This window comes from Corynebacterium sp. 51B (genome assembly GCF_008930785.1).
Taxonomy (GTDB): Bacteria; Actinomycetota; Actinomycetes; order Mycobacteriales; family Mycobacteriaceae; genus Corynebacterium; species Corynebacterium megadyptis.
Genome location: NZ_PQMK01000003.1, coordinates 228,420 through 280,374, shown reverse-complemented (window position 1 = coordinate 280,374; position 51,955 = coordinate 228,420). Strand labels below are relative to the sequence as shown.

The window sequence follows — 51,955 nt, the reverse complement described above, 5'->3', positions numbered from 1 at the left end:
CCCCCCCAGTGGCCGGGTAACCGCAGACGGCCCGCGCATACCACCCCCCATCCCGCGCGGGCCGTCTCTTAATTTTTTTGGGGCCGTCCTTCTTTCCTGATTTTGCCCGCGCGGGGCCAACCCGCTGACGCTAGTGGAACAACCCGCCCACCGCACCGGCGGCCACACGCCGCTGTGCATAACTCGCCGCGGCAGAAGGTTATGCACAGCCCCTAGGTGCGAGGGGGCGACGTGGTGCGCGTGCTGCGCCACACTCTGGGGCCATGAGCGCCACCCGTGATCAGTCCCAAGCCCCCGTTGTTATCGCCGTCTGTGATCCTCTCGTCCACCCCGAGGCCATTCATATCGCCGCCGCGACCGTCCGCCAGGTGGTGGAGGTGTCCACTGCCGAGGAATTGGCGCGTCACCACCATGCTGCTTTTGCCATCTTGGTGGATGAACAGGGTGCCCAGTTCCTGCTGGAGCGCCCCCAGCCGCGCCGCGACAAGGTCTTTCTTGTTGCCGCAGACCAGACGCCGGTGAACTTCGAGCTGGCGATGAAGATTCACGCTGAGCAGGCCTATGCCCTGCCTGCCGAGGCGGCATCCCTGCTCACCGACCTCGGGCGGGATACGCGCAGCGAGGAGGGGCTGGTGGTGGGGGTGACAGGCTGCGTCGGTGGCTGCGGCGTGAGTACCTTTGCCGGCGCGCTGGGCGTGCAGCTCGCGCAGCGCGCCCCCACCACGGTGGTGGATACAGACCCTAGTGGCGGGATGGATCTCACCCTCGGAGTGGAGGAGGAACCGGGCCCGCGCTGGGATGAGCTGGACTTCAACCAGGGCGATCTCGCCGCCGCCGATGTACGCGCCGTGCTGCCCACCGCCGCCGCCAGCTGTGTCAGCCACCGCCGCGATCGCGGTGCTGGCCCGCCGCCATCGACCGACACCATCCTTGGTGCCCTGCGCACCTTGCGCGAAGAGGGCTATACGGTGGTGGATCTGCCCCGAGTGGACGCCCTGGACCCCGACATTGTGGCCGCTCTCGATCATCTCGTGGTGATTATTCCCCGCGAGGTGCGTGGTGTCTGTGCCGTGGCCGCGCAATTGCCGCAGCTCCGCCGCGCCCATGTGCCCTTAAGTTTTGTCACCATCAGCCGCACCTGGGCCTCCTTAAGCACAGCTGAGGTGGAGTCCGTGGCGGGTATTAACGTCAGCGCGGATGTGCGCTGCAGCACCGGGGTGGCCAAACAACTCGAACAAGGCGGGCTGCGTGGCCGCTGCCCGCGGATCCTCGCCCGGGCGGTGGAGGATATCTGCACGGATATAGAGCACACCCAGCAGCGCGGACAGCAGTGGTGAGGCGGCCATGAATAGCGAACGCATCCTGGATGCCGTGCACGCCCGGCTCGCTGCCTCCGAACAGCCCCAGCCCGAGGCCGCGGTGATCGCGGAGCTCATCCGCCAAGAAGCGGGAGTGATCTCTGATCGAGAAGTATTCACCCTGCTGCAGAAGCTGCGCCATGACTCCACCGGCGTCGGCATCCTCGAAGGGCTGTGCAGTCTCGAGGGAGTTACCGATGTGGTGGTCAACGGGGTAGATCGCATCTATTTCGATCGCGGGCACGGCATGGAACACGCCGCGCTGAGCTTCGACTCGCCCGAACAGATTCGCGCCCTAGCGACACGCCTGGCTGTCGCCTGCGGCCGCCGCCTCGATGATGCCCAGCCTTATGCCGATGGGAAGCTACGGCGTGCCGATGGCAGCTCCATCAGAGTGCACGCCCTGCTGGATCCACCGAGCGATACCGGCCCGCTTCTCAGCCTGCGCCTGCTGCGCTCGGCGGCCGCCACCCTCACGGAGCTAGAAGAACGCGGCACCATGCCGGCGGAGGTCACTGAGTTTTTACAGGCCATGATGGCGGCGCGGAAATCCTTTGTGGTGGTAGGCGGCACCGGCTCCGGGAAAACCACCATGCTCTCAGTTCTACTCGCCGAGGTGGATGCGCGTGAGCGCATCATCTGTATCGAAGACACCGCCGAGCTGTCGCCAGCGCATCCGCATGTGGTGAATCTCGTGAGCATGGGGGCCAATGCGGAAGGCCGTGGGGAGATCACGCTCTCGCATCTGCTGCGCCAGGCGCTGCGGATGCGGCCCGATCGCATTGTGGTGGGAGAGATCCGCGGCGCGGAGATCGTCGACCTGCTGGCCGCGCTCAATACCGGCCACGAGGGCGGCGCCGGCACCCTCCACGCCAACTCGCTCAGCGAGGTGCCCGCCCGCATGGAGGCGCTGGCTGCCCTCGGTGGAATGTCGCGGGAGGCGCTGCACGCCCAACTCACCGCCGCCGTGGAGATAGTGATCGCGATGCGGCGCACCGCCACGGGCCGGATCATCAGCCAAATCGGTGTGGTGCGTTCCGAGCCCGTGCGCATCGAGGTGATCTGGGATGCGCGCCATCCGGCAGCTGATGGTCTGGCGATTGCGGAGAGCTGGCAGCCATGATCTCTATAGCGCCACTAACTCCGCTCGCCCTCGCTGCGGCCCTGCTCTGCACCACCGGTGCGGGCCCGCGGCAGCGCATCCAGCACCGCTCCCCACGGCGGCGCGGCGGCGCCGGCTGGGTTCTTGCCGCGATCGTCATGGTGGCCATCATCTGTGCGCTCGGGGCGGTGGCTCTCACCTGCGCCGCGCTCGTGGTGGTGGCGACCATCGCCTACGTCGCTCGCGATATGCACCGCCGGCGCCGGCAGCAGCGCGCCGCCGCGGCCGCCGGCCAGTGCGCTGGGGTGCTGGCGGCAAGTATCCGCGCCGGGGCAAGCCTGCACCACGCCCTAGCGACCGCCGCTGAGACCGCCGCTGCCACCCCCATCGCGCAGCCCCTAGCCGCCGCCGTGAACCGCGCCCGCGGCGGCCGTAGCCCCGCCCCCGCGCTCAGCGGCGCCACCGAGATTCCCGAGCTCGCGCGCATTGGGGCGCTCTGGCAGCTCAGTGAGCAGCACGGCATCGGATTGGTGGCACTGCTGGAGCGCACCCAGCAGCAACTCGATCAGGCACAGCGCCATGACAGCACCGTGCAGGCCGCACTCCAAGGGCCGATGGCCACCGCCGTGCTCCTGAGCGTGCTTCCTGCACTCGGAGTGGGGCTAGGCACCCTGATGGGCGCAGCACCGCTGGCCTTTCTCAGTGGCACCACCCTCGGCGGGGTGCTCCTCATGCTCGGCACCGCACTGATGTGCAGCGGTGTCCTCTGGACATACTCGATCATCAACACCGCACGGGGGTCCTAAACCACCATGACATTCCTCTTTCTCGCCCTCGCCCTGCTGGCCTATCCCCAGCCCACAGCACGCACCCGACTGGCCACCGACCCCAGCTCGAGAAATCGCCGCCCCCGTGATGACCCAGTGGTCAGGCCACAGGATCGCGCCGCAGACATTGAGCTTCTTGCGGCCTGCATCAGCGGCGGTATGTCCCATGCCGCTGCCGTGAGCGCCGTGGCCACCGTGGCCGCGCCCGCAGACCGGCAGCTATGGGACACCGTGGCAGCCCTGCTCCGACTGGGTTGCAGCGCCGAGAAATCCTGGCAGCCCTTCCTGCACCACTCCGTGTTCGCTCCCGTCGCCGAGCTGGCGGTGCTGAGCAGCCGCGGGGGAACCTCTATTGCCAGCGGGCTCGACAGGATCGCCGCCTCGGTGCGGCACACAGCAGAAAACAACCAGCGCGCTGCCGCTGAGCGCGCCGGGGTGGTGATCGCCATCCCTCTCGCTGTGTGTTTCCTTCCGGCCTTTCTCATTCTGGGACTCATTCCCATCATCGTTGATATCGCCAGCACCTTGTTTTAACCCACACCACCACTTAAAGGAGTCATCATCATGAACACCATCTATCACCTCATCCAGGCCCGTCTTGCCCAGCTCCACCGCGAAGAGGAGGGGATGAGCACCATCGAATACGCCATGGGCAGCCTCGCGGCTGCCGCGCTTGCCGGGGTGTTATTCCTCGTCATCAATTCTGGAGCGGTCTCGGACGCGATTGAATCCATCATCACCGATGCGCTGTCGAATTCCCCGAGCTAGCCGCCGGCTCCTCGCAGCGGAGGACGGCTCCGTCACCATCGAGGCCGCCCTCGGGCTGGCCTCGCTGGTGGTGGTGTTTGCCCTCACGATCAGCGGCGTCATGGCGTTGGCGGCGTATCTTGCGGCCATCGATACCGCAGGGGCCGCGGCCCGTGCCGCCGCTATCGGCGAGAGTTTCATGCCGCCCCGAGGAAGCGTGCAGATCACCTCCAGCAACGGCATCGTGGAGGCCACTGCGGCCATGCCCTCTCCTTTCGGCACCCTGCATGCCACCGCCCGCTTTCCGGTGGAATACACCGCCGGCGGCGCGCCAGGGGATAGCTGATGTGGCGCGATGAACGCGGCTACGCCACTGTCCTGCTGGTGGCCATGATCGCCGTGCTGTGCAGCATCGTGGCGGGCACGGCCACCGTGGGCAGCCTGCTCATCGCCCGGCATCAGGCCCAGCTCGCTGCCGATATGGCGGCCGTGGCGGGCGCCTATGCGCATAGCGACGGCCACGATGGGTGCAGTGTGGCGAGGGAGGTGGCGCGCAACAATAACGCGGATCTCGGCTCCTGCGCAGTGGAAGGCGCCGATATCGTGGTGCGCACTGTCGTGCGCGGCCGAGAGGCTGTGGCCCGCGCCGGGCCTCTTTAGTCACCTGCCGCGCCGGTCATGCTCACCAACGCCCCCAACACAGCGATGGCTGCATCCTTATCTAGCGGTTGGTTGCCATTGCCGCACTTGGGCGACTGCACACACGAGGGGCAGCCCTCGGCGCAGGGACAGGAGCGGACCGCTTCAAAGGTGGCGCTGATCCATTCCGGGAAACGGCGAAAGCCGGTATCGGCGAAGCCCGCCCCGCCCTCGTGGCCGTCATAGACAAATACCGTGGGAAGCCCAGTATCGGGGTGCTCCATCGTGGATACCCCGCCGATATCCCAGCGATCGCAGGTGGCCAGCAGCGGCAGGATGCCGATGGCCGCATGCTCGGCCGCGTGCAATGCCCCAGGCGCCTCCGCCGCGGAAACGTTGAGCTGCTGCAGAATCGCTGGATCCAGGGTGTAGGACACGGCGCGGGTGCGCAGCACCTGGGGAGACATCTCCAAAGGAATCTCCTCCAGCGGTTGGCCGTTGGTATAGCGCTTTACATAGCCCACCACCTGCTTCGTCACCTCCACCTCGAGGTTGGCCACCCAGAGCCCGGGCGCATAATTCACCAGCGCCTCCTCCTCTGGTGCAGCAAGGATCCGCAGGGTGGTGGAGTTGCGGGAAAAGGTGGAGTACGGGGGCTGTTCGGGGTGGACGAGGGCGAGATTCTCGGCCACATCGAGCTCATCCACCACGAAGCTTTCTCCCTGGTGCAGATACACCGCTCCAGGAAAGACCTGGGCTTGGGCGCGCGCGGGGTCCACGGTGCCGAGCATGCGGCCGTCGGTGGAATCGACGATGAGCACCTCACCGCCGTTGTTGCCGCGCAGTGCCACCTGGCTGTGAATGGTGTCTACCTGCCGTGGATCGGCGGGGTAGTAGCGGCCATGGCGGTGGCGCAGCAGCTGGTCCTCTACCAGCTGAGGAAGGACCTGCCCCGCACCCAAGGCGTCGATATCCGCCAAGTTCAGCGGCTTTTCCGCGGCCGCGCAGAGCACATGTTCGCTCACCACATAGGGATTGGTGGGATCAAAGACGTGTTCTTCCAAGGGGCGCTCGAGCAGGGCCTCGGGGTGGCGGATGAGATAGGTGTCCATGGGATCGCTGCGGGCGACCAGCACATAGAGCGAGCCTTGGCCGCGGCGCCCCGCCCGGCCGGCCTGCTGCCACATCGAGGCCACGGTGCTGGGAAAGCCGGCAGAGACCACCGCATCAATACCTCCGATATCGATGCCCAGCTCGAGGGCATTGGTGGTGGCCACGCCCAGCAGCTCCCCCTCGTCCAAGGCCCGTTCGAGGGCGTGGCGATCCTCACGGGTATAGCCGGCACGATAGCTGGCAATCCGGCGGGCATAGTCGCGGTGACCGGCGTGAATAAGCTCTTCGGCGCAGCGTAGCGCCACGGTTTCCGCGGTGTGACGGGAGCGCACAAAGGTCAGGGTGCGAGCACCTTCGGCGAGCAGCAGCGCCATCACATCGGCGGCCTCGGTACTGGCGGATCGGCGCTGGGGCGGTTGCCGCTCATCCTCACTCGGGAGAAGGGAGGGCTCGAGGAACATGATGGTCTGCTCGCCCGCAGGCGCGCTATCGTGCTCCACACTGGTGATATCGAAGTCGGGGACATCGATGAGCCTGCTGGCGTGTGCCGCTGGGTCGCGGGAGGTGGCCGAGGCCAGCACGAAGGTGGGGTGCCCGCCGTAGTGGGCGCAGAGCCGGCGTAGCCGTCGCAGGACTAGCGCCACGTGGGCGCCGAACATGCCGCGATAGACGTGGGCCTCGTCGATCACCACATAGCGCAGGTTGCGCAGCAGCCGGGTCCAGGAGCCGTGGGCGGCCAGAATGGAGGCGTGCAGCATGTCTGGGGTGCTAAACACGAAGCGAGAGGCGTCGCGGATGGGGCGGCGCGCGTCGATGGGGGTGTCGCCGTCATAGGGGTGCGGGGCGACGTCGTAAAGCGCAGAAATGGTGGAACACAGCCGCGCTACGGTGTGGAGTTGGTCATTGCCCAGGGCCTTGGTGGGGGTGATGTAGAGCGCGCAGGCGCGATCATCGGCGGCGAGGGCGCTGAGGATGGGTAGCAGATAGCCGAGGGATTTACCCGAGGAGGTGCCGGTGGAGATGATGGTATCGCGGCCGGCATGGACCGCTTCGGCGCATTCCACCTGGTGGGCATAGGGGCGGGTGATGCCCTCGTGTTCGAGGTGGGTGCGTAGCTCTGGCAGCACCCAGTCGGGCCAGTCTTGGTAGGCGGCGAGCCGGCTCGGGCGGGTGCCGATGAACGTGGGCGTGGCGGTGGGGAGCGCAGTGCTGATGATGGTGGTGAGTTCGGCACCAAAAGAGGACATAACTGCGCCACTTTCTGTTGGTTTTGTGTGCTTATAAAAAATAGTATTAGCGCGTTGAGCTGCGGAAAGGCGGTAATTTTCAAATATAGACTATCCCTTTGCTGAAAAACATGACACACTGGGACTCGGTCGGACGTTTTCTGATAGCTGAAAAGCATCAGATGTGACCAGCCCACTTGGTGGGCACACAGAGGAATCGAAGAGTTTGTAAGCGCCACATAGAGCGCCACACCACGTTGTGAACAATCCGGTGAATAAGACGCCCTCCCGGCATGGCTCGTGCAATAGGAGCTAGGTCGTATCGCACTTCAAGAAAAAGATTTGAGTTAGTTTTTATGACACAGGGAACTGTGAAATGGTTCAACGCGGAAAAGGGCTTTGGTTTCATCGCCCCTGAGGACGGCTCTGAAGACGTCTTCGTCCACTACTCCGAGATTCAGGGTGGCGGTTTCCGTACTCTCGAGGAGAACCAAAAGGTTGAGTTCGAAATTGGCGAGGGTGCTAAGGGGCCGCAGGCCCAGGCAGTGACTGCCCTCTAAACCTCCTGGCGTATCGGCCCTCGGGTCGATTCTGCTTGAAGCCCAGCGTGTAATGCGCTGGGCTTTTGTGGTGCGTGCAGGGCATGTGCAGGAGCGGGCGCTGCTGCCGGAGTGCTCGCACGATCGCCGACTGTACTGCGCTTGTTCCAGCGCATGGCGTCCCCCGTTGCTGGTACCCCAGATAGCACCGTGGAAGACCCATATATTACTGTGTACGCTAAATGACCACAGATAAAGAAGATGGGTACTGGTGCAGATGTGTCTGCGCGGTGACGCGTGGAATGTGACTAGTGTTCATCGTGGTCGGATCGTGTGGTAGCGCGAGCGTCTTGGACGCGCCCGCGGCATGGAGTGACCGCTACATGCGCACCACCGCCCACCTCACTAACCATCTTGAGATAGCTCCAATACACGTGAGCAGCAGCCGCGAGTACCGCTAGACGGCACCGTGGCTGCACCACGCGAGGAAAGGTAACCGTGGCTGAAGGAACGAAGCGCCTAGTGATTGTCGAGTCGGCGACTAAGGCGAGGAAGATCCAGCCGTATTTGGGCGATGATTACATCGTCGAAGCATCGGTGGGGCACATTCGTGACCTCCCGCGCGGTGCTGCGGACATCCCCGCGAAATACAAGAAGGAGTCGTGGGCTCGGCTGGGCGTGGACGTGAATAACGAGTTCGCCCCGCTCTATTTGGTGAGCCCCGATAAGAAGAAAAAGGTCGCCGACCTTAAAAAGAAGCTGAAGCAGGTAGACGAGCTCTACCTGGCCACAGACCCCGACCGCGAGGGCGAGGCCATCGCGTGGCATCTACTCGAGGTGCTGAAGCCGAAGATCCCCGTGCGCCGCATGGTGTTCAACGAGATCACCAAGCCCGCCATTCTGGCGGCTGCGGAAAATACCCGCGAGCTGGACATGAATCTGGTGGACGCCCAAGAGACCCGCCGTATCCTCGACCGCCTCTATGGCTACGAGATTTCGCCGGTGCTGTGGAAGAAGGTGATGCCGCGGCTGTCCGCAGGCCGCGTGCAGTCGGTGGCCACCCGCGTCATCGTTGAGCGCGAGCGCGAGCGCATGGCCTTTGTTTCGGCCGAGTACTGGGATCTGGTGGCGGAGGTGGCCGCGCAGCAGGCGAAGGCCGATGAGCCGCGTGATTTCCAGGCGAAGCTCACCGGGGTGGATGGCAAGCGCATCGCCCAGGGCCGCGACTTCAACGATGCTGGCGCGCTGCGTAAGCCGGATGATGTTGTGGTGGTGGATAAGTCCACCGCCGAGGCTCTCGAGGAGGGTCTGAAGGGCCAGCCCTTGCGAGTCAGCGCGGTGGAGGAAAAGCCCTATACCCGCAAGCCCTATCCGCCGTTTATGACCTCCACGCTGCAACAGGAGGCCGGGCGCAAGCTGCATTACACCTCGGAGCGGACGATGCGCATCGCGCAGCGTCTCTACGAAAACGGTCATATCACCTATATGCGTACCGACTCCACCACGCTGTCGCGTGCCGGACAGGAAGCGGCTCGGGTGCAGGCCCGGGAACTCTATGGCGAGAGCTATGTGCCCTCCAGCCCGCGCCAGTACTCCCGCAAGGTGAAGAACTCCCAGGAGGCGCACGAGGCGATTCGCCCCGCCGGCGAGTCTTTTGCCACCCCGGCTTCCCTGTCGGGCCAGTTGGATGCCGAGGAGTTCAAGCTTTATGAGCTGATTTGGCAGCGCACCGTGGCCTCCCAGATGGCGGATGCCAAGGGCACTTCCATGAAGGTGAGCATCGCGGGCACCGCCCAGTTGTCCTCCGGGGACCAAGAGGTGGAGTTCTCCGCCACCGGCCGCTCGATCACTTTCCCCGGCTTTTTGAAGGCCTATGTGGAGACCTCGCGTCTCGCCGATGGTCGCAATGTTGCCGATAATGCCGAGAAGCGGCTGCCGCGTCTCAGCTCCGGTGATGAGCTGCGCACCAAGGACGTGCACGCGGAAAGCCATGCCACCAATCCTCCGGCTCGCTACACCGAGGCGAGCTTGGTGAAGAAGATGGAAGACCTTGGTATTGGTCGCCCGTCCACCTATGCCTCGATTATCAAGACCATTCAGGATCGCGGCTATGTCTTCCCCCGCGGCAATGCGCTCGTGCCCTCGTGGGTGGCCTTTGCCGTCGTGGGGCTGATGGAGTCCAACTTCTCGGCATTGGTGGATTATGACTTCACCTCCTCCATGGAGGATGAGCTCGACGATATCGCCGTGGGTAATGAGGATGGGCACCACTGGCTGAGTGATTTCTACTTTGGCAACAAGGCCGCATCCGAGAACACGGCGGAGTCGATCGCGCGTTCCGGTGGGCTGAAGTCGCTTATCGACGACAACCTGGAGAGCATCGACGCTCGCTCCGTTAATTCCCTGACCCTCTTTGATGACGAGCAGGGGCGCCCCATCGTGGTGCGCGTGGGCCGCTACGGCCCCTATCTGGAGCGCGTTGTTGGCACCCAATCCGATGGCAGCCCCGAATATCAGCGGGCGAACCTGCCGGATTCCACCACCCCCGATGAGATCACTCTCGAGGCAGCGGAAAAGCTCTTCGCCACCCCGCAGGGCGGCCGTGAGCTGGGCCGTAACCCAGAGAATGGTCGCATGGTGGTGGCCAAGGAGGGCCGCTATGGGCCCTATGTGACGGAGCTGGTGACCAACGATGAGGAAAGCCACATCCTCGAGGTAGCGGAGCAGATCATCGCCGAGGAGCGCGCGGCCGAGGACACCGAGCGCGCCAAGGAGGGCAAGCGCGCCAAGAATTGGGAGACCAAGACTGCGGCGAAGCAGAAGGAAAAGCGGATCCGCGAGATCATCGACGAGCGCCTCAAGCCCGGCACGGCCTCGCTGTTTAGCTCGATGGAGCCGGCCACGGTGACCCTCGACGAAGCCCTGAAGCTGCTGTCCTTGCCGCGGAAAGTGGGCGTGGACCCAGCCGATAATGAGCTCATCACCGCCCAAAATGGCCGCTATGGCCCCTACCTGAAGAAGGGGAATGACTCCCGTTCGCTGGGCGATGAAGAGCAAATCTTCAGCATCACCCTCGACGAGGCGCGCCGCATCTACGCCGAGCCGAAGCGCCGCGGCCGGGCCGCCGCCAAGCCGCCGCTGAAGCAGCTGGGCGATAACGATGTCTCGGGCAAGCCCATGTCCGTCAAGGACGGCCGTTTCGGCCCCTATGTCACCGATGGCACCACCAATGCCTCGCTGCGCAAGGGCGATACCCCAGAAACCATGACGGATGCTCGCGCCTGCGAGCTGCTCTCTGAGCGGCGCGCGAAGGAGGCGGAGAACCCCAAGGCCTCGAAGTCCGCCAAGAAGTCGCGGAAGAAGGCGAGTAAGAAAGCCAGCAAGAAGGCCACGAAGAAAAGCAGCAAGAAGTCGGTGAAGCGCACCACCAAGAACGTGGTGAAGGCTGGATCGCGGCGGCGTTCGGCGAAGTAATGGCTGCTGGCGTGGTGCGGGTGACAGCCGTGGTGGTGCGGGATGAACACGGCCACGTGCTCGCCGTGCGTAAGCGCGGCACCACCCGGTTCATGCAGCCCGGCGGGAAACCGGAGCCGGGCGAAAGCCCCAAAGACACCGGCATTCGGGAACTGAGCGAAGAGATCGGGCTCGTGCTCACGCCGGAGGAGCTGGACTCGCTCGGGCATTTCGAGGCCCCAGCCGCCAATGAGGCGGGCTGGGTGGTCTCGGCGGATGTCTTTGTGTGCACCCGTCTGTTCAGCGCGGCCGAGGCCGCGGCCATCGCGCCTGCCGCTGAGATCGAGGAGCTGCTGTGGATGGATCCGCACCGGCTATCCGACTATGGCGTGGAGTGCGCTCCACTGATGGTGCGGGAGATTCTGCCGCGCCTCGGCACTTAGGAACGCTCCGCCAAGGTGGGGCGGATGGGGCGCGCCAATTGCGTCATCTCTTGGCGCCCGCGCAGCTCCACAGACTTCAACACGGTCCAGCGGGCCTGCTCGGCCTCGTTGGCGTCGCGCAGCGTGGAGGCAGAGGTCAGGGTCTTGCCGGGAGTGTCCTTGGCGAGTTCGGTGAGGCGGGCGGCCTGGTTTACCGCATCACCAATCACGGTGTACTCGAAGCGGTCATGGCCGCCGATATGCCCGGCCACCACGTGACCGGTTGCGACACCGATACCGCATTCCAGCTGGCTGTTCTTGAGGCGGCGCTGCAGATCGCGGGCCGTGGCCAGGGCGGCACCGGTGGAATCAGACAGCGAAACCGGCGCCCCGAACACGGCCAAGGCGGCGTCTCCCTGGAACTTATTGATGATGCCGCGGTGCTCATGCACCGATTCCACCACGTGCTCGAAAAACTCGTTGAGCACGGTGACCACTTCCTCGGGGGTGTGGTGCACGGCGAAGGTGGTGGAGCCGATGACGTCCACGAAGAGCACCGCCACCTTGCGGTCCTCTCCGCCCAAGGTGGGCCGTTCCTCGAGAGCACGGCTGGCGACCTCGGCGCCGACATAGCGGCCGAAGATATCGCGCACCCGCTGGCGCTCGCGCAGCCCGCGCATCATTTCATTGAAACCGGCTTGGAGCACACCCACCTCGGAGCCGTCGTAGATGTCCACGGCCACGTCCTTTTCGCCGCGGCGTACCCGGTTGATGGCGTCCTGTAGCTCCATGATGGGATCCACCACGCTCATGATCAGCAGGGTGGTCACGAGCAGCCCGGTGATGAGCGCCAGGACGCAGAGCGCCAGAATGGCGGGCAGAATATCGGCGGGATCGGTGGTGAAATATCCCACCGATTGTCCCGTGAGCAGCAAGACGATGCCGACGATGGGCATGGCGGTGGTGGCCAGCCAGGTCAGCCGCATGCGATGCGACACGGGCGGCTCGAGGGTGGAATCTTCGAAGCGCCGGGCCAGCGCCTGGGTGGCCACGGGACGCACAAGGCGCTGCGCCTCGAAATAGGTAAGCAGCACAACCGCGGAGCCGCCAAGGAAGGTGGCGAAGAAGATCACCGCGGCGAAACGCCCCGAGACACTGCTGGCGACGATGGTGAGAATCGCGATACCGATCAGCCACACCACGCCCGCAATAATCGCCTGGTAGACGGGGATGCGCATCACCAGATTGCGCACCATATTGCGGTCATGTTCATCGGGGTGGCGCTGCCACATCAGCACCGGTTTGAAGAGGTAGTAGGTGGCGATGGCCCCCACGATCATGGCGAAGAACACGTAGAAGATGCCGATGGAGGCGACGTCGAAGCGCGACTGGCCAAAGTTCGTGCCCTCGGGCAGCGGGATGAGGTAGTGGATGAACGCCATGATGGCCACGGCACCCAAGAGGTTCGACCCGAGAACAGTGGCGCCATAGAGCGGCCACGCAGTTCCCCAGAGCCATGTCAGTGCCCGTGCCAATCGATTCATAGTGATTACTTTAATCAGTTGATCTCCGTTTCGGTGAGCTACGCTAGTTTGTCGTGAGCTCCGAAGTATTCAACCGCCTCGCTGGGGCGACGAGCGTGACACGGGCGCTTGTCGACGCCGCCTCGCACCCCGAGCACATGACCCATGCGTGGCTTCTCACTGGCCCGCCCGGATCTGGACGATCAGTGGCCGCGCGAGCTTTTGCCGCCGCGCTCGTCTGTGACACCCCAGGCGGCTATGGCTGTGGGCAGTGCGAGGGCTGCCGGATGGTGTTCGCCGATACCCACCCCGATGTGTTCCACCTCGTGCCCGAGGGCGTGGTGATCCCCGTAGCCCAGGTTCGCGACCGCATCATCCCGCTGGCCAATACCTCGCCCACCCACGGGCGGTGGCGCGTGATCATCATCGAAGACGCCGACCGTCTCGGATCGGAGTCCTCCAATGCCCTGCTGAAGACTGTGGAGGAGCCGCCGGAGCGCACCGTCATGATCTTCTGCGCGCCCTCCACCGACCCCGAGGACTTCTCGGTGACGCTGCGCTCGCGCTGCCGCCACCTCTATATCCCCATGCCCAGCCCCAAGGACGTGGCCGAGCTACTGATGAGGGAAGGGGTGGCCAACGAGCAGGCCGCGCACTTGGCGGCGGCAGCCTCCAGCGGGCACATCGGCCGCGCCCGGCACCTCGCCACCGACACCCAGGCGCAGAAACGACGGGCACGAGTGCTGCAGCTCGCGGAACTTGTCAACCACGGCTCCAGTGCCTTCCAGGACGTGGCGGCGCTGGTGAAAGTGATCGAGGACGAAACCGAGAGCACCCTCGCCGCCCACAATGAAAAGGAAACAGACGAGCTGAAGCAGTCCCTCGGCATGGGCTCGCGGGGCAAGGGCACTGCCGCGGCGCTGCGGGGCAGCAGGGGCGAGCTGAAAGAGCTCGAAAAACAGCAGAAGCGGCGCCGGACCCGCTCCACCCAGGACGCGCTCGATCTGGCTCTCACCGACCTCGCTGGACTGTATAGGGATGCGATCATTGTGGCGAGCGCGGCGTCGACAAGCCTGACGCACCCAGATTTTGCGGGGCTCTCGCGCGATCTCGCCGAACAGGTGGGGGTGGCAGGGCTGCTGCGCTGCATCGATGCGATTGCGGAATGTCGGGAGATGCTGACATTTAATGTGCGCCCCACGGTGGCGTTGGATGCGATGATTGGGAAATTCCGGCTGGCGTATGGGGTGGAGCAGTAGCCGACGGGCGGATTTAGGAATGTGCGCTGTGGTGCGCTACACTTCCAGTCGGTAATGGCGACGCCTCTGGCGTCGTGATACCGGCCGCCTTAGCTCAGTCGGTAGAGCATCTCACTCGTAATGAGAAGGTCGCGAGTTCGATTCTCGCAGGCGGCTCCACTGAAAAAGCAGGTTAGCCCCACTTTCCGAGAAAGGAAGGTGGGGCTTTTCCTTATGGCTGGTGGCTTTGACCTGCGGTGGTGGTCGTTTCTTGCCCCTCCTCCCAATCGCCCAGGGGCTGTCCTGTCTTTGTCTTCCAGGCGATCCGCCCATTCGTGGATGCCGAGCCATAGACGATGGCCCCGGCAGCGGAGGGGGAGGTGAACACGACGTCTTTTACCAGCTGGACTAGATCCGGCGTGGGGCCGGGCGTAGAGGCCTCCACGATCGTCGCATGCTGGGCTTGGCGCTTGGCGAATTGTTTCCTCGTCGTATCGGACCAATCAGGGTTGTCCTTCATGGTCGCGGGGATGATGGAGCCTGCCAAGAGAGTGAACTCGCCATCGATGAGCTGTGCCTGGGCGTCGGCCCCTTTTTGGTTTTTGATGTAGAAGACGGGGCTGTCCGAAGACTCAGCGGCTTCATCAGTAGGCGAAGCAGCGACCGGGGCAGTGGACCCCTCGGGGATCGTCAGTGGGGTGGTGCGGCCCCGGAAGATATCGAAGCCGAGAACCGGCATGAGAATCCGTATCTGGGAGATGAAGTACTGCATGTCGGATTGATCAGCCTCGGGCAGGGCAGCTCCGCCGGTCGGGGAGACACTGTTATAAAGGGAGATCCGACCGATGGACTTAGCGAGTGTGATCAGCTCCGACTCGAGGTACCTCACGTGGGCCTTGGTGAGGTTCATGTCCTTGGATGTGATGATGACGACGTCTTCCCAGAAGTCCTTGCGGGCGTTGTGATTCTCCAGCCGTGTGATGACATTGTCGCCCTCGCCGATATAGGCGGCCCGCTCACCGTCCTCATTAGTGCCGAAGAGGACGTAAACGCCAGTTCTTTGGGCTTCCTCGCGATTCTTGAGCCTAGCGAGGTCCTTGCGGCGTGCCCGGAGCATGTGCCCAGTCCAGTTGAGGATCTCGGCGGTCATCAGCCCGCCGACGGTGCCGTCGACGAGGTAGAGACGAACTTGCTTGCCATTCATCGAAACATCCTCCGATTTCTTGAACACCAGCCGAATTCGGTACAGGCTCTCTGGGGACTCTGGCGGGGCTGGGGTTGTGACACAGATCTGTTGTATAAGCCTATCGGGACGCGAAGCGGAGCGGACTCTCCTCCGCCAGTGACAAGAGCCGATTGGGTGGAGTGCCCAGTGGATATGAGCAGCCGAGCTGAGCACAATCGCTGTGGCCCAGGCGCAGGTGTTTCTTGGTGGGTGTCTTTTCGGCAGCTACTGTGTATTACAGGCTACTAGGTTGGGCGAGGGGGCTATATGGCGGAATCGCAATTGCGCAAGGGAGCTATCGAGCTGGTTGTGCTTGGGCTGCTGCAGGAACGAGCATCCTATGGCGGCGAGGTGCTCGAGCGGCTGCGCGTGGAGGCGGGCCTCGAGGTTTCCTCCGGCACGGTCTATCCGCTGCTCGCTCGACTCCGCAAAACCGGAATGGTGGGCACCTCGTGGGAGGAGTCTCCTATAGGGCCGCCGCGCAAAATCTATGAGCTCACCACTTCTGGGCGCACCCGCCTCGCGCGGCTGGCAGAGGAATGGGAGCAGCTCGCTGCGGCGGTGGCGGCAACAACACGGAAGGCATGAGTGGTCAGAATGAACTGGTGGACTCTCGACGAGGATGGGCAGCGGCGCGTGTGTGGGCTGCCGGTGTCCTCGTTCTGGGCGGGGGATCGAGATGCGGTGCTCGATAACTTCGAGCCGGAAAATCCGCGTCTATTTGTGCCCCGCACCTTGGGGTTGGGCTGGGATCTCAACCACGGGGCGGTGGCGGTGAAGGCGGGCTGGATTCGCCCCGATGATTCCTTGCCGGATCTCGCCGAGCATATTCCTCCTAGGTGGCGTCGCGTGCTGCAGCTCGGGCCGCGTATCGGCGGCCTCGGCGTGGTTGCTGGCGCCCTCGCGGTGGCGAGTCTCAAGACGGCGCCCGTCCAGTGGTCGCTGGGTGGCCAGCCGAAGAAATGGGGTCCAGGGATCGTGGCGGCGGCCCTGCCGACGGGGATCGTCGGTGTTATCGCAGTGCTGCCGCAGCTGACGGGGCGCCGCGGCTCGGAGGCACCCCAGGAGGCAGATCTCTCGCAGGCGTTCTCGGTGGCATCGCGGGCGGAGCTATGTGGCGCACAGGCCATGGCACTGCTGGCGCTGCATGCCACGTTCTGGTCGGCGCTTCGGCCCGAACGACGCCAGATTGTGGGTGCAGCCGCGCCGTGGGCGTGGCCGGTGATCAGCGGTGGGCTCAAGATCACGTGTGTGCGCAGCGCCTTGACGGCGCTCGATGCCCAGCTGCGGGCGGCGGACTGAGCGGGGCTGAGCTGGGCTGAGAGATTGACCATCCATCCCCAGCCCGCGTCGGCAGCGCCGAATGACGCCTAGGATGGCCCTATGAGTACGACACACACATCACAATCCACCCCTGACTCCACCGATCGCGCTGCACAGCAGCGGCGCACAGTGCGCGAGCTCATCCGCTCGGCGCGTTTTGCCATGGTCACCACCACGGATAGCGCTGGGTCGTTGGTATCTCGTCCCATGACGGTCCAGGCGGTCCGCGACAACGGCGAGATCGTATTTATCCTGCCCCAGGAGGGCGATACTGCCCAGCAGGCAGATGGGGCGCAGGTGAATCTGGCCTTCAACGATGACATGTCTTTCGTCTCCGTTGCAGGAGTGGGCGAGATTTCCCACGACACCGAGCTGCTCGCCGAGCTCTGGGGCCCGGGCACCGATGCTTTTTCGGAGGAGGGCGAGAACCCCGAGAACACCGACAAGGTTGTTCTGGTCGTGCGTGGCGAGTCCGCCCAGTACTGGGAAAGCCCCTCGCGCCCCTCCCTGATGGTTCGGACATTTACTGGTCTCGTCTCCGATGAGCGCCCCGCGGGCGATAGCGGCACCGTCGAGCTGTAGATTTCTTCCCCCAACCCTAGGAGCACACCGCCTATGACCACCTATGATGTCATCGTTATTGGCGCCGGCGTGGCCGGTTTGGCCGCTGCCCGCGCCGTGCAAGACAACGGCCACAGCGTCATCGTCCTCGAGGCGAGCGATCGCCTCGGCGGCCGCATCAGCACCGAGGAGGTCGATGGCTTCCTCGTCGACCGCGGCTTCCAAATCCTCAACCCCGCCTACCGGCACCTGCGCGCCAGCATCGACACCACCCGCCTCGGGCTGCGTTCTTTCCCCCGCGCGCTCCGGGTGCGCACCGGCTCCGACCTGGTGGAGCTCAACGATCCCACGCGCCGGCCGCAGGCGCTGCCCGCCGTGCTGAAATCTGGCTTGGTGGCCAAGGAGGATCTCGCCGCGTTACGCCTGCTCAAGGGGATTCCCAGCGCCGATACCACGCGCGCCGAGGCCTTCGATAAGGCCGGTTTTAGTAGCGCTTTACGACGCCACGTTCTCGATCCTTTCCTCGCTGGCGTGGTGGCAGAACGAGAGGGCAGTACCTCCTTTAGGCACACCGCGTGGCTGCTGTCGATGTTCATGGCCGGCACTCCTGGCCTGCCGAGCGGCGGCATGCGCACTCTGCCGCGCATCATGGCTGAGGGCCTCGATGTGCGCTTGAACCAGCCGGTGAGCCGAATCGATACCACCACGGCCACCGTGTGGGTGGGAGAGACAGAGCTGCACGCGCGCAGCATTGTGCTCGCTGCTGGACTGGAGTCCTCGGCTGAGTTGATGGGTACTGATACCTCGGCGATGCATAGCACGCGCACCTTCTGGTTCGCCGCCGATGAGGCCCCCAGTGATACCGCTGCGGTGCATATCGACGGGCGTGGTACCTCCGGAGAATATGGACCTGTGACCACGACCTGCGTGGTGAGCCATGTCGCGCCCGAGTATGCGCCGGCCGGCCAGCATCTCATTGCCGCGCTGACGCTCAGCGATGATACCGAGCCGAGCGAGGAGGATACGCGCCGCCACCTGGGTGAGATCTACGGGGTGGACACCACCGCGTGGCGCTGTGTGGCCACCCACGATGTACCCGATACTCTGCCCGCCGTGGCCCCTGGCGAGCCGGGCGGCGACCGCGCGCTGCGGCACGAATTGGTGGTGGCCTGCGGTGATCAATTCGGCAATGCGTCTACAGATGGCGCTATCGCCTCCGGCCAAGCGGCCGCGGAGATCGCGGAGGATATTCTCGCCGCTCAGTAGTGCGGAGCGGCGGGCTCGTGGCGTCGATAAGCGGCGTCGCGAACCTACCCCCAGACACAATAAGGGACCCCACGCACCCGTCAGAGCTCGCTGACCCTTGCTGCATTCCTGCCCTGGGGGAGTTCACAAGATGGACGCCGCGTGGAGTCCGTGTACCACTGTAGCAATAGCTAGGTGCGAGAAGCAATAAGGTAGGCGATCTCGGCGGGCTCTGGGGCGACCGGCGCGCTGGGCTGCTGGTTGAGCGGCGAAAAGAGGGCGGCTGACAAGGCGTTTTTGGCTTTGCGGTCGAGTGTGTGTAGTGTATCTAGCGAACAGAGGCGCTTCGCGCTTGTGTTTGGCATGGAGGATTCGACTAGCGGCCTATGTCACACGCCTGGAACGCGTGCGGGGTTCACGCCCCTCGTGGGTTCAAATCCCACATCCTCCGCCACTGACAAATCTCCCGACGCATCCTGATAGATGCGTCGGGAGATTTTTTATTTCCTATCCAGTGGGTCGGTGCGGTGCTTAACCGAGCTCGCAGCGGTTGAATCTATAGATTCCCCACAGGAACACCACGAGCACTAGGCCCAGTGAGCTCCCCACGGGAATCAGCCAAGCCTCTACCGTGTCCTGGCTCGAGATCTCAGTGCTCAGGCGCGACAGGCCCAGTGGGCTATAGGCGGCGATTCTGTCGAATGTCCCGCCGATTGCAATGAGAAGATAGAGCCCGACTCCGGCCAGCACCGGGGCTCCGATACTTGGTTTTAGTGTTGTGGCGAGGAGCTGGACTGCGCTGATGAGCGTCATTTCTAGGCCCCACACAAGGCTGGCAATGAGGACCGGGAAATAGGGTGCACCAGAAAACATCAGTGTGGTACCCGCCCACGTGAATGTCGCCCCGATGATCGCGTAAGCAAAGATGGCGCACCACGTAGAGATAGCCCCCGTCGCTAGGTAGTAGGAGCGTCGCAGGTTCTTCGTCAGAATAAAAGGGATATCGCCGTTGCTGCTCAGGTGCGCGTATCCGAGTGCGTTGATGGTGAGTAGCCCGAGAGTGATGATTTGCGCCAGGTTTTTCATCCATCCTGCATAGGCGTGGTGCCACGATGGTTCAGGCATCGTGGCTGCAAGAAGCTCGGTCATCTCTGGTCCGGCCAGACTGCTCATGATCTCGGGCATGTGCGAGCTAATCACGCCCTGGGTGCCTGCCATCGCCACGATGAGCGCGAGCATCACCCACGTGCTGGTTGAGCGCAGTAGCCGCACACCGTGGTAGCGCCATAGAGGCAGTAGCTGCTGAGACGCCATCACTGCTCCTCCTTTCCCTTGGTGAGGCGTGCGTAAAAGTGCTCGAGTCCCTGGTGCTGCGGTTCGATGCGTGACTGCGGGTCGATTGCGTGAATGGCTGCGGCGATGCGCTCGGCGTGCTCGGCGCGGGTGCTGAGGGCAAAGTGTGCCCGCGGCATCCCGTGTGATTCGAGGAGCTCGTCGATCTGCCCCTGGGCGAGAAGCTGGCCGCGATGGAGCACTCCAAGGTGGGTGGATACTTTTTCGACATCCGCCAGAATGTGGGAGGAAAACATGATGGTTGCGTGCCCTCTGAGCTCCTGAATGATCGCCAGTACGTCCGCACGCCCCATGGGGTCCAGGGCGCTGGTGGGCTCGTCCATGATCAGCAGGGTCGGTGCAGTAATTAGTGCCGCGGCGATCCCTAGCCGTTGTTTCATTCCCCTCGAGAACGCGCCGACTGTGCCCGGTGCATGTGTCAGCCCTACGAGTTCTAGTAGCTCAGTAGCTCTGTGCGACGCCACCTCCGATGGCACATTATCGAGGCGGGCAAGTGTGATGAGGGCATCTGTGGCGCCGAGCCACGGACTGAGCTGTGGCACATCGGGAAGATACGAGACCCCTCCTAGTGGTGTGGGCGGCAACGTGCCGCGAGGAGTGCCCAGCAACGTGGCCTGCCCGCTGCTGGCAGCGGCAAGGCCTAATAAGATCCGGATCGTGGTGGTCTTTCCGGCCCCATTCGCCCCGACGAAGCCATAAACAGCGCCCCGTGGTACCCGCAGCTCCACGTCTGTGAGCACGCGGTGGTTGCCGTAGTTTTTGCACAGCTTCGTCGTCGTTATTGCCCATTCCATGGTGGTTTATTCCTTATACACACCGTCGATTACAGACGAGACGCCCGTGCCGTGGTCACGTGGTTGCTGTCTCTGGGCGCGATGGAAACGCTTCTGCTCAGCCATCGCCCGCTCTTCCCTGATGTGCACGATGAGGAACACAACAGGGCCGAGAAGCTGTCCCAGAAGGATGATGGCTGTCCAGATCGAGCGAGGCAGCCCAGCGATACGCTCGCGCTTATCTTTCCAGAGCCGGAGCAGGGCCCACACCATCGCGCCGAGCTGGCACACGATGAGAAGGGCGAGAAGGATCAGTAGGTACGTGGGCAGATCCTGCACAGCGTCGAATGTGTTCGTGATGTCCTCATTGTTCTTCTGGGATGTACTTGCCGTACATAGTAGCTTGTAATACATACTAGCAGGCGGCAAACGACCCGCACCGCGATTGAATGCGGCGAGCGGCGAGGCGGTGGCGGCATCTTTGTGCCCGCGACGAAGGACTCCCCTGGCCCGAGACAGGCCTAATCCCCCGCAGGATATGTCCTGCAGGGGATTGAAGGCCTCAGATTAACGCAGCGTCAACGGGGTGGTAGCGGTGCCGTCGTTGAAGTGGACGACCTGGGTGCTGCCGTCGATGTTGGGGTAGGCGGCGCAGCCGGTGAGGGTTTGGAAGTCACCCGCGAAACCGGCCTGGCCATCGCAGACCACCGCGGTGGTGCCGTCGATCGTGACCATGGTGTCGGGGCCAGCGATGCCGATGGCGAGGCCCGGCTGAACGCCGTGGGCCTCTACTACTGCGCCCTCGCCCACAGCGATAGCAGCGGGGCCGGAGAAGTTGGAGGCGTGGGCGGTGGCGGAGCCATTGAGCACGGAGATGCCGAGGGCGATGGCGTCATCAGCCTTGGCGTGAGCGTGGCCGTTCTCAACATCCCACTGGGGAAGGGCACCAGCGACGTTAAAGCCCGGGAGGGTGGGCTGGAGGGCATCCTCGAGGGTGCCGGCCTGGGCAGCGGCCGGAGAGAGAATCATGGAGCCACCCAGTACGGTCATTGCAGCACATTTGGTGAAGCGTTTCATAGAAGTTTCTCCTTTGAGAGAGTAAAAAATTACTTGTTCGGGATCAGGACGGTGTCGATGATGTAGACCCGAGCGTTCTCGGTGGGCACATTTCCACAGCCCACGGTGGCGTCATTGGCCATCATTGGATCACCGTCGGTGACGGTCAGCATGGAGCCTTCAACGGTAGAGTGCTCGCCTACGACCGCATTCATGTCGGCCTGGCCTTCAACAACGTGGTAGGTGAGAATGCTGGTCAGCATGTCGGAGTTGGTCTTCAGCTCTTCGATGGTTGCTGGGTCAAGCTTCTCGAAAGCGTCGTTGGTCGGGGCAAAAATGGTCCATTCCCCGCCTTGTATCGTGCTGACGAGATTGACATCAGGGTTGAGCTCTCCGGTCAATGCTGCGGTGAGCGTGGAGAGTTCCGGAATATTCGGCAGTGCCTCGACGATGTTCTGGCCGGCAATGACCTCGAGAGAGGCGGGGCCGTCCGGGTGGGCGTCGGCATATGCCTGGCATAGCGGGCCGCGCGGAGCGTCGGATGCAGCCTCTGTCTCAGCTTCGGTCTCAGCCTCGCTGGAAGGGCTGTCCTCAGAGCTGGCCATGCTGGAGGCGCTGGACATGCTGTCCTTTGCCTCAGTGCTATCGGAATCATCAGCGTTACAGCCGCTGAGTACAAGTCCGGTGGCGCCGAGAATAGCGGCTGCGGTGAAAATTGGGTGGCGATTGAGTTGCATATAAATCCACTTCGCTGTGTTGAAAACAGGCAACTATTTTGTTGCCCTCACAAAGTGTTCGGAGCCAAAGAATGATCGGGTGGGTGTCGCTCGAAATATTCTTTTCGTGTGTAGGCTTGGCCCTGTGCCTAACGTTAAATCTCACCTCGATGCTTTGCTCGAGGCCACCTCGCGGGGGGACGTACAGGCTTTTGAGCAACTTTTTACACTTCTGCATAAGCGCGTCTATGGACTAACACTTCGCATTCTCACTGACCGCAATTTGGCGGAAGACGCCGCTCACGAAGCATGGCTATCGGTGTGGGAAAAGTCCTCGTCATTCGACTCGCATAAAGGATCTGCCGAGGGCTGGGTGCTTGCCATGGCACATCGCCGGGCAGTTGATGTCGTACGCACCAGAGAAGCCCACCATCGCCGCAGCGCGGATTATGCCCAGTCCATGAGCCTAACTCAGTCGGTGGATGCTGCGGATTCTCATCTACTTCGAATTGATGAGCATGCAGAACTAGCCGAGTGTTGTGAACAACTCACCCCAAAACAGCGTCAGGCAATTTCTCTAACGTATTTTGAAGGGCTGACGTACCAAGAAGTAGCTGATCTGCTCGGAGCTTCTCATTCGGCGATCAAAACTCGTTTACGAGATGCAATGAAAGCTTTAAGGAGGTGTATGGGCTCATGACTACACAACAACCATCGCAGGAGGAACTAGAGGCGCTTGCCACTCTCTCGGCCTTAGGATCGCTGCCTCTCGATGAGCAAATAAAGTTGGGTGTTGCAGATAATGACGAGTTCATTCATCTCCAGCAGCAGTATCGCGATGTCCTTGCCGGCCTCAGCGCCGATGTCGATATGCCTGATGCCCAGGCTGCGTGGGAGCGCCTGCGCCGGGATATTGCTCCCGTGGCCTCGGTGGACACCGTAGCACCACCACGGCGCTGGCTGCCGCTGTTGTTGGCGAGCGCCAGCGCCGTGATGGTGCTGGTCATCGGCACTTTTACCTTCACCACCATGAATGCTTCCTCCGATCGCTCGGAGACTGACCAAGCTGAGGTGAGTACTAGTGAACGCCAGGTAGCTGGCGGCACGGTGACTGTGGAGTATGCCCCAGGCGCAGACACGGCGAAGGTGATGTTGCGCGATGTTCCCGCACCGCCACCGGATCAGGCCTATCAGATGTGGCTTGTGGAGGATTCCGGCCCCCGTTCAGTGGGGGTGATGGAATCCGCAGAGGTACTGCCTGAGATGGACGTGGAGCTTGACGGCGTCGCGCAGGCGCAGTCAATCATGATTAGCCAAGAACCTGCGGGTGGATCGACTACTCCATCGACGTCGCTGCTCGACATTGCTTTGCCATAGTGCGCCTCGTCGTTGCCGCGCGGGCGGGGATCAGACAGTCGGCTACCGCGCCCTGCAGGGCTAGAATCCGCTGCTCATCTGTGTGCGATCATAGAAAAACGACAGGCCGAGCAGTAGAGTAAGGGCGGAAATGATCGCCCATGAGTGTCAACTGCGGCGTGACTGACCACGAGAACAACCAGAAATACGGAAGGGCGGGTCGCGACGTGACCGAACTGAAGGATATGAACCAGCAGGACTTCGAGGAGATTGCCGCCGATGCGCGCAATCGTTATGAGGAGCTCGTTCAGCGCGACCTGCAGCTGGATTTGACCCGCGGTAAGCCCTCGGCAGAGCAGCTGGACTTCGCGGAAGAACTGCTGGCTCTGCCTGGTAAGGGCGACTATCGCACCGCCGATGGGGTCGATGTCCGCAACTACGGTGGCCTCAACGGCATCGTCGATATCCGCGAGATCTACGCCGAGCTGCTCGGACTCGATGTCTCCCAGGTATGTGCCGGCGATTCCTCCAGCCTCAACATCATGTTCGACATCATGAGCTGGAGCCACACCTTCGGTAACTGTGATTCTCCGCGCCCGTGGTCGCAGGAGGAGAAGCTGCGCTGGATCTGTGTGGTGCCCGGCTATGACCGCCACTTCTCCATCACCGAGCACTATGGCTTCGAGATGGTGACCGTGCCCATGCTCGAGGACGGCCCGGACATGGATGCCATTCGCGAGCTGGTGAAGGATCCGAGCGTGAAGGGCATGTGGGCGGTGCCGGTGTACTCCAACCCCACCGGCGTGACCTTCTCCGAGGATGTGTGCCGTGAGCTCGCCGAGATGGAGACCGCGGCACCCGATTTCCGCATCATGTGGGACAACGCCTATGCGGTGCACGTATTCGATGAGTTCCCCGAGAACCACAATGTGCTCGAGATGGCCAAGAAGGCCGGCAACCCCAACCGCTTCTGGTATCTCACCTCCACCTCGAAGGTGACCTTCGCCGGTTCGGGCGTGGCCATCTTCGCCTCCTCCGCCGCCAACCTCGAGTGGTACGCATCCCATGCGGGCATTCGCGGCATCGGCCCGAACAAGGTGAATCAGCTGGCCCACGCCCGCTATTTCGGCTCTGCTGACGGGGTGCGCGAAGTGATGCGCAAGCAGGCCGGTTCTTTGGCGCCGAAGTTCCACAGCGTGCTGGAGATCCTCGAGCAGCGCCTCGGCGGGCTCGGCATCGCCACCTGGACGAAGCCGGAGGGCGGCTACTTCATCTCCCTCGACGTGGTGGATGGCACCGCCTCTCGCGTGGTGGAGCTGGCCAAGGAAGCCGGCATCAAGCTCACCGCCGCTGGATCGACCTTCCCGCTCAAGCAGGACCCCAACGATCGCAATATCCGCCTCGCCCCCTCGATGCCGCCGCTGAATGAGGTCCAGGTCGCCATGGATGGTGTGGCCACCTGTGTGCTGCTCGCCGCGGTAGAAAAGCTCGCGCAGTAAACCTTCCTCTGTGCAGGCATCTCCCTCGTCCCCGCATCGCACGGGGCGGGGGAGTTGTGTGCTGGGCCGCCGCCAGCAGGCCCGTGCAGATGCCGGTTCGGCTGCGGTGGATGTGTCACACTGGAGGAATGAACACAGCAGAGATCAGTGTCTGGTTTGCACAGCTCTTCCAGCTGGGCGAACAGCCCGAATGGCAGGAATACAGCGTCGCCGGCCATCGCGCCGCCACCTTTTCTTCTGACAGTCGGGCCACCGCAGTCACACTGGATATGTCCACGGTGGATACGGGCCTGCGGGCGGTGGCCCCACCCGAGGCACAGAACCCGTTGAGCGAGGCAGATATTCGGGTGGAGCTGATTCTGCAGACCACGGATGCCCACCGAGAGCAGCTGCCCGAGGCGCTGGGCCGCGCCCTCGCGGCGCTGAGTGATGCCGACTCCCAGGTGGCACCCCAGCCGGGCGCTATCCTCGCCGATCTCATGCCGGAGCTGTCCACCCGCCACGGGCTTCTGGTCGCACCGCAGCTATGGGAGAAGGGCGTGCCTCATCTGTGGGAAGAACCCGAGCAGACCGGACGCTCTCATGGCCAGCTCACCCTGCCATTGCAGCTGCTGCTGCTTACGCCGGAGGAGCTGGAGTATGCGATCACATATTCGCCGGAGGAGCTGCAAGAGCAGATGCCGGCCCAAGGGATTGATGTGCATGAGTGGAACCGCTGATGCCCGTATCGCCGGTGCTGGCCGCTACGCGCCGTCGCCAAGCGGAGAACTGCACTTCGGTAATCTGCGCACCGCGCTGATCTCGTGGCTGGTGGCCCGCTCGCATGGGCTGCCTTTTCTGCTGCGCGTTGAGGATGTCGATACCCAGCGCAGCTCGCTGGAATCGGCGGCGGCGCAGCTGGAGGATCTCGCCCGCCTCGGCCTCGACTGGGATGGGGACGTGCTCTACCAGCACCAGCGTTTTTCCGCCTATGAGCAGGTGGTGGAAACCCTGCGCGGGCGGGGGCTGGTGTATGAGTGCTATTGCTCGCGCAAGGATATCGCGCATGCGGCCTCGGCACCGCACGCCATCCCCGGGCATTATCCGGGCACCTGCCGTGATCTGGATGAGGACCAGCGTCGTGCGAAGCGGGAGCAGCTCAGCGCCGCAGGTCGGTACCCCGCGCTGCGGCTACGTAGCGACGCCACCTCCGCCACAGTAGAGGACTATTGGGCCGGCAGCTATCGCGGCGATGTGGATGACTTCGTGCTGCGGCGCGGCGGCCAAGCCCCCGACTGGGCCTATAACCTCGCGGTTGTGGTCGATGATCACTACCAGGGCGTGGGCCATGTGGTGCGCGGCGATGATCTCTTGTCTTCTGCCCCGCGGCAGGCCTATCTCGCCAGCCTGCTCGGCTATAAGCCGCCGCTGTATCTGCATGTGCCCCTGGTGCTCAATGAGCAGGGCCAGCGGCTGGCGAAACGCGATGGCGCGGTGACCCTACGCGAAATGGAGCAGCAGCGCTCTACCGCTGATGTGGTGCAGGCCCTCGGCGCATCGCTCGGGGTTCTTGGGGCCCGTTCCACGGCGGAGATTCTGGATCGCTGGGAGTTGGATCAGCTGCCTGCTGAGGCGGTTACTTTTCGCAGTTAGCGGCCTGGGCGGCCGCGGCGGTGGTGTGCTCGGGAAGGTGGCGGGCAAAGCGGTGGCTGAGGCGCTCGACCACGAGGCCTGAGACCACCCCCAGCACCATGCCGGAGACCAGTCCGATCAGCGGCTGCTCCCGAAATACCCAGCCGCCGAGATAGCCGAACAAAGTGCCCTGTACTGCCCAAATAATCACCCCGATGGCGTCGAAGAAGGCGAAGCGGGCGTGAGAGTAGTGGCTGGAGCCGAGCATCACGGTGACCACCCAGCGCGCCCCAGGGATGAAGCGTGCGATCACGATAACCGAGGCATCGCGGCGGTAGAGATTATCGTTCACCCAGGTGATGGCCTTCTGCAGGCGGCTGCGCTTACGGAGATACCCCATGGCACGGGTGAGACTGCGGCCTAAAATGAAGCAGATATTATCGCCGATGATCGCCCCAGCGGCGCAGCAGATCATGATGAGGATGAGATGCGGGAAGCCGAAGATACCGGAGTAGGCACCGGCGAGGTTCATGGGCAGCTCGCCGGGGATCACGGGCACGATCGCATCGCCGAGGGTGACGCCCCCGAGCAGCAGATAGATCCAAGGGGAGGCCATCAGTGGCTCCAGCCACTGGAATACGATCTCTTCCACGGTAGGCTGCTCGCCCCCTTTCTCGGACTCGGTGCGCCAGTAAGCGCGGGTGCGGTGGGCACCTCGCGTTCTCCTAGCGAGCTTAGCGCGTGAATAGATTGCCTCCTGCCACGAGGGCGGGCAGCTGCTGGCGGCGGTATCGCGCTTGCGCGCCGAAGAGTACTACGATTTTCAGCATGAACACTCTTGTTACTGGCGGCGCTGGCTTCATCGGCTCCCATTTGGTGGATGCGCTCGTGGCCCGCGGCGATAGCGTGGTTGTGGTGGATAATCTCTCCCATGGCCGACGGGACAACCTGCGCGATGCGCTGGAGACGGGGCAGGTGACACTGCTCGAAGATGACGTGCTCAGCTGTGATTTTATTGCTGTGTGCAGGGAGTATCGTCCCGAGGTGATCTTCCACTTGGCGGCGCAGATCGACGTGCGTTCCTCGGTGGCTGATCCGGTATTCGATGCCGAGATGAACACCATTTCTACGATCCGGATTGCTGAGGCGGCGCGTCAGACTGGGGTGCGCAAGGTGGTCTACACCTCCTCGGGCGGTGCTATCTATGGCCGCCCGGAGTCCTTCCCCGTCAGCGAGGAGGAGCCGGTGCGCCCGATGTCTCCCTATGCGGCCTCGAAGGTGGGTGGCGAAACCTATCTGAACATGTATCGCCGCCTCTACGGGCTCGACTGCACGCATATCGCCCCGGCGAATGTCTACGGCCCCCGGCAGGATCCCCACGGCGAGGCCGGGGTGGTGGCGATCTTCAGCAAGAATCTGCTGGCTGGTGCCTCCACCGTGGTATTCGGCGAGGGCAGCAACACCCGCGACTATGTATATGTGGGCGATCTGGTGCGCGCCTTCGTGGCCGCCTCCGGGGAGCAGGGCTCGGGAATGCGCTTCAATATCGGCACCGGGGTGGAAACCACCGACCGTGCCCTGCATAGCCTCGTGGCCCAGGCGGTGGGAGTGACGGATGAACCCCGCTTCGAGCCGGCCCGGGTGGGCGATGTGCCCCGCTCCTGCCTCGACTCCAGCCGTGCCCAGGCGGTGCTCGGCTGGCGGCCCGAGGTGGATGTGGCCGAGGGTATCGCCCGCACGGTGGAGTATTTCCGCAGCCTCTAAGGCGGCGGCCTATGCGTGACGACGCCACCCTCCATTCCCCTGAAACGCTGGGGCGAGGGTGGCGTCGATAAGCATGCGAAGCGCAGTTACTCGCTGTTCTTGGCGGGAACCCGCACGGATTTATAAGCCAGCACCATAGCGACGATGCTGAGGATGAACAGCAGCACCATGGCGCCGTTGATATTCATCAGCAGCGTGGCCACGCGCAGCTGGATGGCGGACTGGGTCTCAGTAGAGAGCAACCCGCCGAGGCTCGTGGTGGCGTTGGTGGCCATGTAGAGCACGCCGAGGACGATGAAGAACACCCCGGCGAGCATATTGGTGGAGTTCAGCGTGAGCGGGCCGAGCTGTACCTGCTTGCCCCGCAGCCAGGAGGCCTCACCGATGTTGAACTTCTCCCACAGTGCGGCCAGCAGGAACAGCGGCAGGGTCATGCCGAAGGCATAAGCGGCCATGATCGCCAAGCCGTAGAGCACGCTGGAGCTAACAAAGGCGGTGGTGAGCACCGCACCCAACATGGGGCCGGCGCAGAACCCGGCGAAGCCATAGACCGCGCCGAGCACGAAGGTGGGCACCCACCCCACGGCGCTCATGCCCACCTTGCCAGCGAGGGAGGAGAGGCCGGGGATCTGGAAGCCGCCGCCGAAGAAGATGAATACGCCCAGCGCAATCATGATGATGCCGCCGACCATGATGAGGGTGTCACGTTCGCTGCTGAGCCACTGCCCCAGCGCGCCGGCGCCCGCCCCGATGGGGGCGAGGACGGCGACGAGGCCAAGGAAGAACACGACGGTGCGGGTAATCAGCTCCGTGCGAGAACTAAATGCGTAGGCAAAAAATGCCGGAAGCAACAGCGCCGAGCAGGGGCTGATGATCGAGAGCGCCCCGGCGACGATGGCGCCGAAGAGTCCGATAGAGATCATTGCGGAACGCTCACCTCGCCGGCAGCCACCTTGGCTAGCTCCACATTGATGACCTCAACGAAGGTCTCAGTGGGCTGGGCGCCAGACACAAAGCGGGTGCCCACCACGAAGCTCGGGGTGCCTTGAATACCCAAACCATTGGCGTAGCTCTGGGCCTGTGCCACCGGCTCGGCGTAGGTGTCATTGTCGAGAGCCTCGGTGAAGGCGTCCATGTCCTCCACCCCAGCCTCCTGTGCGAAGCGGATATAGTCCTCCCGGCCGAACTCGGGGTGGCCAGTGATGTCCTTCGACGCGGTATAGAGCGCATGCTTGAAGGCGAAGAATTTGCCTTGGGCGGCCGCCGCACGCCCCGCCTGGGCGGCGCTGACGGCGTGGGGGCCGTTGATGGCATAGTCATTCCACTCAATGCGCACCAAGCCATCCTTGACGTACTGGTCAATGAGTTCCGCCTCGGTGGCATTGGCGTAGCGGGAGCAGAAGGGGCACTCGAAATCCGAGAACTCCGAGATCACCACGGGGGCATCCACGGCGCCATAGGCGAAGGGATCTGCCGCATCGCGGCGAGCTACCTTCATGATGTCCGCCACGGACTGAATCTCCCCGCCGGGGCCGTAGATGGTGGCGTCGAAGGAGCCGTCCTCGGACTCCGCGTCGAGAGATCCCGTACCCGGCTTCACCTGGGCCACCAGCTCCGCGATTTCCTCCTTGCTCAGCTTCTCCACCGCAGATTCCTCCGGGGCGGCGGCGGTACCCGAGTCCTGCTGTGCGGAGGAGGGCGCGGCCTGGGTGGTGGCGCTATCGGTGGTCTGCGTGCCCACGAGGTAGCCGCCGAGACCGGCGATCACCAGCAGCACGCTAAACAGGGCCCACACCACGGTGGGCACCTGGGAGATCGGGGAGGCGGCTGTATCTTCGGCGTCCTCGGCATCCTCGGTGTCCTCAGCGTCCGCGGCGCCTGCGGTGTCCGCAGTGGCTGCGGAATCAGTCGCGGGATCGGCCGTGGAGTCGGCGTCGACATGCGTCGCGTCGGCAGCGTCGGGCGCCGCGGGAGTCACGGCCTCGGCGTCCTCGGGGTTGGGGGTGTGGTCCGGTCCGTTTTTCGGGGCCTTAGGCATAAATGTCGTCGTCTCACTTTTCTGCACGGCCGCTGGCCGTGGGGTCGGTGCCATCGCGGGATGGATCAGGTGTCTCGGGTCGGATCGCCGTTTGCAGGGCGACGGCGCGAGCGAGCCTAGCGTAGCGCAGTTCCTGCTCACGGAAGCGAATGTAGCTCGAGATCGTGGTGAACATGAAGGCCACCACCAACAGGTAGAGCAGCAGATCCGTGCCGCGGGACACCCCGAGCCAATTGGCCACCACGGTGAGGTCATCGGGGCGCACAATCGCCCAGATGCAGGAGATAAAGAACACCACAAAGCCGAGTTTCACCCAGGCCTTGGCGCGGGCCTTTTTGCGCTTGCTCACAAAAAAGATGGCCAAACCGATGGTGGCGAGCAGCAGCACCACCTGAATAATGCTTTGTCCCGAACTCATGACAGGTTCCTCGCTATAAATCCATCGGCCAGAATATTGACTCCATTAAAGAGAGATTGGCCCTTGCTCATCGAATACTCGGTGTAGAGAATATCCACCGGCTGCTCGCTCACTCGCCAGTTATTGGTGTCCATGAGCGTGACAAATTCGCTGGCATGGCTCATGCCATTCATGCGGAGATTCAGCTGCTCAGCCACCGTGCGATTGAACACGCGCAAACCATTATGGGCGTCGGTGAGCCCCAGCTTGCGGGTGCGCCGCGAGAGCAGCACCACCGTTTTCAGCACGATGCGTTTGATCAGTGGCACCTGATCATCGGCGGCGCGGGGCCGGCCGAAACGGGTGCCCACAATGATGTCCACCTCTTCGGTGCGCAGCCGATCGATCATGGCCACCACGTCTTTGACCTGGTGCTGGCCATCGGCGTCGAAGGTGACAAAGTTCTGCGCGCTAGGTTGGGCGCGGGCGTATTCCACGCCGGTTTGAATGGCGGCGCCTTGGCCGAGATTCACGGGGTGATTCACCAGATGCGCGCCGGCGGCGTGGATCGCCGCAGCGGAGTCATCCTTCGAACCATCATTAACCGCCACGATATTGGGAAAAGTCTGGCGGGCATGTCGGATCACATCACCGATGACGGGTCCCTCATTAAAACACGGGATCACCAACCACGTATCCGCATAGTCGCCGGGGTGACGGCAGGCGTCATCGGCGGGGCGGGGAGTATCAACAACGGGCATGCCTGTCATGCTAGTAACTTCTCGGACAGACACCGCGGCAGCCACGCGCGGTAGACAGTGAATGAAAATCGGCGCCCGCGCCCAGCGCAGGCGTGACGACGCCGCCCTCACTTCCCATCGGCCCAGCTAGCGGCGGTGGAACAGGAGGCGATAGACCTGCCCGAGCAGGCGCTTGGGGAGCAGCCGGTAGAGGGAGCGAAGAAGAAAATTGCCCGCCGCGCGAAACGCGCCGACGGTCCCATAGTCCACGAGGTTGCGCTGCATGCTCAGCTCGGCGCGGATCATATCCAGCCCCGTGCGCCGCGATAGCTGCTCCTCGCCGACTCGGAAATACACCAGCTGCTCGGGCATATTGGCCAGCACTTTGTCTCCAGCCACGAGCCGTGCCATGAGGTCATAATCTTCCATCAAGTGCACCGGCTGGTAGCCGCCGACTTCGCTGATGGCCTCTACTCGAGCCATGATCGTCGGGTGGTTGATGGGGTTATTGATGGTGAGATAGCGGTTGATCTCCGCGGGGCTTTCCGGCAGCGCGCGCACGCCCACCGGTTCGGTGGGGGAGTGAATAAACTCCGTCATGGCCGAGCCCACCAGATCCACCCGGGGGTGCTCGGCGAGGAAGGCGAGCTGGCGCTCGAAGCGCTCTGGATAGGAGATATCGTCGCTATCTTGGCGGGCATAGAACTCGGTGCTGAAGGTGGCAAACCCGGCGGCCGTGGCCACCGCGTTGCCTTCGTTCTTCTCTCGTCGCAGCACCCGTACCTCGGGGCGGGTGGCCTCTGCAGTGCTGAGGATAGCCGCCACATCCTCGCCCACGGGGCCATCTTGGATCAGTAGAATTTCCTCCGCTGGCCGAGTCTGGGCGTAGAGGCTCTCCAAAGCCTGGCTTATGTGCGTCGCGGTTGTCCCGTGATACACCGTCATCAGCACCGTCAGGCTTGGACCAGCCACCGTGAGTACACCTTTCAGCTCGGAAGAATTCAGCGGCCCTAAGCCTAGTCGGCTGGGCTGAGAACTAGCTGTGATCCATCCAGAACTTCAACTTGTCCGAACTTAAGGAGGCAAAAGCGAATACACAGGGATCGGCGTGGGCCCGTAGTTCCTCGCGTGGTTGGGCGCGCAGCCAGGTCAGATACTCCTCCTTGAAGAAGGACTCATCCAGCCCGGACTCTTCGCGCTCCTCGGGGCTGAGGCTCTCCAGCTGGGCGGCGGTAGCCACGCCTAGGAACTGGCAGGCATCGCCGTCCGCGCTTTGCCACTGCTCCTCCTGGAAGGAGGCGAAGGAGGGGGTGCGCTTGATGAGTTCCTCCGCGCGCTCCGGCGGCATGCCCTCGGGGGCGGTGGGGACGAAGCGGGCATCGTATTTCTCGGCGGCGGCACCCGAGGCGATGCACCACGGGCACAGATTCTCCACGCGCTCCAGCGCATAGGGGCGATACACATAGGCCCAGCCGGTCGTGCGTTCACAGCAGGGGCACTCGGCCTCCTCATTGCGCACGATGGCGCCCGTGATCACTGGGTCGGGATGGTAGCGGAAGACGGGGAGTTCCTCGTGAGCCGGTTCCACCGCCGCCTGGGACTTCGCCGCAGACTCGGTGATGGGGGTGCTCACCGTGGCGATATCGGGAAGGATGGGGCGATCGATGCGGTACTGCAGACCAGCCATGAGCGAGGGGAACTCGTGGGGCAGCACCGAGTACACCAAGGCATCGTCCACATTGCCATCGCCCAGGCGCGAGGCACTACGGAGCGTGCCTTCATAGCGCAGATCCGCCTTTTCCGCGGCGCGCCGGGCCTGAATATTGGTGCGCGGCACCACCATGGAGAAGCGCTGGGCGCCAAGGGTATCGAAGCTATAGGCGATCAGCAGCGCCAAGATTTCCGGGAAGACGCGGGTGGACTGGGCGCCACGGGTGACCCAGGTGTGGCTCAGTGTGACGGTGGGAACATCGGGGTTGTCGATGGTCAATCCGGTGACTCCCACGGCGCGGTTATCGCTATTCAACCGCACCAACAGCGGCAGGGAACGACCGGTATCGGTCGTCGCGCAGAGGCGCTCCAGATACGCGGGTATGCCCTCCTGCTCAGGCACCCCCGACCAGTATTGTTTGTGCAGGTCCACGGCGGCGCTGGCGAGGATTTCTGCGTGGTCGGTGCTCAGCGGCGTCAGGGTGATAACGCTGCCTTCTAGGGTGACTGAGGAATCAAACATAAGAACTATCTTAAGAAAATTCGAAGGTGTGCGCAGGTTCTGGGTCCGCCCCAGCGATAGCTCTGCCACTAGCGCGCATTAATGAAAAACAGCACCGCTAGCTGTTGTTTTGTAGCGTGGGCGGCATGACATTTCGTGTGAAAGCCGTACAGAAGACCGCCCCTGATTCCCCCTTCGAGATCGCCGAGATCACGCGCCGTGATCCGCGCCCCGATGATGTAGTGATCGATATCACCGCGGCCGGTATCTGCCATAGCGATATCCACACCATTCGCAATGAGTGGGGTGAGGCCCACTTTCCGCTCACGGTGGGCCACGAGATTGCCGGTGTGGTCTCCCAGGTGGGTTCCGAGGTTACGGAGTTCGCTCTTGGCGAGCGCGTGGGCGTGGGGTGCATGGTGAATTCCTGTGGAGAGTGCGAGCAGTGCCGCAACCATCAGGAGCAGGATTGTCTCCATGGCGCCGTGGGGACATATAACGCGCAGGATGTGGACGGCAGCATCACCCAAGGTGGGTACTCCCAAAAAGTGGTGGTGAACAAGAATTTCGTTTGCCGCATCCCCGATAGCATCGATGATGCGCACGCGGCCCCGCTGCTGTGCGCGGGAATTACCACCTATGCCCCCATCGATCGCTGGGGCGTGAAAGAAGGCGATAGCGTGGCCGTGCTCGGCCTCGGTGGGCTGGGGCACATGGCGGTCCAGATCGCCGCTGCCAAGGGGGCGCGGGTGACGGTGCTCTCGCGCAGCCTGCGCAAGCAGGAACAGGCCCGCGAACTAGGCGCGGAGCGCACCCTTGCCACCACCGAAGAGGGATTCTTTGCAGAGCATCGCGGCGAGTTCGACTTCATCCTCAACACCATTAGCGCCGATATTGACGTCAATGCCTATCTCGGGCTGCTCAAGCCGCACGGAGTGATGGTGGTTGTGGGGCTGCCGCCGAACCAGCAGCCGCTCCACTTCGGCTCCATTATCGGCGGGGCGAAGGTGCTCGCCGGATCCAATATCGGCGGCATCAAGCAAACCCAAGAGATGCTGGATTTTTGTGCCGAGCACGGCATTCGTGCCTGCATCGAGAAGGTCTCAGTGCACGAGGTGGATGAGGCCTATGAGCGGGTGGTCAATGGCGAGGTGCAGTTCCGCTGCGTAATCGACACCGCCAGCTTCGAGCAGGCCTAAACCCCCGGCACGGCTAATGTTCGTGGCCGAAGACGGTGTGGGAGATTAGCTCGGCGCGGGTGCGTACCTCGCCGAGGATCTCGCGGGGGTCCACCGGGCAGTCGATATGGAACGACACCGCGAGGGCCGCCGCCGGCTGGCCGAGGTGGTCCAGGATGGGGGCGGAAAAGGAGCGGTGGGCGCGGTCGATGCGCTCATTCTCCTCGGCCCAGCCTCGCTCACGGATGATGGCCAGTTGCTCAATCACCTCGCGAAAGCTCATGTGATTCGGCACCGGGGAGGTGGAGTAGGTGGCCTTGACCTGCTGCTCTGAGCGGAGCGAGAGCATGGCCATGCCCGAGGCTGTAATGAAGGCCGGAATGCGCACCCCGGCATCGAAGAGCAAGCTATTGGCGTTTTTGCTGCGCTCTTCCAAAATGTAGAGCACGTCGCTGCCCGAAAGTTTGGAGATATGGGCGCTGCCGCCGATGAGCTCGGCGAGGAACTTGGCGTGGCGGGCGCCGACGCGCACCAGCGGCTGCTGGGTGGTATATGCCGAGGCCATGGCATAGGCGGCCACGCCCAGCCCATAGGTCTTTTCCTCGGGCAGCCGCACCACATAGCCGGCATCCTCCATCACCGTGAGCAGGTGATAGACCGTGGAGCGTGGCAGATCCAGCTCGGTGTAGATGCGGGCGGCGGAGACGGGCACATCGATACTGGTCAGCAGCGTAAGAATGCGCAGGACGTTGGTGGCTGCTGGGACCCGCGAAGAATGTCGTCGGGTATGCTCGCTCACTTTTTTCACGTCCTCCTTCTGCTCGGGGTCTAGCGCTGCTTGGCCGCACAATGCGGGTGTTCCTTAAAACTATACCGAGGAACTAACGGTTCGGTAGCTTAGCCTGCGTTCTCGAGGCTAATCACGAGGATATATCGGCACTAAGAGACGAAAAACCGCCCCGCGCACGAGGGTGTCGGGGCGGTGCTGCTGCGCGGGGGCAGCGAAGCATTAGCGGTTGGGTTCGTCCCAGCCGGTGGTGGTGTTGGTGTTGGTGATATCCGAGCTATCGAAGGCCGTGGTCTCGGCATCGAAGCTGGAGGTCGTGCCCGCGGCGGGTGCCGTGGTGGCCGTGGTGGTGGCCGGGGCATAAGCGGCGGAGGTAGCCTCCTCATCGGCCGCGTCCTTGCGGTTACGGAAGGGGCGCACCAGGAGGTGGTCCAGCGAGACGCGACCAGCGCCGGCAGCAGCGAGCAACAGACCGGCAGCGCCGATCACACCGGCGAGCTCCCAGCCGCCATCGGAGACGAACACGCCGCCATCGCGGTGGGCGAACCAGACGGCGCCGGCCATCAGGGCAAAGAGAACCGGGCCGACGAAGCGGACCAGCAGGCCGAGCACGATGGCGATGCCGCCAGCAAACTCGAAGTAGGAGGTAAATTGGGCAGCGAGCTCAGGGTTGGGCACACCCAAGTTGCTGAACATGTCGGTCACACCAGAGATGGTGATGTCGTTGATTTTCTGCCAGCCATGCGCGATGAGCACGGTGCCGAGAATAATGCGGGCAATGAGTTGGAAAATATCCTTAATTACAGTCACGCCTACACACCCTACATAAAGGTTTGATTCAGCAAAACACGGAAGTACGTGAAAATAATAAGAATATCGTCCGGAAATACAATTTAATGAACGCGCCGCACATGTGCGCCAAGCAAAGAATAGACGTGCACCGCCATGCCGATGAGCGGGCCGAGAATCAATGCGGCGCAGACCGCAGTGGTGAGCGAGAAGGGCAGCAGTAGCACACCGAAGGCGCTGGCGGTGGCCACCACCCAGCCGAGCACGTACACGCTATGGCGCTCGTGACTCAGCGCCGCACAGCCGGTGATCATCAGCGAGCCCGTGCAAGCGGAGGCGAAGGTGAGCACAGCCAATAGCCAACTGGGCAACACATAGCTAGCGGGCAAGAAGAGCCCGAGGATCCACGGTCCGAAAAGCCACGCCAGTCCCGCCCCGGCAACGCCCACAGCCCCGACCACGGCCAGCGGAATCAGCAGGGCGGATAGGAGTCGCTCCCGCCGATCCACGAAGTACACCACGAGGGCGGACTGGAAACGTTGGGTGGGCACCAGGATCGGGGCGCGGGTCAGGAGCACCGCCATGATGATGGCGGCCACGCTCACGCCATCCACGGAGCTATCCCCGGTGCCGTGGGTGATGCGCACCAGCGGCGGGAAGCCGGTAATCAGGGCGGCCGATGCCCCAGTGGCGGCCATGGCGGAGACAACGCCGCGTCGATAAGCGGCGGAGGTGACATCGACCGGGGCCTGGAGCGCGGCACGGGCCTGCGGGGAGAAGGCGATGATAAGCAGCCAGGTGGCGGCACCCATGACGGTAATGAGGAGGAAGGCGCCGATACCCCAGCCCTGCCACCACGCGCATGCCGCGGCCAGCATGCGCACCCCAGAGTCGATGGCTACCAACCACGCATAGGCGCCCCAGTGCTTGAGTCCAGAGAGCACGCCCGAGAGCAGCGCCTGGAACACATAAGAGGATAGGCCGATGGCAAAGAGCGCGATCGCCGCGGGATGGGGGTGGTGCAGCAGGAAGCCCATCCACACCCCGCCGGTGGCGAGGATGCTGATCCCGGCGATAAGCGCCACCACCCCGGCCAGCCGTACCGGCCGTGCCGAGCGGGGGCTGGCCCCGGCGCGCACCGCGGAGGTCGCGCGGGTGGTTTCCTGTGTGATGCCGTCGATAAGCCCCGCGAGTGCAAAGAAGAGACCCCAATAGGCTTGGAAGTCGGCGTTGATGGTCTCGGGCAGGGCCCAGGAGGCGACGATGACCACCACGAACCCCGAGAGGGCCGCGAAAATAGTGGCGAGAGACAGCGCGCGCATGGCAGTGGTCCTAGGCGGTGGGGAAAGGCGGAAGTGGCAGGGCGAGCAGCCAGGCGGAGCGCAGCTCATCCAATTCGGCGTGTCGCTCGGGGGCGAGGTGGGCGCGCAGAATATTGAAGAGATCCACCGGCTCCACCACGCCGTGGCGGTCGCGGCGGGCATAGTCGCGCAGCGCGGCGAAGAAGTCCGTATCGCCGAGCAGCAGCCGCAGGGCGTGCACAAACACGGCGCCGCGCTTATAGAGGCGATCGTCGAACATGTGCTGCGGGCCCGGATCGGCGAGGAGCAGGTCCTGCGGTTTTTGCTGGAGGCCGCGATAGTGCTCGCGGGCGTAGTGCTCGGCGGGGGTGCCGGTGGAGTGCTCGAACCACAGCCACTCGCAGTAGCAGGCGAAGCCCTCGTTGAGCCAAATATCGTCCCACTGCGCCACGCCGAGGGAATTACCGAACCATTGGTGAGAAAGTTCGTGGGCGATCAGGCGTTCCCAAGTCCTGCGGCCATCGGCGTGATTGGCGCCGAAGATCGACAGCCCATGGGCCTCGAGGGGGATTTCGAGCTGATCGGCGGTGATGACCACCCGGTAGTCGGGAAAGGGGTAGGGGCCGAAGAGCTCGGCGTAGAACTCGAGCATGCGGGCCTGGTCGGCGAAGTCATGCAGCACCCGCTGGCGCAGGGCGGCCGGGGCATAGACGGTGACGGGCACGCCCGCCGTGGAGCCGAGGGGGATGGTGCTGAACTCGCCGATCTGCACCGAGGCGAGATAGGTGGCCATCGGTTCCTGCACCCGGTAGTGCCAGGAGGTGGTGGAATTGTTCCGCTGGGTATCCACCAGCACCCCGGTGCAGATCACGCTGAAGGGATTATCGGCGGTGATCCGAATGTCGTAGCGGGCCTTCTCATCGGGTGTGTCATCGCAGGGGAACCAGCTATGGGCGCCGTGCGGCTGGCTGGCGACGAGCGCCCCGGCATCGGTTTCCTCCCAGCCGATCTCACCCCAGCGGGAGGTGATGGGCTGCGGATTGCCGGAGTAGCTGATGGCCAGGCTGAACTCGGTATCCGCGGGGATCTCGCGGTCGAAGAGCACCACCACTTTGTTATCGCCGCGGTGGCGGAACTTTTTCACCTTCACCTGCGCGCCGCCCACACCTTGGGCGGTGATGCGCCGCACGGTGAGGGTGCGGGCGAAGTCGAGGGTGAGCTGCTGCAGCGGGAGGTAGCTGAGCACATCCAGCGTCGCCGTGCCACTGAGGTGGTTGGGCATGACCCGATAGGTCAGGTCGAGGTCGTAGTGACGGATGTGGAATCCAAGGTTGAAGTCCACACCCGTGTAGCGGTCCCGGGTGCCGGGGATCTCGGTGGTGCGCAGGCGTGTAAAGGAACTCATCGCGGCTAAGTCTAGTCCGCGCAGCGCTGCGCCTCCGCGCCCGCCGCCGCGAGCTGCTGCTCCAGCCAGGTAAATACGATGGCCTGCTTCCATGCGATCTGATCATTATCGGCGGCCCCGGCGTGCCCGCCTTCGGAGTTTTCTACATAGTCCACCGGCTGGCCGGCGGCGGCGAGGGCGGCGGCGAACCAGCGCGCATGGGCGGGGTGGACCCGATCGTCTCGCGTGGAGGTGGTGATCAGCGCCGGCGGATAGGTCGTGTCCGCAGCGGCGACCACGCGCTGCAAGGGCGAGTAGCTTTCGATCACTGCCCGTTCTTCGGGGTTATCGGGGTGGCCGTATTCCGCTACCCACGAGGCTCCCGCGAGCAGGGTGTGATAGCGCAGCATATCGATCAGCGGCACCTCGCTTACCACCGCGCCAAGAAGCTCGGGATAGCTGGTGAGGGCCACCGCGGTGAGCAGGCCACCATTGGAGCCGCCGCGCACCGCGAGCTGCTCGCGGGTGGTGATGCCGCGCTCCACGAGATCATTGAGCACCGCCTGATGATCCTCAAATACCTTCCGACGCTGCAGTTTTGTGGCCTGGGAGTGCCAGCGCGGGCCGAACTCGCTGCCGCCGCGCAGATTCGCCTGCACCAGCAGATGCCCTTTTTCTAGCCATGCGATGCCGTTCACCGCGGAGTAGTAGGGCAGGAGGGAAATCTCGAAACCGCCATAGGCGTGCACCACACAGGGCTTCGGGGTGGGGGTGGTGCCGTCCTCGTGCAGGCGGCCGGTGAGGAAGTAGGGAATCTTGGTGCCATCGGCGGAGGTGGCCCAGTACTGCCGGGTGCTCATCCCGGAGGCATCGAATTGCTCGGGCGCGCTTTTGACCACCGTGGAGAAACTCTCCGGGTCGCGGGCATCGGCGCGCAGCAGCCTATCCGGGGTGGTGAAGCTGGAGGAGTAGAGCCATACTTCCTCGCCGATCTCTGGGTCCTCCGAGAGCGGTGCGGTAGCCACGACGCTGGTGCTCGCCAGCTCCGGCAGGGCCACCCGCACGCACTCCTCCGGTGCATCGAGGCGCACGCGGTAGAGGGTGGTGGTGACATTCTCCAGCACCTGGATCAGCGCATAGCTGCGGGTGAAGTGCAGCGTCTCCAGCGATTGATGCTCGGTGGGGGCAAAGATCACCTGCACCGTGGTGTTCGCGGGATCCGCCACAAAGCTCTCGCAGTCGGCCACTCCCACGCCGCCGGCGGGCACCCCGTGGACTTCCGTGCGGGGGAGCAGGAAGATCTGGTCGCGGTGAACGATAATCTCGCAATCCACCGGCACCTCAATGCGCACCGGCTCCGAGCCGCGCAGCAGGTAATTCTCGGCGGTGAACATATCCAGCCGCCGCTCAATGAGCACTCGCTCGAACCCGGGCGTGCGATCCGCCCACCCGCCGGAGGCGATATCGCTGCGCTCGCCGCTGAACAGCAGCTCGGCCTCGCGCGGGTCGGTGCCGCGGTGCCAGCGATACACCCGCGCTGGGTAGCCAGACTCCGTGAGGGAGTTCTCGCCCACATTGGTGCCGAGGATGAGGGTATCGAGGCTCTCCCACGACACATCGGATTTATCCTCCGGCAGAGTAAAAGGCGTATCCTCCACGAAGCTGCAGCTAGTGATGTCGAACTCGCGGATCACGGTGGCGTCACTGCCGCCGCGGGAAAGCCGCAGCAGGGCCCGGTCGCACTCCGGTTCGCGCACATGCGCGCCCTTCCACACCCAGCTTTCCCCATCGGCCGCGGCGAGGGCGTCCACGTCGAGCAGGATCTCCCACTCCGGCGCCTCGCTGCAATAGGACTCATAGCGGGTGCGTCGCCACAGCCCCCGCGGATGCTTGCTATCGCGCCAAAAGTTATAGAGGTAGTCGCCGCGCCGAGTCACATAGGGCACCCGCGCATCGGTATCGAGAGCCGCGCGCAGCCGCTGCTGCAGGGCGGTGCGGTGGCCGCCTTGGCTATCGATGCTGTCGATGGTGGAGGCCGTCCACTCCTGCGCCCACCCAAGGGCCGTGGGGGAGCCGATAATTTCAAGCTCGCTTGGCGGCGGCGTTTGTGCTGGTGCGGTAGTGCTCATAGTGCCGCCGATTATACGGATGATACCCCCAGTGCACCAGTGTTAGTGCAGCTCATTGGCAGTTTTCTGGCTGGTGGTGGGAGTTAAACTCGGCGGTTCTTTTGCTGGCGCTTATCGACGTCACCCCGCAGCACAAAAGCACCGCCGCGGCAGAGGGGCCGCGGCGGTGCTGAGCTGGGGGATGATTAGAAATCGATGGGCGGATGCAGCTTCTTCATGGTCCACGTTCTATCGCGCCGGGCACCGAGGGCGGTACCTACGAGGAAGAGCGTGAGGAAGAGGCAGAGCGCGATCACTGCTTGCAGCATGCGGCCGTCGAAGTCGCCGTAGAGCGTCTGGCGGAAGCCGTTGACGGTGTAGGTCATGGGCAAGAAGGGGTGGATCCAACTCCAGAAATCCGGTTCCGTTTCCACGGGGTAGAGCCCGCCGGAACCCAAGAGTTGCACCATGAGCAGCGCCATACTGGCCACCCGGCCTGGGCCGGAACCAAGGAGAACGATGAGCACTTGGTTCATCGCGGCAAAGACCAGCGCGGTGAGCATCATGAACACGGTGAGGCCGAAGAATGTGGCCGGTTCCAGCGGCACCGCCAACACGGTGGCGGTCGACACCACGATGGCCTGGATCATGGCGATCAGGCCGGCCGGGGCCAGACCGTCGATAGCGGCGCGCAGCGGGGAGATACCGGCGGCCACGGCGCGGGCCTGCAGCGGGCGCAGCAGCAGGAAGCTCACGAGGCTACCGATGTAGAGCGCCAGCGAGAAGAAGAAGGGAGCCAGACCGGCACCGAAGGTGTTCTCCCCACCGGAGTTGGACTGGTTGATCTCCACCGGCCCGCCGATGGTCTCCGCCATGGTGGTGCGGTGATCGGGCGACCAGTCCGGGGCCTCGCCCGCGGCCTGTCCGAGCTTGGTGGCCAACTCGTTGCTGCCTGCGGAGAGCTTGCTGGAGCCGTCCTTGGCCTCGGCGAGAGCGGAATCAAGTGTGCGGCCGCCGTCGAGCAGCTGGGTGGCGCCGTCATTGAGCTTATTGGCGCCATCATCGAGTCGGGTGACACCCGAGCCGAGCTCGCCGATACCGGCGTTGAGGCGGTGGGCGCCATCGTTGAGGGCCTGGGCGCCGTCATTGAGCTGATTGACACCGCCCACGAGCTCGCCGAGTTTCCCGGGTAGATTGCCCTGGTCGATGTCCGCGGCAATGCCATTGATCCGGTCGAGATCCTGCTTCAGCGGGGAGTGGGGGCCGACACCTTCGGTGTCCACGCGGTGCGCAATATGATCCACCTGGCCGGCGGTCTGCTGCGCCAGCGGGTCGGGGATCTGGCGGATCGCCGCGGCGAGATCGCGCAGATCCTGGGCGAGGGAGCCCTGGAGCTCGGAGGCTTCGCTGGCGGTGGCGTGATAGTGGTGCACCTCGCCGGTGAGGCTCTGGAGTTTGCCGATGGCTTGGTCGATCCCGCCACTGAGCTGGTTGGTGCCCTCTACCAGGCGCTCCGTGCCATTGGCGAGCTCGCCCGAGCCGGCCTGCAGCTTATCGGCGCCTTCACGAAGCCGACCGGTGCCCTCGACCAACTGGGTGGTGCCTTCCTTATTGCGCTCGAGGCCGGAGACGAGATCGCCGGCGCCCTGCTGGATCTTGCCCAGCCCAGAGTCGAGCTTGGTGGCGCCATCATCCAGTTGGGCGGCGCCATCGGCGGCCCGCTGAATGCCCTCGCTGGCGTTGACCACGCCCACCAGCAGCTTATCCACGGCCTCGGTGCCGATTTTGTCGGAGACCACGGCGAGCACTTGGCGCATGGCGTTTTGGCCGATGAGCGTGGAGAGCCAGCCATTGGCGTCATTGTAGTGCGTGACAATGCGGGCCTTCTCCGGATTCTCGGAGGTTGGAGAGGCCACTGCCTGGGAGAAGTTCTCCGGCAGGGTCACCGCAAAGTAGTATTCGCCGGTTTTCACGCCCTCGAGGGCGTCCTGTTCGGTCACGGTGATCCAGTCCAAGGACTGATCCTCGAGCAGGCCCTCTTCGATCTGCTTGCCGGCGTCGATACGCTGGCCATCGACCTCGGCGCCGGCGTCCTCATTGACGAGGGCGACGGGCATGCGGTCGAGACGGCCGAAGGGATCCCAGAAGCTCCACAGATAGAGCGTGGAGTAGAGCAGCGGAAGCAGGCAGATGGCCACGATGGCGATCTTGCCCAGCTTGGCTCGCCCGAAGCGGCGAAGCTCGCTGCCGATATGCAATGTGGCAAGCATTTACTGCTCCTCCTTGGTGGTAGTGGGCTCGGTGGTGGTTGACGCTGTATCGCTCTTGGCGTGGCGCGGTTGAGGATGATCGCCCTGGCGCAGCGCGGTCCAGCGCGCCAGCAGGTCCTCGAGGTGCTGGTCGGTGGCGCCGCTGCTCTCGGGGGCGATGTGCCCGCGGTCGGTGAAGAGCTCGATCACCTGCGAGCCCGGCAGCGTTGCCGCGCTCGGCGGATTCACGGAGTTCACCAGCACGGTCATCTCCGTGGAGAGGCGGTTGAGCACGCTGAGCAGAATGGCGCGGTCGCTGAGCTCCCGCACCTGCTCGAGATCGTCTAGGATGAGCAGGCGAATCTTCTCATCGTGGGCGGGGTGCAGGGCCATACCGATGCGGATGAGGATGCGATCCAGTGCGGGGATCTGGCTGACATATTGGTTCAGATCCGGCAGCGAACGGCTGCCATAGACCTTCGACAGGATTTCCTCGCGGTAGGCGTCATCGGCTTTGGGCACCCAGCCGAACCAGCCATGGCACCACGCGCGGTGGTCGGTAAGCACATCGCGCACCCGCACATCGCGGTCGAGGGCATCAATAGCGTCCACCCCAGCAATGGCGACGGTATCGCGAATATCTTTGAGCTGGTCGTGGCCGAAGACAGTGAGAGTGCCGTCGGTGGGCTTCATCCGTCCCGCCAAGGTGAGGGCGAGCGCGGTACGGCCCGAGCCGCCCCGGCCGGAGAGAAACACGAGGGTATTATCGGGCACACGCAGGTCAATGGGCCCAAATACCGGCCCTTCCTCGCCCACCACGGACAGTCCATCGGCCACGAGCACATAGGCATCGTCGGTCTCCGCTTGGCTAGGGGGCGCGGTGGCGTCTGTGGCAGCGCTGGTGGGTACAGCGTGGATCTGGCGGGTGTTATCCGCGGGTTCCTCGCTCTGTGTGTGGGTCTCCCTGTCTGACATGCTCTCTCCTCAGCACTGTGTATCCCTGACTGGCTTCAACGCCAGTGTGTCTGCGCCCGGCACTTCGGGTGGGTGATACGTCGCCACGGCGCTGCGCTCTCTCTCCGCGGTGGCTGCCGGATGCGGCGCCGCCGGAAGCCATGGAGGCCTCAGCCGTGGTGCATATCGTTAATTCTGCCGGCACGCACGTAGCTATGGGCGGACAACCACGGCGGCGAGGGGCGCCACGGGCTGCTGCGCTTATCGCAGCAGGACCGGCGCTGCTGGCACGAGGATGACTCCGTGTCGAGAGGATTCATCCCTCGCGTGCCTCGCAGTATCCGCGCCGTAGTATCCACAACCCTTAACGCAACGGGTGTAGCTTAAGTTCCTTAATGAGTCTTTGATTCTAGCCATAAAGTGGCATCTACCTGCAACGCGGCTCATTGTTCGGCGTAGCTGACACAAAGATAGAACCCACGCCCGACTGTGTCATGATGTGGGCAATGGGGGTAGGAAAAGGGAGTGAGCTGGGAGTGCAAGGGAGGTGGGTGAACCGATTATGGGAGGCGGTTCAAGCGGGCGGCTCTATCTTCATCCGAAAGGGGGTGTTCCACTTAGTGTGACTAATTGCCCTCTGGCGCCCGTTCGGCAAGCATATGCCCGTTTGTGATTATGCCCACACGGCCTGGGGGTGATGGTGGTCTGGGGCTACATGGAGGAGGTGGGAGTCGATGCGCATCTCTGTGCGCTTGTCGACGCCCACCTCCTAGTTCGGCGTTGTGCCGAGGGGGGATCGTTAGTAGCGGATGGCCATGCGGCCGTCGACGCCGCCGTGGCGCAGCTTCTCAAAGACGTCGTTGACGTCCTCGAGACTGCACTCGCTCACGGTCGGGTGAATGTAGCCGCGGGCGTAGAAGTCGAGTGCTTCCGCGAGGTCTTGGCGGGTGCCCACGAGGGAGCCGCGGATGGTCAGGCCCTTGAATACGATGTCGAAGATCGGGGCGGGGAAGTCTCCCGGGGGCAGGCCGTTGAAGACGATAGTGCCGCCCTTGCGCGCCATGTGAATGGCTTGGCCGAAGGCCGCCTCATGCACGGCGGTGACGAGCACGCCGTGCGCGCCACCCTTGGTGTAGTCCAGTACGGCCTCGCCGGGGTCTGTCTCGCGGGCATTGACGGTGAACTCGGCGCCGTGCTTTGTCGCTAGCTCCAGCTTGTCCTCCGCAATATCGACCGCAATCACGCGCATGCCCATCGCGACCGCGTACTGGACGGCGATATGGCCCAGGCCGCCCACGCCGGAGATCACCACGAACTGGCCGGGGCGGGTTTCGGTTTCCTTCAGTCCCTTGTACACCGTGACGCCGGCGCAGAGCACGGGTGCCACCTCGAGGAGATCGGCGCCCTCGGGGATGCGGGCGCAGTAGCGGGTATCGACCAGCATGTACTGGCCGAAGGAGCCGTCGACGGTGTAGCCGCCGTACTCGGCATTGGGGCAGTAGGTTTCGCGGCCGGTGCGACAGAACTCGCAGGTGCCGCAGGCGGACCATAGCCACACATTGCCCACCATGGAGCCGACCTCAATATCGGCGTGATCGCCCTCGCCGAGGGCGACTACTTCGCCCACGCCCTCATGGCCGGGAACGAAGGGCAGGCCGGGCTTGACTGGCCAGTCGCCTTCTGCGGCGTGGAGGTCGGTGTGGCAAATGCCGGAGGTGTGTAGCTTTACCAGTGCCTGATTGCGGCCTGGGGTGGGTAGATCGATTTCGCTGATGGTGAGGTTGGGGCCAAACTCGGTGGCTACTGCGGCGGTGAATGTATCGGACATATCAACCACTCCTTGGGGGTAGGGTTCGCGTGGTCGAGGGGCATTGGTGCTGGCCTCGGCGGGGTGTGAGGTCCACCAAACCACTGGGGGCAGTGTGTCTGCCATAACTGTGAATGACTATTGCTTGATTCTCAGGAATGCTTGACTGTGCCAATTTTCATTAAGTGGTCCTTGCTGAACATGGCTACGTTAGCAAAGTCTGCGAAGGGTGCCCTTAGCTATGCTTCTCAGGTTGGCCACCCCCGTGTGGTACCCCCGTGCGGCGGGAGGGGCGGAGGCGGCCGGTCGCATTCGTGGCCGGGGCGTCTCGCGGACGGCGGCGCATCCGCCACGGCGAGAGGAGTGAGCGAAACTGGCTGCCTAGGTGGCAAGAGGTGCAGAGGCGGGAAGAAAGCCGCACGACGCTGGAAAACAGATTCGCAAGGCGAATATGCGCAGGCAGAGCGTAAGAAGCTCCAAGCGGCACACGCACTCCGACAGAGTAATGGAAAGGTGCTCGTGGACGGGTGTTAGCGACGGCGATGGACATCTTGACGCAGGCAGGAAAGGCTCCGTCAGGGCGAACCGTGGGTCAGGAAGTAGGCATCACCCGTCAGCAGGCTGATTGTCATCTGAAGGCTCTGCGCGACGCCGGGTTTATCTAGTTGAAAGGTGGAACATGTCGTAAGCAATATACGGTTCCCCTGTCGCTAGGCAGTTAGCTAGATCTTCTTTGGCAAAAATCATGACAGCGAGATGCCACCGATGTGAGACCGCTAGACCATGGCCAAGCGCGTGCGTGGGGATGTCATCGGTTGCGTCTTTTAGTGTGGTGTATCTTTATATCGGCGTCGGTGCTTATGAATGCACGAAGCGACCACTGCTGTGCCTTTCGGGGCCGTAACCACACTTCCTCGACAGGGGCACCGCGAGGGTCGCTGGCCTCGATTCTGTCGACCCGACCACTTACCTCGGCCAGCTATTGGCTCAAGCCTCGCCGGACCTGATGTGTGTGATGCTACAGAAGTTCATCAACCCGATCCTGTCGGCCCAGGCTGACCAGATCCGCGGCGCCAATTACGCTATCGTCGGCGACGCGCGTATCAATCAGTGCAATGGATACTGCCACCGCAACCTCGACACCCGTGTTGGCACCGTGGACATCGCCGTTCCCATACTGAACACTGGATCGTTTTCCTAGTTAGCTACTGGAACGACGTGCCCAGGCAACCCCTATCTCGACCGGACGCATCACGTGGCCCTGATGGAAGTGGTAGCGCAGCGGAATGCGAGCACCGGACTGACCGTGGTGATGGTGCTGCATGGCATCAATCTCGCGGCCCGCTACTGCCACCGCATGATCGCTATGCACGAGGGGGGCATCGTGGCCACGGGAACCCCTTCCGAGGTGCTTACCTCTGAGTGCATAGGCGAGCTCTACGGGGCGCGGGTAGATATACACCATGTCGATGGTTCTCCGGTGGTGGTATCGACGGCCGGCGCGAGGGACTGAGACGGGTGAAGGGATTGAGTGCACCTGATCGACCTGCCCTGAGCAGGAAGTATGCTCGGAGCGGCAACTATCTCCGAGGTAATCCCGCATAGTAGAAGCTGCATCTCTTATAGTGAGAACATGCATGGACAGAATAAGGATGCAGATCAGTATGGAGTAGGGGCGCAAACGATAGCCGCAGAGGAGCGCTCTGCGGCCATCGCGGTGTGGGCATTCCCTGCCTTTATCTTGGCAGGGGCGGTGTTTGCCTTTCTCTTTCCCGAGCCGGTGATGCCGATTGCCGCCTATATCACCCCGGCGCTGATTTTCATCATGTTCTGCATGGGGCTGACCCTGACTATCCCCGACCTCAAAGAAGTGGTGCGTCGGCCGTGGCCCATCGCGATCGGGGTGGTGGCGCAATTTGTCATCATGCCGCTGATCGCGGTGGCTGTGGCCCGGCTCCTGGGGCTGAATCCGGCGCTGTCTGTGGGGCTGTTGATGCTGGGTTCGGTGCCCGGCGGCACGGCCTCCAATGTGGTCGCCTACCTGGCAAAGGGGGATGTGGCGCTGTCGGTGGCGATGACATCGGTGTCGACGCTGCTGTCTCCGCTCGTCACACCCATCATCATGCTGACTCTGGCCCATGCCGAGACACCCGTGGACGGCCCCAGCATTGCATGGATGCTCGCCCAAACCGTGCTCTTTCCCGTTATCGGCGGGCTGCTCATTCGCTTCTTCTTTAATGGCTTCGTGGACCGCATCCTGCCGGCGCTGCCCTGGCTATCGATTCTCGGCATCGGCGTGGTGGTGTTTCCCTCGGTGGCAAAGGCCTCCGAGAAGCTCGTGGATGTGGGCGTGATTGTGTTCGTGGCCGTGGTGCTGCACAACCTGCTGGGCTATATTCTCGGCTACCTCTCGGCGCGGGTACTAAAGATGCCGGAGCCAGCCTGCCGCACCACCGCCATCGAGGTCGCCACACAGTCCGCAGGACTGGCCTCGGGCATGTCGGCGAAGTTCTTTTCGCCCGAGGCTGCAATTCCCGGCGCGATCGCCGCCGTGTGGCACAACGTCGCGGGCGCACTTTTTGCCTTCGTGGCTCGGAAATTCACAGCCGCGAGCAGATAAGGCACCCATCCTCAGCCATTGCGTGCGGCGAGGGGCGGGGCTGCGAGGACTGCGTCGATAAGCATGGGCGGGTAGCGAGGCAGGAGAGTGGGCATGAACACATGCATAAAACGGCACTGGGGTGGCCGTCTCTGACATGCTGAGATGTCCACAAACGGCGGGGTGCCGCCGGCGTAGAAGTGTGCAACCTTCCCGACACTTTTAGGCAGGAACGCCTTACCTAGGTTATTTTAGGGTTAACTGAGAACGAGCTGGGTGCCTCTCTTATGCACCAGCGCCTCGCCCTGCGCCGATCGAAGGGTGGCGCGGGCAGGGGCACGGTGGAAGGAGATCTTGTGTCCCTCGCACGCACTGCGCCGCTGCTCGAAGGAGTGGCTGGATCGTATCGGCCTAGCGATACCGCCCTGCGCACGAGTTCCGGCGAGCTCACCTACCGGGAACTCGAGGAGGCGACGCAGCGGCGTGCGGAGGAATTCCTGCAGCGCTATGAGCCCGGCACGCTGCTGCACCTCTCTTTCCGTCCTACCTGTGAAGCTGTGGTGGCCTATCTCGCGGCGCTGGCGGCGAAGATGCCGATTCTGCTTACTGCAGACACGGCTGGAGCTTGTGCCGATGCTGATGACGACCCCTATGCGGAGATCCTGCGCACCTATTGCCCCGCGGCCAGCATCGATCCGGCCACAGGCCAGCTGCTGCCGCGCCAGGAACAGCCGGGAGAGTCCCTACACCCCGATATCGCGGTGCTCTTGTCTACCTCGGGCTCCACGGGAGCGAAAAAACTCGTGAAATTGAGCTTGGAGAACCTGCGGGCGAATGCCCACGCCATTGTGCAGGGGCTGGGACTTCATGCTGAGGACCGCGCTATCACGTTGCTGCCACTGCACTATTCCTTCGGGCTGTCCGTGCTGAACTCCCATCTCTTCTGCGGGGCGAGTATCGCCGTGGAGGAGTGCTCGGTGGCGGATCCGGACTTCGCTGCGGCGCTGCAGCGCTATGGGGTGAGCAATGTGGGCGTGGTGCCCCACATGCTGCAGGTGCTGCGCACCGCCGATGGCGGCCACTGCTTGACGGATCTTCGTCTGGTGTACCAGGCCGGTGGAAAGTTGGATAAAGCCGATGTGCAGTGGTGGCACAGCTTTCTGGCCGAGCACGATACAGACTTCCGAGTGATGTATGGGCAAACCGAGGCCACCGCCCGCATGAGTATCATGCCGCGGGAACTCATGGCTGACTATCCAGAGGCGGCCGGCGCGCCGTTGGTCGGGCATTCCATCCGGATCGGTGAGTCCGGAGAACTCATCTTTAGCGGTCCCTCGGTCATGCTCGGCTACGCCGAATGCCCAGAGGATCTGCGCACCGGCCGCACTATTGAGGAGCTCCACACCGGTGATCTGGGAGAGCTGGTGCAGGTGGACTCGCCCACAACAGACGAGATCCTGCGCATCACCGGGCGCTCCTCGGACTTTGTGAAACTCGCGGGCCTGCGCATCTCCTGCGAGCAGGTGCGCGGCTGGCTCGCCGATGTGGGCCTCGCCGCCTGCGTGACCGGCGATGATACCGCCCTGCGCGTGGCAGTCGATGAACAAACCTCGCAGGAAGAACCCGATGCCGCAGAGATCGAAAAGGAGCTCTGCGCCCGCACTGGGCTCACCCCAGCCTTCATCCGCGTGGTGGTTGTGCCCACCTTCCCCCTGATCGATAATGGCAAACTTGATCGCCGCCGCTGCGCGGAGCTGGCCGATGCTGCCGCCGGCGCCGATCAGGACACTGGAACACAGCCCGCTGCCGGTGCGCGCGGCGCGGCGGGCGTGGAGTCGGTGATCGAGGCCATCGCCCAGGCTCTCGGCACCGTGCCGAGCGCGGTGCGCCGTGATCTTTCCTTCGTGGACAATGGCGGCAGTTCCATGAGCTTTGTGCCGGTGGCGATGGCCTTTGCCCGCGCCGGGGTGGAATTGCCCACCGGCTGGCACCATATTCCCCTCGCGGAGCTGCTCGATAATGCAGGATCCCAGCACAGCTCAGCAGCCTCGGCAGGCGCGCGGCGTGGTGCGGAGCGTACGGCGCCGTCCTCGCTGATCTGGCTTGATTCCTCTCTGGTGCTGCGCGCCATCTGCGCCATAACCATCGTGCTGGGCCACGCCACCACCTTTACCTTCTTGATGGGCGGCGCCCACTCCCTCTTGGTGATCGCCGGTGCGGCCTTGGGCACCTTTGGCCTGACTGTGCTGAGCTCGACCGCGCGACTGCGCGCCACGGCCCGCTCCATTCTGGCGGTGGTGCTGCCCACAGTGCTGTTGGTGCTGGTGGGCATGGCGACCACGGGCAGATATGGGCTGAGTAACCTGCTCTTTATCCACTGGTTATTCCCCAGTGAAGGCGCCAGTGGATCCTTGTGGTTTATCGAGTCCTATGTGCTGGGCTTGATGCTGATCATGGGGCTGTTGGCCATCCCTGCGGTGTATCGCCGCTACCGCCACGAGCCCTTCGTGATTGCCTGCGCGCTCACCGGCCTGTTTCTCATCGTGCGTTTCGCCGTCGGGGCGTGGGATATCGTCCAGACCCGATTCGAGCCGCCGGGAGTGATCTGGTTCATTGCTGCCGGCATCATGATCTCGCAGGCGCGCAGCCGCCGGCAGAAGCTCATCGCCGCGGTCATTCTCGTGGCCGGCTCGGTGACGCTATTCGAGTACATCACCCAGTGGATATATGTGATGGTGGTGAG

General features: G+C 63.5%; 49 protein-coding genes, 2 tRNA genes, 1 other RNA gene and 1 pseudogene (1 of these 53 running past the window's edge). 29 read left to right on the top strand and 24 right to left on the bottom strand.

Annotated features, from left to right (window positions below; genetic code table 11):
* Positions 1–263: 263 nt before the first annotated feature.
* Genes ssd through GBB14_RS05670 form a run of 7 tightly spaced genes read left to right on the top strand, consistent with a single transcriptional unit; the run spans position 264 to position 4,694 of the window.
* Entirely contained in the window at positions 264–1,337 is a 1,074-nt protein-coding gene (ssd, locus tag GBB14_RS05700; RefSeq protein ID WP_151529394.1) for a septum site-determining protein Ssd, read from the top strand.
* A gap of 7 nt (positions 1,338–1,344) precedes the next feature.
* Entirely contained in the window at positions 1,345–2,481 is a 1,137-nt protein-coding gene (locus tag GBB14_RS05695) for a TadA family conjugal transfer-associated ATPase (protein WP_151529393.1), read from the top strand.
* A complete protein-coding gene (locus GBB14_RS05690) occupies positions 2,478–3,266 on the top strand; it encodes a type II secretion system F family protein (protein ID WP_151529392.1) in 789 nt (262 codons plus the stop codon). Before GBB14_RS05695 ends, GBB14_RS05690 begins: the two co-directional genes overlap by 4 nt.
* Positions 3,267–3,272: 6 nt before the next feature.
* A complete protein-coding gene (locus GBB14_RS05685) occupies positions 3,273–3,821 on the top strand; it encodes a type II secretion system F family protein (protein WP_151529391.1) in 549 nt (182 codons plus the stop codon).
* A gap of 30 nt (positions 3,822–3,851) precedes the next feature.
* Positions 3,852–4,055 (top strand): DUF4244 domain-containing protein, encoded by a 204-nt coding sequence (locus GBB14_RS05680; RefSeq protein ID WP_018019576.1) that lies wholly within the window; start codon positions 3,852–3,854, stop codon positions 4,053–4,055.
* Complete coding sequence (locus tag GBB14_RS05675) at positions 4,030–4,380, top strand: hypothetical protein (RefSeq protein ID WP_151529390.1); 351 nt, start codon at positions 4,030–4,032, stop codon at positions 4,378–4,380. Before GBB14_RS05680 ends, GBB14_RS05675 begins: the two co-directional genes overlap by 26 nt.
* Entirely contained in the window at positions 4,380–4,694 is a 315-nt protein-coding gene (locus GBB14_RS05670; protein WP_151529389.1) for an Rv3654c family TadE-like protein, read from the top strand. The genes GBB14_RS05675 and GBB14_RS05670 overlap by 1 nt, the downstream gene beginning before the upstream one ends.
* On the opposite strand, the gene GBB14_RS05665 is transcribed toward GBB14_RS05670, so the two are convergent.
* Positions 4,691–7,033 (bottom strand): DEAD/DEAH box helicase, encoded by a 2,343-nt coding sequence (locus GBB14_RS05665; RefSeq protein ID WP_151529388.1) that lies wholly within the window; start codon positions 7,031–7,033, stop codon positions 4,691–4,693. The genes GBB14_RS05670 and GBB14_RS05665 overlap by 4 nt on opposite strands.
* A 335-nt stretch (positions 7,034–7,368) precedes the next feature.
* Here GBB14_RS05665 and GBB14_RS05660 point away from each other — a divergent pair, with 335 nt between their 5' ends.
* The 3 genes from GBB14_RS05660 to GBB14_RS05650 all read left to right on the top strand — a co-directional run bounded on the left by GBB14_RS05660 (position 7,369) and on the right by GBB14_RS05650 (position 11,447).
* On the top strand, positions 7,369–7,572 hold the full coding sequence (locus tag GBB14_RS05660; protein WP_151529387.1) for a cold-shock protein: 204 nt from the start codon (positions 7,369–7,371) through the stop codon (positions 7,570–7,572).
* Between the two features lie 477 nt (positions 7,573–8,049).
* Complete coding sequence (gene topA / locus GBB14_RS05655) at positions 8,050–11,025, top strand: type I DNA topoisomerase (protein ID WP_151529386.1); 2,976 nt, start codon at positions 8,050–8,052, stop codon at positions 11,023–11,025.
* Positions 11,025–11,447 carry an NUDIX domain-containing protein gene (locus tag GBB14_RS05650; protein WP_151529385.1) on the top strand — a complete coding sequence of 141 codons (423 nt, stop codon included), beginning with the start codon at positions 11,025–11,027 and terminating at the stop codon, positions 11,445–11,447. The genes topA and GBB14_RS05650 overlap by 1 nt, the downstream gene beginning before the upstream one ends.
* Here the strand turns inward: GBB14_RS05650 and GBB14_RS05645 are convergent.
* A complete protein-coding gene (locus tag GBB14_RS05645) occupies positions 11,444–12,970 on the bottom strand; it encodes an adenylate/guanylate cyclase domain-containing protein (RefSeq protein WP_151529384.1) in 1,527 nt (508 codons plus the stop codon). The two genes, GBB14_RS05650 and GBB14_RS05645, sit on opposite strands and share 4 nt — an antisense overlap.
* Positions 12,971–13,023: 53 nt before the next feature.
* Here GBB14_RS05645 and GBB14_RS05640 point away from each other — a divergent pair, with 53 nt between their 5' ends.
* Positions 13,024–14,208, top strand: a complete 1,185-nt coding sequence (locus GBB14_RS05640) for a DNA polymerase III subunit delta' (protein ID WP_151529383.1) — start codon at positions 13,024–13,026, stop codon at positions 14,206–14,208.
* An 83-nt stretch (positions 14,209–14,291) separates the two neighbouring features.
* Positions 14,292–14,367: transfer RNA gene (locus GBB14_RS05635), tRNA-Thr, on the top strand.
* Between the two features lie 52 nt (positions 14,368–14,419).
* Here the strand turns inward: GBB14_RS05635 and GBB14_RS05630 are convergent.
* Positions 14,420–15,391 (bottom strand): GIY-YIG nuclease family protein, encoded by a 972-nt coding sequence (locus GBB14_RS05630; RefSeq protein ID WP_151529382.1) that lies wholly within the window; start codon positions 15,389–15,391, stop codon positions 14,420–14,422.
* A gap of 288 nt (positions 15,392–15,679) precedes the next feature.
* On the opposite strand from GBB14_RS05630, the gene GBB14_RS05625 reads away from it, so the two are divergent.
* The 4 genes from GBB14_RS05625 (at position 15,680) to GBB14_RS05610 (ending at position 18,562) form a co-directional block, all read left to right on the top strand.
* Positions 15,680–16,000, top strand: a complete 321-nt coding sequence (locus GBB14_RS05625; RefSeq protein ID WP_151529381.1) for a PadR family transcriptional regulator — start codon at positions 15,680–15,682, stop codon at positions 15,998–16,000.
* Positions 16,001–16,009: 9 nt separating this feature from the next.
* Positions 16,010–16,714 carry a DUF5808 domain-containing protein gene (locus GBB14_RS05620; RefSeq protein ID WP_151529380.1) on the top strand — a complete coding sequence of 235 codons (705 nt, stop codon included), beginning with the start codon at positions 16,010–16,012 and terminating at the stop codon, positions 16,712–16,714.
* A gap of 81 nt (positions 16,715–16,795) precedes the next feature.
* On the top strand, positions 16,796–17,317 hold the full coding sequence (locus GBB14_RS05615) for a pyridoxamine 5'-phosphate oxidase family protein (RefSeq protein WP_151529379.1): 522 nt from the start codon (positions 16,796–16,798) through the stop codon (positions 17,315–17,317).
* 33 nt (positions 17,318–17,350) lie between these two features.
* Positions 17,351–18,562, top strand: coding sequence for an FAD-dependent oxidoreductase (locus GBB14_RS05610; protein WP_151529378.1), 1,212 nt, complete (start codon positions 17,351–17,353; stop codon positions 18,560–18,562).
* A gap of 58 nt (positions 18,563–18,620) precedes the next feature.
* Here GBB14_RS05610 and ffs read toward each other — a convergent pair.
* Positions 18,621–18,715: signal recognition particle sRNA small type (gene ffs / locus GBB14_RS05605), an RNA gene on the bottom strand.
* Positions 18,716–18,906: 191 nt separating this feature from the next.
* Between ffs and GBB14_RS05600 the strand changes: the two genes are divergently transcribed.
* A tRNA-Ser gene (locus GBB14_RS05600) sits at positions 18,907–18,995 on the top strand.
* A gap of 77 nt (positions 18,996–19,072) precedes the next feature.
* Here the strand turns inward: GBB14_RS05600 and GBB14_RS05595 are convergent.
* The 5 genes from GBB14_RS05595 to GBB14_RS05575 all read right to left on the bottom strand — a co-directional run bounded on the left by GBB14_RS05595 (position 19,073) and on the right by GBB14_RS05575 (position 22,460).
* Positions 19,073–19,855: an ABC transporter permease gene (locus GBB14_RS05595; protein WP_151529377.1), complete on the bottom strand. Its 783-nt coding sequence runs from the start codon at positions 19,853–19,855 to the stop codon at positions 19,073–19,075.
* On the bottom strand, positions 19,855–20,688 hold the full coding sequence (locus tag GBB14_RS05590; RefSeq protein ID WP_151529376.1) for an ABC transporter ATP-binding protein: 834 nt from the start codon (positions 20,686–20,688) through the stop codon (positions 19,855–19,857). Before GBB14_RS05590 ends, GBB14_RS05595 begins: the two co-directional genes overlap by 1 nt.
* Positions 20,689–20,694: 6 nt before the next feature.
* Positions 20,695–21,081, bottom strand: coding sequence for a hypothetical protein (locus tag GBB14_RS05585; protein WP_151529375.1), 387 nt, complete (start codon positions 21,079–21,081; stop codon positions 20,695–20,697).
* Positions 21,082–21,234: 153 nt separating this feature from the next.
* Positions 21,235–21,744 (bottom strand): hypothetical protein, encoded by a 510-nt coding sequence (locus GBB14_RS05580; protein ID WP_151529374.1) that lies wholly within the window; start codon positions 21,742–21,744, stop codon positions 21,235–21,237.
* A 29-nt stretch (positions 21,745–21,773) separates the two neighbouring features.
* Positions 21,774–22,460, bottom strand: a complete 687-nt coding sequence (locus GBB14_RS05575) for a fasciclin domain-containing protein (protein ID WP_151529373.1) — start codon at positions 22,458–22,460, stop codon at positions 21,774–21,776.
* 124 nt (positions 22,461–22,584) lie between these two features.
* Here GBB14_RS05575 and GBB14_RS05570 point away from each other — a divergent pair, with 124 nt between their 5' ends.
* From GBB14_RS05570 to gluQRS, 5 genes are all read left to right on the top strand, one after another.
* Complete coding sequence (locus GBB14_RS05570; RefSeq protein ID WP_192796185.1) at positions 22,585–23,139, top strand: sigma-70 family RNA polymerase sigma factor; 555 nt, start codon at positions 22,585–22,587, stop codon at positions 23,137–23,139.
* On the top strand, positions 23,136–23,816 hold the full coding sequence (locus GBB14_RS05565) for an anti-sigma factor (protein ID WP_151529371.1): 681 nt from the start codon (positions 23,136–23,138) through the stop codon (positions 23,814–23,816). Before GBB14_RS05570 ends, GBB14_RS05565 begins: the two co-directional genes overlap by 4 nt.
* Before the next feature lie 224 nt (positions 23,817–24,040).
* On the top strand, positions 24,041–25,294 hold the full coding sequence (locus GBB14_RS05560) for an aminotransferase class I/II-fold pyridoxal phosphate-dependent enzyme (RefSeq protein ID WP_192796190.1): 1,254 nt from the start codon (positions 24,041–24,043) through the stop codon (positions 25,292–25,294).
* A 128-nt stretch (positions 25,295–25,422) separates the two neighbouring features.
* Positions 25,423–26,013, top strand: coding sequence for a suppressor of fused domain protein (locus GBB14_RS05555; protein WP_151529369.1), 591 nt, complete (start codon positions 25,423–25,425; stop codon positions 26,011–26,013).
* Positions 25,991–26,926: a tRNA glutamyl-Q(34) synthetase GluQRS gene (gene gluQRS / locus GBB14_RS05550; protein WP_151529368.1), complete on the top strand. Its 936-nt coding sequence runs from the start codon at positions 25,991–25,993 to the stop codon at positions 26,924–26,926. Before GBB14_RS05555 ends, gluQRS begins: the two co-directional genes overlap by 23 nt.
* Here the strand turns inward: gluQRS and GBB14_RS05545 are convergent.
* A complete protein-coding gene (locus tag GBB14_RS05545) occupies positions 26,910–27,557 on the bottom strand; it encodes a DedA family protein (RefSeq protein ID WP_151529367.1) in 648 nt (215 codons plus the stop codon). The genes gluQRS and GBB14_RS05545 overlap by 17 nt on opposite strands.
* 176 nt (positions 27,558–27,733) lie before the next feature.
* Between GBB14_RS05545 and GBB14_RS05540 the strand changes: the two genes are divergently transcribed.
* Entirely contained in the window at positions 27,734–28,669 is a 936-nt protein-coding gene (locus tag GBB14_RS05540; RefSeq protein ID WP_151529366.1) for a GDP-mannose 4,6-dehydratase, read from the top strand.
* Positions 28,670–28,755: 86 nt separating this feature from the next.
* Here the strand turns inward: GBB14_RS05540 and GBB14_RS05535 are convergent, their stop codons facing one another.
* The 6 genes from GBB14_RS05535 to GBB14_RS05510 form a co-directional block, all read right to left on the bottom strand.
* A complete protein-coding gene (locus GBB14_RS05535; RefSeq protein WP_192796184.1) occupies positions 28,756–29,592 on the bottom strand; it encodes a cytochrome c biogenesis CcdA family protein in 837 nt (278 codons plus the stop codon).
* Positions 29,589–30,485 carry a thioredoxin domain-containing protein gene (locus GBB14_RS05530; RefSeq protein ID WP_225976602.1) on the bottom strand — a complete coding sequence of 299 codons (897 nt, stop codon included), beginning with the start codon at positions 30,483–30,485 and terminating at the stop codon, positions 29,589–29,591. The genes GBB14_RS05535 and GBB14_RS05530 overlap by 4 nt, the downstream gene beginning before the upstream one ends.
* A 235-nt stretch (positions 30,486–30,720) precedes the next feature.
* A complete protein-coding gene (locus GBB14_RS05525) occupies positions 30,721–31,125 on the bottom strand; it encodes a DUF2304 domain-containing protein (protein WP_151529364.1) in 405 nt (134 codons plus the stop codon).
* A complete protein-coding gene (locus GBB14_RS05520) occupies positions 31,122–31,865 on the bottom strand; it encodes a glycosyltransferase family 2 protein (protein WP_192796183.1) in 744 nt (247 codons plus the stop codon). The genes GBB14_RS05525 and GBB14_RS05520 overlap by 4 nt, the downstream gene beginning before the upstream one ends.
* 126 nt (positions 31,866–31,991) lie before the next feature.
* Positions 31,992–32,816: a glycosyltransferase gene (locus GBB14_RS05515; protein ID WP_225976595.1), complete on the bottom strand. Its 825-nt coding sequence runs from the start codon at positions 32,814–32,816 to the stop codon at positions 31,992–31,994.
* Positions 32,817–32,880: 64 nt separating this feature from the next.
* The gene (locus GBB14_RS05510) at positions 32,881–34,077 is read right to left on the bottom strand and encodes a CbrC family protein (protein WP_151529363.1); all 1,197 of its coding nucleotides are present in this window, start codon (positions 34,075–34,077) and stop codon (positions 32,881–32,883) included.
* 125 nt (positions 34,078–34,202) lie between these two features.
* Here GBB14_RS05510 and GBB14_RS05505 point away from each other — a divergent pair, with 125 nt between their 5' ends.
* Entirely contained in the window at positions 34,203–35,255 is a 1,053-nt protein-coding gene (locus GBB14_RS05505) for an NAD(P)-dependent alcohol dehydrogenase (RefSeq protein ID WP_151529362.1), read from the top strand.
* A 13-nt stretch (positions 35,256–35,268) separates the two neighbouring features.
* On the opposite strand, the gene GBB14_RS05500 is transcribed toward GBB14_RS05505, so the two are convergent.
* The 8 genes from GBB14_RS05500 to GBB14_RS05465 form a co-directional block, all read right to left on the bottom strand.
* On the bottom strand, positions 35,269–36,033 hold the full coding sequence (locus GBB14_RS05500; RefSeq protein ID WP_151529361.1) for an IclR family transcriptional regulator: 765 nt from the start codon (positions 36,031–36,033) through the stop codon (positions 35,269–35,271).
* Between the two features lie 210 nt (positions 36,034–36,243).
* A complete protein-coding gene (locus GBB14_RS05495; RefSeq protein WP_225976594.1) occupies positions 36,244–36,831 on the bottom strand; it encodes a DoxX family protein in 588 nt (195 codons plus the stop codon).
* An 83-nt stretch (positions 36,832–36,914) separates the two neighbouring features.
* A complete protein-coding gene (locus GBB14_RS05490; protein WP_151529360.1) occupies positions 36,915–38,132 on the bottom strand; it encodes a hypothetical protein in 1,218 nt (405 codons plus the stop codon).
* 10 nt (positions 38,133–38,142) lie between these two features.
* Positions 38,143–39,516 carry a M1 family metallopeptidase gene (locus GBB14_RS05485; RefSeq protein ID WP_151529359.1) on the bottom strand — a complete coding sequence of 458 codons (1,374 nt, stop codon included), beginning with the start codon at positions 39,514–39,516 and terminating at the stop codon, positions 38,143–38,145.
* A gap of 11 nt (positions 39,517–39,527) precedes the next feature.
* Entirely contained in the window at positions 39,528–41,624 is a 2,097-nt protein-coding gene (locus GBB14_RS05480) for a prolyl oligopeptidase family protein (protein ID WP_151529358.1), read from the bottom strand.
* Between the two features lie 185 nt (positions 41,625–41,809).
* Positions 41,810–43,873, bottom strand: a complete 2,064-nt coding sequence (locus GBB14_RS05475) for a YhgE/Pip domain-containing protein (RefSeq protein ID WP_151529357.1) — start codon at positions 43,871–43,873, stop codon at positions 41,810–41,812.
* The gene (locus tag GBB14_RS05470) at positions 43,874–44,827 is read right to left on the bottom strand and encodes an ATP-binding cassette domain-containing protein (protein ID WP_151529356.1); all 954 of its coding nucleotides are present in this window, start codon (positions 44,825–44,827) and stop codon (positions 43,874–43,876) included.
* Positions 44,828–45,605: 778 nt separating this feature from the next.
* Positions 45,606–46,634 (bottom strand): zinc-dependent alcohol dehydrogenase, encoded by a 1,029-nt coding sequence (locus tag GBB14_RS05465; RefSeq protein WP_151529355.1) that lies wholly within the window; start codon positions 46,632–46,634, stop codon positions 45,606–45,608.
* A 506-nt stretch (positions 46,635–47,140) separates the two neighbouring features.
* On the opposite strand from GBB14_RS05465, the gene GBB14_RS10805 reads away from it, so the two are divergent.
* From GBB14_RS10805 to GBB14_RS05435, 5 genes and pseudogenes are all read left to right on the top strand, one after another.
* Positions 47,141–47,278 carry a hypothetical protein gene (locus GBB14_RS10805; protein WP_192796416.1) on the top strand — a complete coding sequence of 46 codons (138 nt, stop codon included), beginning with the start codon at positions 47,141–47,143 and terminating at the stop codon, positions 47,276–47,278.
* 317 nt (positions 47,279–47,595) lie between these two features.
* Positions 47,596–47,808 (top strand): annotated as a pseudogene (locus tag GBB14_RS05450) (transposase); the annotation flags it as partial.
* A 60-nt stretch (positions 47,809–47,868) separates the two neighbouring features.
* Entirely contained in the window at positions 47,869–48,126 is a 258-nt protein-coding gene (locus GBB14_RS05445; protein WP_151529352.1) for an ABC transporter ATP-binding protein, read from the top strand.
* Positions 48,127–48,246: 120 nt separating this feature from the next.
* Positions 48,247–49,233 carry a bile acid:sodium symporter family protein gene (locus GBB14_RS05440; RefSeq protein ID WP_151529351.1) on the top strand — a complete coding sequence of 329 codons (987 nt, stop codon included), beginning with the start codon at positions 48,247–48,249 and terminating at the stop codon, positions 49,231–49,233.
* A 335-nt stretch (positions 49,234–49,568) separates the two neighbouring features.
* Positions 49,569–51,955, top strand: partial view of an AMP-binding protein gene (locus GBB14_RS05435; protein WP_192796181.1) — the 5' portion only. The gene runs 226 nt beyond the window's last position; only the first 2,387 of its 2,613 coding nucleotides appear in the window; the start codon lies at positions 49,569–49,571; the stop codon falls past the right edge of the window.

Coding starts and splice junctions, on each gene's coding strand:
- GBB14_RS05465 (WP_151529355.1), bottom strand. CDS start 46,634: ATGTCCGATACATTCACCGCCGCAGTAGCCACCGAGTTTGGCCCCAAC.
- GBB14_RS05585 (WP_151529375.1), bottom strand. CDS start 21,081: ATGTATTACAAGCTACTATGTACGGCAAGTACATCCCAGAAGAACAAT.
- GBB14_RS05510 (WP_151529363.1), bottom strand. CDS start 34,077: ATGTTTGATTCCTCAGTCACCCTAGAAGGCAGCGTTATCACCCTGACG.
- GBB14_RS05565 (WP_151529371.1), top strand. CDS start 23,136: ATGACTACACAACAACCATCGCAGGAGGAACTAGAGGCGCTTGCCACT.
- GBB14_RS05690 (WP_151529392.1), top strand. CDS start 2,478: ATGATCTCTATAGCGCCACTAACTCCGCTCGCCCTCGCTGCGGCCCTG.
- GBB14_RS05580 (WP_151529374.1), bottom strand. CDS start 21,744: ATGAAACGCTTCACCAAATGTGCTGCAATGACCGTACTGGGTGGCTCC.
- GBB14_RS05590 (WP_151529376.1), bottom strand. CDS start 20,688: ATGGAATGGGCAATAACGACGACGAAGCTGTGCAAAAACTACGGCAAC.
- GBB14_RS05440 (WP_151529351.1), top strand. CDS start 48,247: ATGCATGGACAGAATAAGGATGCAGATCAGTATGGAGTAGGGGCGCAA.
- GBB14_RS05595 (WP_151529377.1), bottom strand. CDS start 19,855: ATGGCGTCTCAGCAGCTACTGCCTCTATGGCGCTACCACGGTGTGCGG.
- GBB14_RS05650 (WP_151529385.1), top strand. CDS start 11,025: ATGGCTGCTGGCGTGGTGCGGGTGACAGCCGTGGTGGTGCGGGATGAA.
- GBB14_RS05505 (WP_151529362.1), top strand. CDS start 34,203: ATGACATTTCGTGTGAAAGCCGTACAGAAGACCGCCCCTGATTCCCCC.
- GBB14_RS05475 (WP_151529357.1), bottom strand. CDS start 43,873: ATGCTTGCCACATTGCATATCGGCAGCGAGCTTCGCCGCTTCGGGCGA.
- GBB14_RS05660 (WP_151529387.1), top strand. CDS start 7,369: ATGACACAGGGAACTGTGAAATGGTTCAACGCGGAAAAGGGCTTTGGT.
- GBB14_RS05610 (WP_151529378.1), top strand. CDS start 17,351: ATGACCACCTATGATGTCATCGTTATTGGCGCCGGCGTGGCCGGTTTG.
- GBB14_RS05680 (WP_018019576.1), top strand. CDS start 3,852: ATGAACACCATCTATCACCTCATCCAGGCCCGTCTTGCCCAGCTCCAC.
- GBB14_RS05520 (WP_192796183.1), bottom strand. CDS start 31,865: ATGCCCGTTGTTGATACTCCCCGCCCCGCCGATGACGCCTGCCGTCAC.
- GBB14_RS05555 (WP_151529369.1), top strand. CDS start 25,423: ATGAACACAGCAGAGATCAGTGTCTGGTTTGCACAGCTCTTCCAGCTG.
- GBB14_RS05480 (WP_151529358.1), bottom strand. CDS start 41,624: ATGAGCACTACCGCACCAGCACAAACGCCGCCGCCAAGCGAGCTTGAA.
- GBB14_RS05560 (WP_192796190.1), top strand. CDS start 24,041: ATGAACCAGCAGGACTTCGAGGAGATTGCCGCCGATGCGCGCAATCGT.
- GBB14_RS05615 (WP_151529379.1), top strand. CDS start 16,796: ATGAGTACGACACACACATCACAATCCACCCCTGACTCCACCGATCGC.
- GBB14_RS05490 (WP_151529360.1), bottom strand. CDS start 38,132: ATGCGCGCGCTGTCTCTCGCCACTATTTTCGCGGCCCTCTCGGGGTTC.
- GBB14_RS05685 (WP_151529391.1), top strand. CDS start 3,273: ATGACATTCCTCTTTCTCGCCCTCGCCCTGCTGGCCTATCCCCAGCCC.
- GBB14_RS05540 (WP_151529366.1), top strand. CDS start 27,734: ATGAACACTCTTGTTACTGGCGGCGCTGGCTTCATCGGCTCCCATTTG.
- GBB14_RS05670 (WP_151529389.1), top strand. CDS start 4,380: ATGTGGCGCGATGAACGCGGCTACGCCACTGTCCTGCTGGTGGCCATG.
- GBB14_RS05665 (WP_151529388.1), bottom strand. CDS start 7,033: ATGTCCTCTTTTGGTGCCGAACTCACCACCATCATCAGCACTGCGCTC.
- GBB14_RS05645 (WP_151529384.1), bottom strand. CDS start 12,970: ATGAATCGATTGGCACGGGCACTGACATGGCTCTGGGGAACTGCGTGG.
- GBB14_RS05470 (WP_151529356.1), bottom strand. CDS start 44,827: ATGTCAGACAGGGAGACCCACACACAGAGCGAGGAACCCGCGGATAAC.
- GBB14_RS05485 (WP_151529359.1), bottom strand. CDS start 39,516: ATGAGTTCCTTTACACGCCTGCGCACCACCGAGATCCCCGGCACCCGG.
- GBB14_RS05535 (WP_192796184.1), bottom strand. CDS start 29,592: ATGATCTCTATCGGACTCTTCGGCGCCATCGTCGCCGGGGCGCTCTCG.
- GBB14_RS05525 (WP_151529364.1), bottom strand. CDS start 31,125: ATGAGTTCGGGACAAAGCATTATTCAGGTGGTGCTGCTGCTCGCCACC.
- gluQRS (WP_151529368.1), top strand. CDS start 25,991: ATGTGCATGAGTGGAACCGCTGATGCCCGTATCGCCGGTGCTGGCCGC.
- GBB14_RS05625 (WP_151529381.1), top strand. CDS start 15,680: ATGGCGGAATCGCAATTGCGCAAGGGAGCTATCGAGCTGGTTGTGCTT.
- GBB14_RS05695 (WP_151529393.1), top strand. CDS start 1,345: ATGAATAGCGAACGCATCCTGGATGCCGTGCACGCCCGGCTCGCTGCC.
- GBB14_RS05620 (WP_151529380.1), top strand. CDS start 16,010: ATGAACTGGTGGACTCTCGACGAGGATGGGCAGCGGCGCGTGTGTGGG.
- GBB14_RS05630 (WP_151529382.1), bottom strand. CDS start 15,391: ATGAATGGCAAGCAAGTTCGTCTCTACCTCGTCGACGGCACCGTCGGC.
- GBB14_RS05575 (WP_151529373.1), bottom strand. CDS start 22,460: ATGCAACTCAATCGCCACCCAATTTTCACCGCAGCCGCTATTCTCGGC.
- GBB14_RS05675 (WP_151529390.1), top strand. CDS start 4,030: ATGCGCTGTCGAATTCCCCGAGCTAGCCGCCGGCTCCTCGCAGCGGAG.
- ssd (WP_151529394.1), top strand. CDS start 264: ATGAGCGCCACCCGTGATCAGTCCCAAGCCCCCGTTGTTATCGCCGTC.